We start from the raw sequence: 44906 nt of genomic DNA, 5'->3' as shown, positions 1-44906 counted from the left end.
CGGCAAGACGCCGGATGCGCGTGTCCTGCTGGACGCCCTCGCCGAGATCACGGCGGCCGACGCCGCGGCGTCGCCCGCCGTGATCTCGGCGCGGGCGGCCAGCAGGACACGGGCCTCCGGCGTCTTGCCGCTGGCGATGACCGCGGCGCGGGGTGGCTACTCCTCGAGGGGGCCGAGGGCGGCTTGCGCGACGAACCGGGCGACGGGAGACACCGCCACCTCGAGCTCGATGACCGAGATCGTGTTCGTGCCGGATCTGAGGACGGAGCCTGGCACGTACAGCGTCTGCTGCGGCCCGCTCCGCCAATAGCGGCCGAGGAGGAAGCCGTTGACGAGCGCATAGCCCTTGCCCCACCTCGAAGTGTCCAGGTAGAGGTCCGTTGGTTCATCGAGTACGAACTCACCGCGGAGACCCGTGATCCCGAGTGGCGTTCCGCCGTGATGCAGGGGTGCGGACGCGGGGGCGCCGGCGAACCCCTCGGCGATGCTGTCCCCAGCCGCGGCGATCGCTAGCCCGGCTTCGGCGACGTCGATGGGTGTCGCCGTCCATCCTTCGAGCGGTACCCCGTCGAGGAGGGGCGCGCCGATGATGCCCTTCTCCTCGCCGATGCGCTCGGCGTAGTTCACGCGTCCCTGCTCTTCGACGAGCACGCGCAGTCGCTGCCCTGGCGGGACGACGATCGCGGTCTCGTGGAGGGTACGCGAGAGCGTGCCGACTGGGATGCCGTCGACCGAGACCCATGCGTGGTCGCGCACTTCCTCGAACTCGAGGAGGCGAGGCGAGGATGCGTCGGGCAGCTCGACTTCGTAGCTCACGAGCGCGCTGAGGTGCTGCAGCGCGTCGAAGGTCGGTGGCACGGCGTACGTCGCAGGCGAGGCAGGAATCCCGGCCGAGCGAGTCGCGTCAGCCGATGCGGCCGAACCGGCCGAACCAGCCGAGCGAGCGGTGTCAGCCGATGCGGCCGAACCGGGCGAGCCGACGCGGGCGTCCGCGACGGTCGGCAGCCACGCGTCCGCGGCAACGATGGAGAGCGGAACCGTGAGCTCGGGTGCAGGCCCGCCGGCGGCGGGCGATTCGGCGGGCACGTCCGCGTATTTCGCGATGACGTCCTTGAAGGCGAAGAACTTGGGCGTCGGGTTGCCGGCTTCATCGAGTGGGGCGTCGTAGTCGTAGGACGTGGCGATGGGCAGGTAGCGGCCCTTGTGGTTGGCGCCGTTGGTGAGCCCGTAGTTGGTGCCGCCGTGGACCATGTAGAAGTTGACGGAGGCGCCGGCGGCGAGGAGCGCGTCGAGTTCGCGCGCCGCATCCTCGACGCTCGTCGTGTGGTGGAAGGCGCCCCACCAGTCGAACCAGCCGTCCCAGAACTCGGCGCACATGAGCGGGCCGGTGGGCTGGTGGCGTCGCAGGGTGGCGAGGCGCGCGTCGGCGCGTGACCCGAACGAGCCGGTGAGGTGCGCGCCTGCGACGCTGCCGTCGCTCAGCATCTGGTCAGTGGGCTGGTCGATCGTCGTGAGCGGCACGGTGATGCCCGCCTCGCGCGTGACCTCGACGAGCCGCTCGAGGTAGGCGGTGTCGTTGCCGTAGGCGCCGTACTCGTTCTCGATCTGCACGAGCACGACGGGTCCGCCCAGGTCGATCTGCCGCGGCACGACGATGTCGTAGACGCGCCGCAGGTACGTCTCGACCTCGGCCAGGTACGTGGGCTCCGATCGGCGCAGCCCGATGCCGGGCATCGCCGTCAGCCACGTCGGCAGGCCGCCGTTGTGCCATTCGGCGCAGATGTACGGGCCGGGACGCACGATGGCGTGCATGCCTTCGGCGGCGACGAGGTCGAGGAAGCGTCCGAGGTCGTTCCAGCCCGTCGCGTCCCATTCCCCCTTGCGGGGCTCGTGCGCGTTCCACGCCACGTACGTCTCGATGGTGTTGAGCCCCATGAGCTTCGCCTTGTGGATGCGGTCGGCCCACTGCTCGGGATGCACGCGGAAGTAGTGCAGGGCCCCGGAGAGCACGCGGTGCGGCTCGCCGTCGAGGAGGAAGTGCTCGTCGCCGATCTCGAAGGTCATATGGGCGTGTTCCAGTCTTCTGTCTGCGTCGGCAGGGGTTCGGTTTCGGTGAGGCGCTGGCGGGCTGGCGGGCCGCGGTTCAGCGGAGGACGGCGTCGCCGGAGCCTTCGACGAGGCCGCGCACGTCGCCCCAGCTGGGCTGCGATTCCCAGTCGCCGTCGGCGCGGCACGCGCAGGCTCCGCAGGCGGCGGCGGTGAGCATCCGCTGCTCGAGGGTGCCGCCGCGGGTGAGTTCGACGAGGTAGCCGGCGGCGAACGCGTCGCCGGCTCCGACGGTGTCGACGACGTCGACGCGGTAGGCGGGGACCTCGAGCTCGAGCTCGCCGTGGACGCCGGATGCGCCGTGCTCGCCGCGCTTGATGAGCACCTGCGTCGGCCCGAGGGCCTGCAGGGCGCGGGCCTGCTCGAGGGGCGAGGATTCGCCGACGATCATGGCGGCCTCGTCGTCGCCGGCGAAGACGATGTCGCTGAGCGCGACGAGCTCCCGGTAGCGGGGCGCCGCGGTCTCGGCGGACCAGAGCTTGCTGCGGTGGTTCACGTCGAACGACACCGTCACGCCGCGCTCGCGGGCGAGCCGGACGGCGTTCAAGATCGTCTCGGCCGAGCTGTCGCTGAGGGCGAGGCTGATGCCGGTGACGTGCAGCACGTCGGCGCTGGCGACCACGTCGCTCGGCACGTCGGCCGGGGTGATGCGGCTGCCCGCGAACCCGTGCCGGTAGTAGGTGACGCGGCTGTGCCCCGGGCGCGGCCGGTCCTTGACCATGAGCGCGGTGGGAGCATCTGCGTCGATGCTGGCGTGCAGCTGCACCTGCTCGGCCCTGAGGGTGCGACGGATGCGGTTGCCGATGGCGTCGTCGCCGAGCCGTCCGATCCAGGCGACCTCGCTGCCGAGGCGGGCTGCGGCGATCGCGACGTTGCTCTCGGCGCCGCCGAAGCTCATCTCGGCTTCGGACTGCAGGTCGAAGCCGCCGGCGCGGCGCGCGAGCACGAGCCCGAGCGCCTCGCCGATGGTGACGATCCCGCTCACGCGGCGGCCGCCTTGGCCTGCAGCACCGTGGCGGCGATCTGTGAGGCTTCGCGTGCAGCGCCTGCGACGGCGTCGGCTCCCGCGTCGAGGAGCTTCGCGCCGCCGAGCCAGCTGCCGCTGACGGCGAAGACGGCTGGATGCTCGAGGTGCTCGGCGAGGTTGGCGGGTGTGATGCCGCCGCTCGGCATGAACGTGATGCCGCGGAACACGGATGCGTAGGTGCCGAGCAGGGCGAGCCCGCCGAAGTTGCCTGCGGGGAACAGCTTGAGCTGGGTGAGCCCCAGGTCTCGCGCTGCCGTGATGTCGCTGGGCGTGAGGGTGCCGGGGAGGACGGGCACTCCCGCGCGCTGTCCGGCGCGGACGACATCGGCGGACAGGCCGGGCGATACGAGGAACTGGGCACCCGCATCCAGTGCCTGCTGCGCCTGCTCGACGTCGAGGACCGTGCCGGCTCCCACGACGAGGTCGGGGCGGCCGGCGATGTGGCGCATCGCGGCGAGCGCGCCGTCGCCGCGGAGGGCGATCTCGACGATGCCGATGCCGCCGGCGACGAGCCCGTCGGCGAGCGCTTCCGCCTGCGCGATGGTGCTCGGGGTGGAGAGGGGAACGATGGGGTGCCCCTCGAAGAGCGAGCTCATCGGGCGAGCCACCCTCCGTCGACGGGCAGGACGATGCCCGTGACATAGGCGGCGGCGGGGCTCGCGAGGAACACGGCGGCACCGCCGAGGTCGTCGGCCTCGCCCCAGCGTCCGGCCGGGATGCGCTCGAGGATGGAGCGCGAGCGGTCGCTGTCTTCGCGCAGCGCCTCCGTGTTGTCGGTGGCGATGTAGCCGGGGGCGATGGCGTTGACGGTCACGCCGCGCGCCGCCCACTCGTTGCTGAGTGCGTGGACGAGGCCGGCGACGGCCGACTTCGATGCGGTGTACCCGGGCACGTTGATGCCGCCCTGGAAGCTGAGGAGGCTCGCGGTGAAGATGATGCGCCCCTCGCCGCGCTCCACCATCGCGCCGCCGACGATCTGGCTGAGCACGAACTGGCTGGAGAGGTTGACCTGGATGACCTCGTCCCACCAGTCGAGCGAGTGCTCTGCTGCTGGGGCGCGGCGGATGGTTCCGGCGTTGTTGACGAGGATGTCGGCGTGCTTGACGGCGTCGCCGAACTGCTCGACGGCGACGCGGTCGGTGAAGTCGACGCCGTGGCCTTCGAAGCTGCGGCCGAGGGCGCGGACGCGTGAGCCGACCTCGCCGCCGTCGGCTTCCTGCTGCGAGGATGCGGCGATGATGTCTGCGCCGGCTTCGGCGAGGGCCGTGGCGATGCCGAGGCCGATGCCGCGGCGCGCTCCTGTGACGACGGCGGTCTTTCCGGTGAGGTCGAAGCTGGTCATGGTTAGCCTTCCTGGACGTTGACGAGGATCTTCATGGCGGCGGCGCCGGACAGCTGGTCGAACGCCGACTGGGTCTCGCTGAGTCCGACGACGCTCGTGATGAGGTCGTCGGCGGGGACGGCACCCGATGCGAGCAGCTCGATGGCTCGCTCGAAGTCGGCACGCACGTAGACGCGGGCGCCGAGCAGCTCCAGCTCGCGCCAGAAGACGCGGTGGAGGTTGATGGGCACCGGGTTGGGGTGGATGGCGACGAGGACGACGCGTCCGCGGACCTTCGCGTAGTCGACGGCGGTGAGGGCGGTGACGGCGACGCCGGCGACCTCGAAGACGACGTCGGCGCCAGCCGAGCCGGTCGCTTCCTCGATGATCGCGACCGCGTCGCTCGTGGTCGGGTCGATGGTGCGGGCGCCGAGGCGCTCGGCGAGCGCGCGACGCTCGGGGTTGGGCTCGATGACGTAGACGGTCGCGCCGGTGGCGGCGGCGACGAGCGCGATGAGCTGGCCGATGGGGCCGCCGCCGATGACGACGGCGGTCTCGCCTTCGGTGAGCCGCGAGCGCGACACGTCGTGGCAGGCGACGGCGAGCGGCTCGACGAGTGCGGCGTGCTCGAGGGAGAGGGATGCGGGCAGCGGGACGACGAGGTCCTCGCGCACGTTCCACAGCTCCTGCAGCGAGCCGGGCGAGTCGATGCCGACGAAGTTCAGGTTCTGGCAGATGTGCGAGTTGCCTGCCTTGCAGGCGGGGCAGGTGCCGCACCAGTCGAGGGGCATGACGGTGACCTTGTCTCCCGCGGCGAACGCGGTGACGCCGTCGCCGACGGACTCGACGGTGCCGCTCATCTCGTGGCCGATGGCCTGCGGGACGTCGACGCGCGCATCCATCGACCCGTGGAGGACGTGGAGGTCGGTGCCGCAGATGCCCGTGTAGGCGACTCGGATCTGGACTTCGCCGCTGGCCGGCGCTGGCGCCTGGACCTCGTTGACGACGATGCGGTGCTCTCCGCTGTACTGCGCTGCTCTCACTCCCGTGCTCCCTTGCTCGGTGAAACTTGTTTCCGTTGCGAGGTCCGACTGGCGGAACTCGGTTTCATCTGGCTACTATAGCGGTCGTGGCGAGCGCGAAGGCAAGCGCCGCCAGTACTCAACGAGGAGGAACCATGCGGATCAGCAAGATCAGCAAGATCGGCGCCGTCGCAGGCGTCGCAATCGCAGGACTGGCTCTCAGCGCATGCTCTGGCAGCGGCGCAGGCGGCGGCGCTGAAGGCGGAGCGGAACCGGGAGTCGGCGAGCTCATGGGCAGCGAGAAGGCATTCCGAGTCGCCTTCAACCAGAGCGTCGAGCACCCGCAGGCACAGGCGCTGCTCGAGTTCTCCGACGAGCTGTACGAGGCTACCGACGGCCGCTTCTCGCTCGACCTCTACACCGACGAGGTGCTGGGCGACCAGGCATCCACGATCGAGCAGGTGCAGTCGGGCACCATCGACTTCGCGATGATCGCAGGCTCGCTGCTCGAGAACTTCGAGCCCGACTTCTCCGTCGTGAACCTCCCCTACCTCTACGACTCGCCAGAGCACCAGATGCAGGTGCTCAACGACGACGCCATCATGGGCGACCTCTACGGCGCAGTCGAAGACGACAGCATCAAGGTGCTGTCCGCGTTCCACGGCGGCGTGCGCAACGTGTACTCCAGCAAGGGCGCCGTCGAGACGCCCGCCGACCTAGCCGGACAGAAGATCCGCGTCATCGGCTCCGACACGAACGTCAAGATGATGGAGCTCATGGGCGGCGTCGGCACGCCGATGGCCCAGGGCGAGGTCTTCACGGCCATCCAGTCGGGCGTGCTCGACGGCGCCGAGAACAACGAGCTCATCTACTCGAGCCTCTCGCACGACGAGATCGCGCCGTTCTACTCGCAGACGCAGCACCTCATGATGCCCGACTACCTCATCGCGGGCACCACGGTGTGGGACGGCATCGAGCCCGACGTGCAGGCCACGATGACGGACCTGCTCGCAGCCAGCTCCGACCGTGAACTCGAGCTCTTCGCCGAGGCAGTCGACGCCGCCAAGGGCGAGGCCGAAGAAGCCGGCGCCACGTTCAACGAGGTCGACGTCGAGACGTTCCGCGAAGCGACCCTCCCGCTCCACGAGGAGCGCGTCACGAACGAGCGCACGCAGGCCATCTACGACGCCATCGAAGCAGCGAGGAGCTAGCTCGTGAAGCAAGCCGCCGCCGCAGTCGAGCTGTGGTTCGGACGCATCCTGAAAGCACTGGTCATCGCACTCTTCGGCGTGCTGCTGCTGCTCGTGGTGTGGCAGGTCTTCACCAGACTCGTGCTGAACGCGCCCAGCGCGTGGACCGAGGAAGCCGCACGCTTCACCTTCGTGTGGGTCAGCTTCATCGGCATCGCCGTTGTCGTCGGCCAGAAGGCTGACGTCGTCATGGACTTCCTCGTCGAGCGCCTGCCGAGGCAGCTCCAGCGCGGAGCCGACATCGTCGCCTACCTCGCGACCCTCGCGTTCGTCCTCTACGCCCTCGTCTACGGCGGCGGCAAGCAGGCGATCCTCGCCTGGGGGCAGTCCAACCCCATCCTCCCGGTGACGCAGGGCCAGCTCTACCTGGCCCTGCCCATCGCGGGCATCCTCTTCTCGCTCTACATCGTCCTGCACATCTCACGCACGCTCTCCCCCGGCTACTCCGTCAGGTCGCGTGGGCACGAGGACCCGGAGGCCGCATCCATATGATCGAGCCAGGTCTCATCGCACTGATCCTCGTCGGCGGGCTCGTCCTGCTGCTCGCGCTCGGTGCCCCCATCTCCATCAGCATCGGACTCCCCTCGGCGATCTGCATGCTCCTCATCCTCGGCTTCGACAACGGAGCAATCACCAGCGCGCAGCAGATGTTCCGCGGCGCCAACTCGTTCGCCCTGCTCGCGATCCCGTTCTTCGTCCTCGCCGGCGTCATCATGAACAACGGCGGCATAGCGGAACGGCTCATCAATCTCGCCCGAGTGCTCGTCGGGCGGATGCCCGCGCCGCTCGCGCAGACCAACGTCATCGCGAACGCGATCTTCGGCACCGTCTCCGGATCCGCCGTCGCCACGGCCTCCGCAGTCGGCGCCACCATGGCGCCCATGCAGAAGAAGGACGGCTACGACCCCGCGTTCTCCACCGCCGTGAACGTCGCCTCGGCCCCCGCCGGCATGATCATCCCGCCGAGCAACACGCTCATCATCTACTCGCTCGCCGCGGGTGGAACGTCGGTCGGCGCCCTGTTCGTCGCCGGGTACATCCCGGGCGCCCTTTGGGCACTCGCCTGCGCCGTGGTCGTCTTCTTCTACGCCCGCAAGCACCCGGAGCTGCGCGGCAAGCCGCTGCCAGCGTTCGGCGTCATCGTCAGCACCTTCCTGAAGGCGCTCCCCGCGCTCGGCCTCATCGTCGTCGCGATCGGCGGCATCGTCGCCGGGTTCTTCACCCCGACCGAGGGCTCGGCAGTAGCCGTCGTCTACGCCCTGCTGCTGTCGTTCGTCTACCGGACGGTGTCCGTGAAGGACCTGCCGCGCCTCCTCTTCGAGTCCGCGCGAACCAGCTCCATCGTGATCTTCCTGATCGCAGTGTCCTCGATCATGGCGTTCGTCATGACCTACGCGCGCCTGCCGCAGCTGCTCGCCGACACGCTCTTCGGCTGGACGGACTCCAAGGTCGTCGTGCTGCTCATCATGATGATCGTGCTGATCATCATCGGCATCCCGCTCGACCCGACCCCCGCCATCCTGATCTTCACGCCGATCTTCCTGCCCATCGCGATCTCCTACGGCGTCGACCCCGTGCACTTCGGCATCATGATGGTCATGAACCTGTCGATCGGTGTGATCTCGCCGCCATCGGCGCCGGTGCTGTTCGTCGGAGCGCAAGTCGCGGGGGTGAGGCTCGAACCGGTCATCATGCGCCTCCTCCCGTTCCTCCTCGCGCTCATCGTCGTCCTGTTCCTGGTCGTGTTCGTGCCGCAGCTCTCGCTCTGGCTGCCGGGCCTCTTCGGCCTGGTCTGACCCGACCGCCCCTGACCTCAACCGCAAACGAAAGGCATCCCCTTGTCTCACCAGTACCGTCCGGGCCGCCCGGAAGACATCCCCACCCTCGACCAGCAGGGGCTCCGCGACCGCTACCTCGTCGAGCAGCTCCTCACCCCCGGTGAGGTGCGCATCGTGTCGACGCACTTCGACCGCGTCGTCACCGTCGGCGCCGTCCCCGTCGACGCGCCCCTCAAGCTCGAGACCGTCGACGAACTGCGCAGCGACAACTTCCTCGACCGCCGCGAGATCGGCTTCGTCAACACCGGCGGCACGGGCACCATCGTCGCCGACGGAGAGCGCTACGAGCTCGCCAAGACCGCCGTCCTGTACCTCGGCCGCGGCACCGTCGACGTGACCTTCGAAAGCGCCGACGCCACCGACCCCGCCAAGTTCTACGGCTTCAGCGCACCCGCGCACACCGCCTACCCGAACACCCTCGTCACCCCGGAAGAGGGCACGATCCGCGAACTCGGCGACCAGGTCACCTCCAACCGCCGCACGCTGCGCCAGTGCATCCACGAGAACGGCGTCAAGAGCTGCCAGATCGTCATGGGCGTCACCAGCCTGCACGCCGGCAGCATGTGGAACACCATGCCAGCGCACACCCACGACCGCCGCACCGAGGTGTACCACTACTTCGACCTCGACGACGACCAGCGCGTCGTGCACCTCATGGGCGACCCCAAGGAAACCCGCCACCTCATGGTCGCGAACGGCGACGTCGTGCTCTCCCCGAGCTGGTCCTTGCACTCCGGAGTAGGATCCTCAAGCTACTCGTTCGTGTGGGCGATGGCCGGCGAGAACCAGTCGTTCGACGACATGGACTCTGTGCCGATCACCGACATGCGGTGATGACGGAGACGACGAGGATGGTCATCATGGACGACGTGGACCGCTCCCCTGCACCATCCGCAGGGGCAAGCGAGAAGACGCTGCGCGTGCTCGCGGCGGCCCTCGCGCACCCGCGGTTCACGGACATCGTCGCGGAGGCAGGGCTCGCCAAAGCGACCGTGCACCGCATCCTCGCCACCCTCGTCGCGCAGGAGTACCTCGGCGGCAGCGCCGAGCAGGGATACCGGGCCGGCCCGACCCTGCTCGCGCTGTCCGGCCGGGCACTCGCGAGCGTTGACATCTCCAGCGTCGCCGCCCCCCTCGTGGAGCAGCTCGCGGCCGAGGTCGACTGCACCATCCACGTCGGCGTCGCGACCGACTCGGAGATGGTCTACGTCATCCGCCGAGACGCCGCCAAGCCGTACCGCATGCGATCCCGCGTCGGCCTCGCCGTGCCCATGCACAGCTCAGGCATGGGCAAGGTCGTGCTCGCCGACTGGGCGCCCGAACGGGTCGACGCACTCGCCGAGCGCGTGGGTCTCCCCCGACGCACCGACCTCACGATCACCGACCTCGACGCCCTGCACGAAGAGCTCGCCCGAGTGCGGGCTCGCGGCTACGCAACAGACCTCGGCGAGAACGAGAGCGGCACCGTGTGCGTGTCAGCACCCATCCGCGACCACACGGGCGCCGTCACCCACGGCCTCTCCGTGTCGTCGATCGAGCTCGAGTACCCCGGGCACACCATCGAGGAACTCGCCCCCGCCGCGATCGCCGCGGCCGACCGCATCTCACGTCAGCTCGGGGCGCCGCCCGCGTAGTCGTCGCCGGCCCGAGCCGTCACGGCGACACGGCGGTGATTCCTGTTCGCCTCCTCGCGGTGCCTCTCGCGACTCCTCTGACCAACTGCAGTGCAGAATCAGCGTTTGAAACGACCCACTTCACGTCCCGGGTCACTTTCGCACTGAAGTTGGTCAGAGACGCTGCTGGCACTCCGGTATTGAACGCCGCTCGTCGCCGGCTCTCTGCCAGCGCATCGATGCCGCGGGTGAATCTTGCGGTTTCCACGTGGATTTTGCGCAGTGCTCCGGCGAATTGGCGTGCAAGGACTAGCCTCGAATGCCCCCCGAGCCAGCTACGCAGCCAACCGCAAAGGAACACCGAAGTGAGCGATATCCCCAGCCGTCAGCACAGTGGCGACGAGAGCGCGGAGCGAACCTCCACCGTTCCCGTCGAGGCCGTCCGCGCCGCGAACGTGTTCCTGGATGCGCTCATCGCCCATCAGGCGACCTCGGACCCCGAGGTCAACGAGCGCGCGTACAGCATCGCCCTCGAGCCCTTCACCGAACCCGCGACCGAGTCCGAACGTGAGATCGACGACTCGCACGTGTTCGGCGCATCCATGATCAATCAGGCTTGGCTCGCGTCACAGCTGGCACAGGCGACCGGCTCCGACCTGGAGTCCGTGGTCGCGAATCTGCGCACCTATCTGGCTTCGATCAACGACTGATCTGCGGACCCGCTCGCCGTTGCCGGATGTCGGTACTGCGAGTGGGCGCAGCAATCATGAAGCCGGCACGGTTTCCGTCTCCGAGCGACACGATCCTGGCGACTTCGCCGTCCAACTTGAGTGCAATACGGGCGTCTGAAACGATCCATCGGCTCTAACTGGCCGCTTTCGCACTGAAGTTGGACAGCTACTGCGCTGAGAGACCAGATGCGCTGAGGGTCGCTGCGCGGGTGAGCCAGAGCCAGCCGGTGAGGGCGAGGCCCCAGGACAGGAAGAGCGGGTCCCAGAGGAGCGCGTGGCCGACCATGGCGTCGCGGTCGTAGCCGCCTTCTGGCACGAGGATGCCGAGCAGCACCGCGCTGCTCACGACGCTGTTGACGAGCCCGTAGAGCACGATGCCGGGGCCGCCCACCCAGCAGATGACACGCCAGGCTCTCGGCCACGGCATCCGCTGCGCGTCGACGGCGACGGGGATGAGCGCGGCGAGGGCCTTTACGAGCGCGACCGCGCCGAGCATGAGGCCCGACTCAAGCGGTTCGCGCCTCGAGAACTCGACGGCGATCGCCCCGATGGTCGACAGCAGCCAGGTGCCACCGAACGCCCAGTAGGCGCTGAAGGCGGCGTGCACGAGGCCGATCGCGGCGGCGACGAGCACGAGGCTGCGCGCGGTGCGGCGGGTGCTGGAGATGCGGGGGCTTCGGGATGTTCTCGCTGCTCGATCGCTGCTCGTGCCGTCGCCCATCCCCTACTCCCCCGGCGTCTGGTCGCCCGGGTCCTCGAGGTAGACGAGCCCGTTGCCGTCTGGGTCTGTGAACGAGAACATCGGCTCGACGCCCTCCCAGCGCAGCACTTCGTCGTTGTGGAGTTCGACGCCGCTCGCCCTGATGCGGTCGTGCGCCTCCTCCGCGTCGGTGGTGCCGAGGCGCACGGCGATCGGGATCTCACTGTCGTGCGGCAGCAGCACGATGCCCACGCTGGAACCGGGCGGGAGCACCTCGACGTAGCGGGCGCCCGGCCACGCTTCGACGTCCATGACGAGCTCGCAGCCGAGCACGTCCGTGTAGAAGGCGAGCGCCGCATCCACATCGGAGACAGGGATCGAGACGCTGATCACGCGCGTTGTCTTTGCCATGAGTCCAGTTCACCGCGCAAGAGCCGCGATGGCCAGAGCGGGGCGTGGATGTGGAGGGAGTTCGGTGGGGGCTGGCACCTGTGAGCCCTGGCGCCTGCAGGCCGCGGACCTGCGAGACCGGATCACGCGCCGCACAGCGCAGACAAGGCCCGCATGCCGCCGCACCGGCATCGTGTTGATGCTCGGGCGCGGGGGCTGCGGGCCTCGTCTCGTGCAGGCTGTCGTCTGCTAGCTGTTCGCCTTCGCGGTGCGCTTGCGCAGCACGAGTGCCGTGGCCCCGGTGACGAGCAGGGCGATCGCGGCGAGGATGCCGGTGCCGACATGCTGAGCGCCGGTGGTTGCGAGCGCGTCGGACCCGTCACCTGCCGTGTCGCCTCCTGCTGCTGGCGGCGTCGTCGCGGGGACGGGTGCCGTCGTGGCGGACGCGGTGGGCGCTGCCGTGGCGGTCGCTTCCGGGTCGGTGGGCGCTACTGTCGGTGTCGGTGTCGGTGTCGGCTGGACTGTCGGTGCGGGCGTCACGGTTGGCTCGTTGGTTCCCGGTGTGGTTGGCTCCGGCTGCTCGGCTCCTGCGTCGACGAGGCTGATCGTTCCGTCGGCGTTGACCTCGACCTGAGCTGCCATGGCGGCGGCGAGGTTGAGGCGCTGCCAGCTGCCTTCGGTGCCTTCGTCGAGGGGGTATCCGGAGTCGATGGCGGTGAGCTCGAGCACCTGACGGCGCTGCTCGGGTGTGAGGTCGGGGTGGCTCGTGATGAGCAGCGACTCGGCGTTCTCGGGGATCGTCACCGCGTCGCCTGCGGGCGCGATCTGCGGGAACTCGTACGACATCCGCTGCTCGTAGAGCGCGAGCGCGTCCTCATCGGACAGGTACGGGGTGTCGGCGGCGATGCAGTCGGAGAGTGCCGCACCGCATCCGGCCTCGAGGACACCGCGCAGTTCGGTCTCGGCTTCAGCGAACAGCTCGCGGAACGCGGGGTCGCTCATGCGACGTTCGACGATGTGCTGCCCCATCATGCGTCCGCTCATGACGTCGAGCGGGTAGTGGGCGGCCATGACGATGCGGTTGTTGCCGGCCTCAGAGGTGCGGGCGAGGATCTGCGGGGCGAGCTCGGGCAGCATCATAGACAGCGAGGTGCCCTGCCAGTACGCCTGCGAGGTGTGGCCGCTCGGGTAGGCGCCGCTGGTGGAGTTCCAGGCGTCGCCGCCTTCCTTGTCGCGGTATTGGAGCAGCTCCGGGAAGCGGATGTAGGGGCGGTCGTAGTCGAAGTAGTTCTTCGACGGGTTCGACGACGAGTAGTAGCCGACGAGGCCGCCGCTCTTCGCGAGGAGCGCGTCGATCTTGGGGAGTTCACCCGCGAGGCGCGCTTCAGCGTAGATCGCGCCGAGGTTCTCGCCGAGACCATCCGCCATGGAGACGGACATGTCGTCGTACTGGTCGATGATCGCGCGCTCGACCTGCTCGGGGTGGCCGAGTTGTTGATGTCGACGGTCTGGCTGTCGTTGAGCGCGATGATGTCGGCGCGGTCGGTGACGAGCCACGAGAACTGGTCCATGATCGGCACGTAGTCGTACTCGGCGTTCGACGGGTAGTCGTAGGCCAGTTGGTCGTCGGTGAACGGTGCGGCGGATGCTGCTCCCGCGCCGAAGCCGGAGAGGAGCACCCCCAGCCCGGTCGTGACGGCGAAGGTGGAGGCGAGGCGTCGGCGAGACGTCGTGATGCGCATGTGGGGTTCGGCCTAACGGTCGGGAGATGAACCCTGTGAGCGTAGGGACCCGGGGAAATCAAGCGGTGTCCCCTAGGTGGACGGCTAGTGAACTGGGGTGTGCAACGACAACGGGACCCGGCGCGGCGTGCGCGGGGTCCCGTCCCTTCACTGCGTCGGCTCAGTCGGCCAGCTGTGCGGCGAAGCCCTGCAGCCACGGCCGCAGCTCAGGGCCGAGCTTCGGGTCCTGGCTTGCCAGTTCGACGGTCGCCTTGATGTACTCAAGCTTGTTGCCGGTGTCGTAGCGGCGCCCGCCGTAGACGACGCCGACCATTCCCCCGAACGCCTCAGGGTCGCCGGCGAGGACCTCGAGTGCGTCAGTGAGCTGGATCTCGCCGCCGCGCCCGGGTGCGGTGCGCTCAAGAACATCGAACACCTCGGGGCGAAGCAGATAGCGGCCGATGACCGCGAGGTTCGACGGCGCATCCTCGCGGGCCGGCTTCTCGACGAGCCCCGTGAGCTGGATCGTGTCGGGACCGACAACACCCTGCTCACGCGGGATGCTGGTGTCGTACGCGGCGACGCCGTAGGCGGAGATCTGGTCCAGGTCGATCTCCTGCAGAGCGACGACGCTCGCGCCGGTCTGCTCGTGGACCTCGATCATGCGCTTCAAGAGGTCGCCGCCCGACGACATGATGTCGTCGCCGAGGAGCACCGCGAAGGGCTCGTGACCGATGTGCTGCTTGGCGCGGAGCACCGCATGGCCGAGTCCGAGCGGGTCGCCCTGGCGCAGGTAGTGGACGTCAGCGAGGTTGGTGGCTGCATTCACTCGAGCCAGCTTCTCGTGCTCGCCTCGCGCCGCGAGCAGCGACTCCAGCTCGGCGACGCGGTCGAAGTGGTTCTCGAGCGATGCCTTGTGGCGTCCCGTGATCATGAGCACGTCGGAGAGACCAGCTTCGACTGCCTCTTCCACGACGTACTGGATCGCGGGGCGATCGACGACAGGAAGCATCTCTTTCGGGATGGCCTTCGTCGCAGGCAGGAATCTGGTTCCGAGGCCGGCGGCTGGGATGACGGCCTTGGTGATGGGTGCATGCATGAGACAAGAGTATTAGAACCCGGTATCCAGCATATTTCACTCGCCGCCAAGTGACGCCTCGTGTAGGCGTGGACGCGACGGCAGCGTCGGTCCACAAGAATCTGCCGGGGCTCCCGACTAGAGTCGTACGCGATTCATGCCTCGCGCATCGCGAAGCACCGGTTCGGACGAAGCAGTCACACATCTGCCGTCGACCGGCGCAGTGGGTACGCCGCTGATACACGGATGTGTTGGCAGGAGGCGCAGATGCACGACATGGAGGGATCCACGGAAGGATTCTGGTCTCGGGCCAGATCGCTCGTCGCAATCGCATTCGCGTGCGTGCTCCTTGCGCCCATCGGCCCGGTGTTCTTCCCGACGCGGGAAGCCCCGTTCAGAGCCGACGTGATCCTCGTGCTCGGACCTGCATCCGATTCGCGGCTGCTCTTCGCCGAGCGCCTCATCGATGCGGGCTACAGCGACACGTTGCTGATCTCGGCGGCAGTGAGCGGGCCAGGTCGTACGCCGCTCATCGAGCAGTTCTGCGCGAAGACCAGGCCATTCACCGTCCACTGCCAGCAGGCGGAGCCGTTCACGACGCAGGGGGAGATCGGCTGGCTCGAGCGAAGCGCGTCCGGACAGGGCTGGAACACCGCTCTTGTTGTCACGGAGACGACACACGTGCAACGGACTCGGCTCTACGCGGACCGCTGCTTCAGCGGACACGCCCGAGTGCTCTCCGACGAGACGCCCTTGAGCTCCCTCGAACTTCCGTACGAGTACGCCTACGAGACGGCTGGCTTCCTCAAGGCGGCGCTTGTCAGCCGCGGCTGCGCGTAGGCGTCAGCCGCGACCGACAGCGGTTACGGGCGTCCCATGCCGAAGTACGTCCAACCGGCGGCTCGCCACTGCGTCGGGTCGAGGCAGTTGCGTCCATCGACGACGACCCGCTTGTCGACGAGTTCGCCGGCGGCAACGGGATCCAGATTCTTCCGATACTCGTCCCACTCAGTGACGACCACCACAGCTTCCGCACCTCGAAGTGCCGTGTCGCGATCCTCCTCGAACCCGAGCTGCGGGTGCGCTCTCCTGGCGTTCTCGATGGCCTCGGGATCTGTCACCGTCACGACGGCGCCGAGACCGTGCAGGCGGACAGCGACGTCCAAGGCAGGCGAGTCACGAATGTCGTCGCTGTGCGGCTTGAAGGCGGCGCCAAGGACCGTGACCTTGCGGCCATAGACACTGCCGTCCAGGGCAAGCGAGACGAGTTCGACCGCGCGCTCACGGCGTCTGAGGTTGATCGCATCGACTTCCCTCAGGAAGCCGACGGATTCGCCCTTGCCGAGTTCCTCCGCGCGGGCCGCGAACGCTCGGATGTCCTTCGGCAGACAACCACCGCCGAACCCGATCCCGGCGCCGAGGAACCTCCGACCGATGCGCGCGTCGTGGCCGATGGCGTCTGCGAGCTGCGTGACGTCAGCGCCCGTGACCTCGGCGATCTCCGCCATCGCGTTAATGAAGGAGATCTTGGTGGCGAGGAACGCGTTCGCGGAGACCTTGACCAGCTCAGCCGTGGCGTAGTCGGTCACGATGAAGGGCGTGCCCTTGTCAGTAGCCGGGTAGTAGAGCTCGCGAAGCGCCTGCGCGGCGTCCTCGCCTGCCGCACCGGCGGGGACGCCGACGACGAGGCGGTCTGGATCGATGGTGTCCTGAACCGCCCACCCCTCGCGGAGGAACTCGGGGTTCCAGACCAGGGTCGCGCCAGCAGCGGACACGCGGGAGGCGAGCTGCTCGGCGGTTCCGACAGGGACGGTGGACTTACCCGCGACGATGTCCCCCGGGCTGAGGAACGGAACCAGCGCATCGACCGCTGCGTTCACGTAGGTGAGGTCGGCTGCATATCCGCCTCGCTGCTGTGGGGTGCCGACTCCGATGAAGTGGATCCGGGCCCCCTGGACTTCGGAGATATCCGTCGTGAAGCGCAGGTTGCCGTTCGCGACCCCGGCGGCGAGCAGTTCGGGAAGTCCCGGTTCGAAGAACGGCGCCTTCGCGTTCGAGAGTGCCTCGACCTTGCGAACATCGACATCGACTCCGATGACGTCGTGCCCGATCGACGCCATGGCAGCTGCATGCACTGCCCCGAGGTATCCGCATCCGATCACTGAGATTTTCATTACGTGGAGCCTTGTCTTTCTGGGATGGGCGGGGAGGTTCTGCGAGGTCGGTCAGGCAGTCAGCTGTGGGTTCGTGCCAACTAACCGCTGAAGGGGAGAGCTCTCGTGACTGGCTTTCGCGTCTTCGAACGGAGCTCGCCCTTCACCGGGGGCGGTGCATCCGATTCAGCGGATGCCTTCTCGGCGACCTTGTGGGCGCCGAGGACCGCGAGCAGGATGGGGAGGATCACGTAGGGGTTGTTGGGGCCGGAGACGGAGAGCGAATTCATCGCTGCGATCAGGAGGAGCGCGGCGGCCAGGAGCCTCGGTACGGCCGAACGCCGCATCAGATACCACATGAAGCCGAAGGAGATCAGGAGGCCGACGATGCCGGCGTCGAACACGACGCGCATGAAGAAGGCATGCATGATCACCGAGTAGCACGAGCCGTCACCGGTCGAGCTGAACAGATTCTCGTAGCCGCTGAGCGCCTCGCAGCCGCCCGGGCTCAGCGGAGTGATGGGTGTCGTGCCGACAAGCCACTCCCCGATGCCCCAGTCCCGCGTCTCACTGAAGAACACATCGAGGAAGTTGAGTCGATCGAGTCGATTCTCGCTTGCTGCTCGGTCCTGGAAGAGGTCGTAGGCGATGAATCCTGCTACCGGCAAAGAGATCAGGGCGAGGTAGCGCACGAAGATGTTGCCTCGGTCGGTCTGCGTCACCGCGTACATGGCGAGCACCACGAAGGCGAGCACACCGCTTCGCGAACCGGCGATGACGGTCGAGACGCCGAGCGTGAGGACGATGGGCAGCCTGCTTCGCCCCAGATGGCTGTAGATGATCGCCACGAGGCCTGCGAAAAGGGGGATCTCGAAGTTGTTCTCGAGCAGCAGCCCCGGGCGCAGGCCGAGCGTGAGCTGAGTGAGGGCTCCCTTGATGATCGCGAGGATCAGCAGAGTCCAGGTCGCGCCGATGAGGAGCTTGGCGCTGCCCCAAGTCTTGCCGACGGCGAGAGCGAGGACGATGAGGTAGAGCACCCAGCGATACGCCTGCGTGAAGTCGTAGAGCGGCGCGTCCGTCGCGAGTGCCGGGATGATGCGCGTCAGCGCGTACCCGAGGAGCAGGAAGATCGTGATCGTGGTGTGGATCCGAGTGCGGAACAGCAGGTAGAGGGCGAGGAGGCCTATCCAGGCGTCGAGCATCTCGGTCACCGGCAGGGGGCCGCCGCGGCCGAGGACGAACGCGCTGATGACACCCGAGCCGATCAGCATGATGCAGAGCACGGCGGTCAGGAACCGAGGCAGCGGGTGTGCAGGGAAGACGCTCTGCACGATCGCGCTCTGACGCGCTCGGAGCGAACTTGGTCGTGCACGAGTCGCGAGAGGTGTCCTGATGTCCGCCATAGATTAGCGCCCCGTCTTCACAAGGGTCGTGATGTTCTCCAGGACGGCCGATTGCTCCGCCATGCGCTTCAGGAGGAGCTCGGCCATGCGAGATCGCAGTTCTGTGTCGGAGATCGCCGACCGGACTGCTGCGGAGAGCGCGGCGGCGTCATGGTCGGTGAACACGGCCGCCGAGCCGAAGAAGTCCACGAGCACCTGCTGCCGGCTCGCGACCAAGGGCGTGTTGGCGCTGAGAGCCTCGTAGCCCGCACGTTGCATGGTGTCCGCGCGGCTCGTCAGCGCGAGAGCTGCTGAGGCGTTTCCGAGCAGGCTCTCGTACTCCTCCTGGGATACGAAGCCGGTGAATTCGACATTCTCGGGAGCCGCGTCGCGCACCGACTGCGGGGCACGACCTGTGAGCTTCCAGACGACCTCCGGCGTCGAGCGGGCTGCCTGCAGGAGCTCGTCGATGGGCTCATCAGCTGCGTAGCTGAGCGGGCAGAGCACGTAGTCTCGCGTCACGTCGATGGCCTCCGCTGCGTCGGATGCATCGAGCACGTCGTGCAGGACGTGCACGAACCGCACGCGCTCGCCGACCACATCCGCCAGGGCATCGTTCGTCACGATCACGTGATGCCGACGAAGGAGTCGCAGTCCCAGCTTGGTGAACCATGACCACTTCGAGTCGTTGAAGAAGCCACTGTGGAGGTCGCCGTAGAGAACGACGCCCCTTCTGGTGCTCGCATACAGTCTGGCGACCAGCAGAAGCGGCGCAGGCGGCTGCATGAAAAACACCACGTCTGGTCGACGGGCCCTCAGTGCCTTCCAGGACCGCCAGGAGAGCTGCGCGTACTTCAGAGCGAGATTCGACTTCTTGCTGACGGGAACGATGTTGTCGAGGCCGACGGCGCGCGCAATGTCCCTGCTGCGACCGTGGTCGGTCCAGCTGACGAATACTCCGCTGCTTGTCATCTCTTGACTCCATCATCGGCAGCCTGGGTTGCGCGCGCGTACGCACTGCGAACACTATCGAGGTCGAGATCGTCCACCTGCACCGGAACGCCGAGATCGAGCTTCTCGAGGAGCGCGGTGATCTGCTGCTGGTGGTCATCGACGTGCTCGCCGCTTGCGGCACGCCGAGGGACCACGACCGGTGACTTGCCGAGGTTGAGGAGGTCCATGACCGTGCCGACGCCTGCATGCGTGATCACGATGTCCGCGTCGCGTGAATTCTCTTCGAACTGGTCGGCCGTCATGTATTCGTGCACCGTACCTGGCAGGTCATCCCGGTCTGTCACGCCCAGCTGCCAGGTAGTCCTGGAGAGATCGACTCCCGAAGCCAGCAGCCGATCGACGAGCGCATCGAAGCGGTACGGTCGGATGGTCCCGAGGGTCACGAACATCCGCGGCTTCTCCGGGAGCGTTCCCAGGTCGACCGGCGCTGTCCGGTACTCGGCGAGAACGGGTTCGACGGGAATCCAGCGACCCCGTGCCCACGCGCGGTGCTGCGTGTGCATCTTCGCGAGACGGCTTGCGTAGAGGATGCGTCCGGAAAGGGATGGCCCGTTGACCCGGGACACGCTCTCGATGTACGACGCGGGGATCTTGTGCTTCCTCGCCATCGGCAGCCCAGCGAGAGCCAGGCCGGCTCCCGTGCTCACGGCGCTGTCGAACTTCTCCACCTTCAGACGCCGGTTGATGATGCGGGCGGCCCGCAGCATCGCCCGCCAGTCGCGGGGCGCGACGTAGGGGACGTGCAGGACGCGCTTGCCCCGGAGCAGGCTCTTCGACTGCTCGGTGTCGAACGTCACCCAGAGTGACTCGTCGCTCGCTCCGAGCCTCTTCTGCAGTCGCACGAGCTGCGCGAGATGACCGCCCGTCGAAGCGATTAAGAGCAGCTTCCGACCCTCACGGGTCATCGGCGCACTCCTCGGGCGAGAAGAGGGGCCGTTGTTGTCACGCGGGGGACGTGCATAGTTCGCTCCGTTAGGGGTATCAGGAACAGTCAGAGGACGAAGTGGTTCGGAACCGAGCCGCCTTAGGATTGGCGATTCTTGCGGCTCACGATGATCGGCATCTGCCCTGTGCCGATCTTGCGGTACTCCGTGGTCGGGTTCCCATCCCCGTCGGTCCCGTAGTAGGCGCCGTAGCCGCCATAGGAACCATAGGCGTAGGAGTCCGGTCCCTTCGTGGGCACCTTCGTGACCACGATTCCCGAGACCTCAGAGCCGATGCCTTCGAGCTGGGCGACGGCACCGGTCAGCGCGGATCGCGGTGTCTGGCCGCTGGCGACCACAAGGAGGGTTCCGTGAGCGAGCTCGCTCAGAACCGCTCCGTCGGTGACGAGCAGCAGCGGGGGCGCGTCGATGATGACGTAGTCGTGTTCGGCCAGGAGCTGGTCGTGGACCTGCTGCATGGTGTGCGACCCGAGCAGCTCGCTCGGGTTCGGCGGGATGCGCCCTGCGGGGAGGACGTAAAGACGGCCACGGCCCCAGCGCTGCAGGACATCCTTCGGCTCCGCGCGGCCGCTCAGGAGGTCGGTCAGACCGACCGAGCCGTCGACGCCCATGGTCGTTGCGACCTTCGGCTTGCGGAGGTCGCCGTCGACCAGCACGACCTTCGCACCCTGCTCGGCGAGAGCGATGGCGATGTTCGCCGACGTCGTGCTCTTGCCCTCGGATGGCAGCGAGCTCGTGACGACGAAGCTGTGCCTGGTGTTCTCGATGTCCATGAAGCGCAGGTTCGTGCGCAATGCGCGGTACGACTCGGCCTTGGGGCTCTTGGGCTCCTCGTGGACGATGAGCGGCCGCTTTCCGGCGTCGGGGTCGAACGCGATCGTGCCGACGATCGGGCGGTCCGTGATCTGGGTGATGTCGTGGGTGCTGCGGATCTTGGTGTCGATCAGCTGGCGCAGGAAGGCCACGCCGATTCCAAGGGCAAGTCCGACGATGGCCGCGATGGCGATATTGATGGGCACTCGCGGGCTCACCGGGCTCGACGGAACGTTCGCCGACTGAACCGGCTCGATCTTGACGAGGCTCTGCGACGCGCCTTCCGGCTTCTCCAGCTCGTTCACGATCACGTCGATGAAGTTGCTCGCAACCGAGTTGGCGATCGACGCAGCGAGGACTGGGTCCTCGTCGATGACCGCGATCTCAATGACCACAGTGTTGAGCTGGTTGGTCGCGGTGATCTGCTCCGCGAGCTGACCCGGGGTCCGGTCCAGCCCGAGCTCTTCCACGACGCGAGAGGTGACGATCTCCTTGTTGACGACGGTCGTGTACGACTGCACCGCCTGACGCGCGAACGTGGTTCCCTGGGCGAGCTCCGCGGTCACTGAGGTGTCGGAGGACCGGACTGAGACGTACACCTCAGATACGGACTCGTACTTGGGTGTCATGAGCAGCGATGCCCCGGCCCCGGCGGCGATACCCGCCAGCGTGCAGATCAGGATGATGATCCAGTTCTTGTGCAGGATTCGCAGATAGTCGCGCAGTTCCATAAAGGTCCGTCCGTGTGTCTCTCGCGCTCGTGCCGCAGCCGCTTTCGCGGCTGGCACGAAACGGGTGGCTCGCGGTTCGGAGCGCAGGGGGTATCTCAGGCAGGCGGGGGCAGGCCCTACCTCATACTACTTGTGTCATGTTATTCGGCTGTAAATTCGTGAAATGTGCCGATCTGGTCCCAAATTGGCACAGTGGCGCGCAGGCCGCCGATCAGCCGCCAATTTCCGCGGGCAGGCCCGCGTCGACAGCATTCGCGATCAACTGGTGACCCGCGTCGTCCGGGTGCAGACCGTCCAGTTCGAAGTACTGGAATTCGTCCTCGAAGAGGTGACCGACTTCCAGGTACTGGCCTCCGACAGCCGCCACGTCCGCCTTGATCAGCTCACTCGTGAGGGTCAGCTGCTGCGGGTAAGCCGTGGCCACCCAGAACGGCGAGACCGCCACGATGCGGGCATCGGGCAGACCCGCGCGCAGGTCGGTGAAGACCGACTCGACGCCGAGTTCCTGGTCGAGCTCCGACATGTTGAGACCGCCGGAGACGATCACCACGTCGGGCTGCGCTTCGATGGCTTCCTCGACCTGGACCGCGTACGAGTTCCACTCGTCGAGACCCTGGCCGTAGCTCGCGCCACTGACGCCGAGGTTCAGCTCTTCCCAGCCGTTCGCCGCCGCGAGCAGCGTGGTCCAGCGCAGCGACGGGTCGCTCGCGCCGACACCCTCCGTGTAGGAGTCGCCGATGAAGGCGACCGTCAGGCCGGTACCAGCAGGGGTCGCCGATGGTGCGGAGGGGGATGGAACGCCACCCGGGTTCGCCGACGCATTGGCGTCTTCCGAGCTGGATATCGTAAGAACTGGTTCTGCGCCGGCCCCCGCGGGGGCCTCACGTGGCGTGAATGCCAGAGCCACCAACGCAGCCGCAGCGAGAGCCACGACCACGAGCAGTGTCAGCTGGGGCCAACGACGCGCACTCTGGTTGCGTGTTTTCATTTCCAGTCATCGTACCGGGCTGAACGCATGCTGAGAGCTACGGGACGGGATTCATTAGGCGAAGACCTAAATATTAACGCCCAATCATATTCGTCGTCGATCGCTATCTGACCCGTCGGCTGGGCGGACTCAAGACAGATCGCGCTTCTTCCGCGCGGGCACACCCGCGTACAACGAGTTCGCCTCGCAGTCCGCCGTGACGACGGCGCCAGCCGCGACGATGGTTCCTGGCCCGATCGTCACGCCAGGAAGAACGGTGACGTTCGCGCCGATCCAGCACCCGTCTCCGATCCGCACAGGAGCGACGGTGAGAGCCCCCGCCCGCTGCTGCGATGGACCCACCTCATGGCTCGCGGTCGTGACGAGCACACCCATCCCGAAGTACACGTTCTCGCCGACAGAGATCTGCCCGTGCGTGGAGAACATGCACCGCGTGTTGATGTACGAACCACGTCCGATCGCGATCCGGCGACTCCCGAACCAGACCCCGGGAGAGATTCGAGACTTCTCGACCGACGCCCCGTAGGCGCGAAGCAGGCGCCACCTCGCAGGCATGGGAACGAGAGAACTCGCCAGGATGCGGTTCAGGTAGACGTTGCGGACGAGTCCGGGCCAAAGCGAGCTGAGACGTGACATGACACCCAGCATGCCCGGAGAATTCCACGCGAGAGGACAATTCGGCGTTCAGTGGCCGAAGATTACCTCCGTCGCTGCATCAGGAACTCCGGCGAGACCCCGCGAGGCGGAACCCTTCGCGCAACCCGCCGAATCCGGCCGCGAACTTCTCGCGCCGCCCGCGCCGCTCCTTGAGAGGACGCGCGAGGAGCTTGAGCGTCTCGACCGCGCCGCCCCTCAGCAGAAGGTTCCAGCGTGAGCTCCAGCCTGAGGCCACGAGCATGCGGTTGCGCTGCATGTAGCGGTAGTAGACGGCGCTCTTGCCGTGCGAATCACCCGAACCACCGACCGCATGCCACACCACGGCGTCGAGGTCGACGGCGAGCCGAAGGCCGAGGGCAGTCGCCCTGTCGGACAGGTCGGCGTCCTCCCAGTAGAGGAACAGGTCCTCGCGGAATCCACCGAGCTCAGCGAACGCGCTCGCACGAATCAGGGGCGCTGCCCCGGTCACGAAGCTGACGTCGTGAAGTCCGGAGAGGCCGGCTGAGTCCTCGGCTAGGTGAAGATGCTGCGTTCGGCCAGACCTGCGCTGGATCTCGCCCCCTGCGAACCACACGACGGGGCGCTCGCGAGCTCCCGTCAGGATCAGCGGCGAGACGAGATCGGCTCGGTCGTCGTCGAAGACCGCCACGAGCGAGCGAGCCGCCTCATTCGAGACCTCGGCATCGGGGTTCACGATCCAGATGAGATCTTCGGGGGCTGCACCCAGAGCCTCGACAGCCCGATTCACTCCTGGCCCGAAGCCAGCGTTCGAGTCGAGCAGGGACAGCGTCACCGGAACATCCGACGCCGCAACCGCCTCCCTGACGAGCTCACGCTCACGCTCGTCCGAGAAGTTGTCGACGACGGACACTCGCTCGACTCCGGCTTCGCCGAGGGAAGCGAGGCAGCTCGTGAGGAACTGCGAGCTTCGATAGTTGACGACCACTGCGAGAAGCTTCATAGAGACCCAAGCGTACAAGCCCCGCGCATCCTGGCCGCCTGCGCTGAGGTTGCGAACGAACAAGTAGTCTGTCCCAGTAGTCGCGGGCGCGGTGGCGTGCCAGAAAGAGGTGCCGAAGCATCGTGCGGATCCTAATTCTCTGGGCGGACTCCCGTTCCCCCAACCTCGGAGTCCAGGTCCTCGCTCAAGGGCTCAAAGCTCTTGCCGAGGAAGTCTGGGGAGACGACGTCACCGTCGACTTCCAGGATTACGGACGCGGAGACTCCGAAGTCGGGTTCGGCAACAAGAGCATCCTCAAGGATCTCGGCCGCCGCAACGGACCGCTGAAGTCGAAGCTGCGGGCCTACGATCTCCTCATCGATTCCGGAGCGGGCGACAGCTTCGCCGACATCTACGGCTTCCAGCGCCTCGCGTGGATGTTCAACGCGCACCGCTTGGCCGCGAAGCTGCGCATCCCGGTGATCCTCGGCCCGCAGACGATCGGCCCGTTCGACAAGGCCTGGGGACGGGCCATGTGCCGCTACATGCTGCGCAAGGCGCTCCAGGTGCACACACGTGATTCCGAGAGCGCGACCTACTCCACGAACATCATGCGCGTGACCCCAGACGCTCTTTCCACAGACGTGGTCTTCGCGCTGCCGGTTCCCAAGGTCGAGAACTCCTACGACGTTCTCCTGAACGTGTCCGGTCTGCTCTGGCAGCCGAACCCGCACGTCGACAATGTCCGGTACCAGCGCACGATCCGCTCCCTGATCAAGGATCTGCAGTCGAACGGGCGCACGGTCACGCTCCTCTCGCACGTTATCGAGAACCCCCGCCCCGACAACGATGTGCCCGTCTGTCGTGCTCTCGGCGCCGAGCTCGGACTGGACGTCGTCGTTCCCACGAACCTCGCGGAAGCTCGCGAGGCAGTGGCCGCCGCCAACCTCGTCATCGGGTCTCGGATGCACGCCTGCCTCAACGCGCTCTCGACGGGAACGCCGTCGCTCCCGCTGGCTTACTCCCGAAAGTTCGCGCCGCTCATGAACGGCATCGGCTGGACGCATGGCTTCGACCTGCGCGACGACGTGGACCGGGTCGCACAAATTGGCGAATCGGCACTGTCGCTCCTGGGTGCGGCCGGCAAGCAGGAAGCATCCGTCCTTCGCGAGCGGGCCCAGGCGCGCCTCAGCCTGTCCGCAGCAGCGATGAAGAAATTCTCTCGACCGTAGTGGCTGAGTCAGGGGTCGCTTCGAGAGCCTTCAGAACACCCGGTGCGCAGTGAAGTGGCTGAAGAAGATTGTCCACCTCTTCACGGATGACAGCCCGTCGCTCCTTGCCTTCTCCCGGATTCTGGCGTCCGGACTGGCTCTGATCTCTGCACCGATCGTCGCACGCGCGATCGGGCCAGCGGGCCGAGGCGAGACCGCGGCCGCCATCGCGCTGTTCCACATCGTCCCCGTCGTCCTGGCGTTCGGGGTGCCTCTCGTGGTGAGACGGCGATCCGCAACAACGGACGGCAAGCAGGCCATCGCCACCGCCCGTCTGATAGCCATCATCGGCTTTGTTCCCGCTGCCGCGGCGGCGTTGCTCGTCAGCAACCTGCTGCTCCGCGACTTCGACCCTGTCAGCCGAGCAGTCGCCACCGTCGGTATCGCCGCGGCACCGATGGTGATGAGCTGGATGTGCGACATCGGCGTCTTGATCGCACATGCCCGCTATCGAGCCGTCTTCGCGATGCAGATCATCCAACCGGTCGCCTACCTCACCCTGATCCTCACGGTCTCCCTCCTCGGCATCGCGAGCACCGCCACAGTTCTCGCGTGCTATCTCAGCGGCCTACTGGCGACATTCGTCACGGGCATCGTTCTCGTGAGAGGAGACTGGAGTGGCGCACTGAAGCGGTTGCCCGGAGTGACCCGTGAGGGAACCAAATTCGCCGGGGCGGCCCTCGCAGAAACCGCGTCCAACCGCCTCGACCAAGCCATCGCGCTCCCACTCCTGGGGGCGAGCCAGGCAGGCCTCTACGCCGTAGCCACGACCATCGTGACGATTCCGCTGGCTCTGGGACAAGCGCTCGGCGCAGCGTACTTCACGCCGATCGCACGAGCAGAGGCCGGAGATGCCCGACGCGGCTTGCAACAGCAGGCAGCTCGTTCCGCGTTCGCGATCGCGCCCCTCGCGTTCATCGCCATGTGCATCGCGGCACCACTCATCGTCCCGCTCCTGTTCGGCTCCGAGTTCGCAGGCGCAGTCCCCGTCGTCTGGATCGCCTCGACCGGCGGCATCGCCATGACATCCGGGTACGTGCTCTCCATGGCTCTGGCCGCTGACGGACGCGGCGTGCGCATGACCATCGCCCAGACGGTAGGGCTCGCACTCGGGCTGGCCGCTCTGTTCGCGCTTGGCCCCATCCTGGGAGCGCTGGGCGCCGCGATCGCCTCTTCGCTCGGCTACCTGCTGATGCTCGTCATGCTCGCGACGGGCCTGCGTTCACCCGTGAGCTCACTGATACCGCGCGTGGCCGATGCCCGCGAGGCGATCCGTAGGCTCACTAAGCGGGATTGACGATTCAGGACGGATCAACCTCTGTCAGCGGTCCGGTGATCCGGCTTTCACACGGGATTTGAACGATCTCAAGAACGTCCCGGCTGCCGTCTTCCAGATGACGAGGCCCCCGACGAGCAGCTGCGACCAGATCTCGTAGTCCTGATACTTCGGCACCTGGTAGCCGGCGAGGCGCCGCCCGAGCAGCCTGCCTGCCAGAGTCCTCCTGCGCTTCACCTGAAGCGGCTGGACGGGCACGACAAGGTCGAGGTCGAGCTCCTCGAGGACGACAGCACCGCTCTCCGCGGCCTGAAGCAGCAGCTGGTGCCCACGTTGCGTGCGAGCGATCGCGACGGATTCACCATCCTGCTCAGCGAAAAGGGGGTAGCCGTTCTCATCGGTGTCCCAGAAGTCACCAACGGCGATGTCCGCGGCTTCCCCCGTGCCATCGACGCAGAGCTTGCACCGCATCTGCAGGTCCCGGCCCAGGTGCGAACCCCAGGATTCCGAATACGAGAGCGCCGCAGTCTTCCCCGCGGTGTCCGTCGCAGTGAAGAACCCCGGCCAGCCGTCGCCGCGATACTTCAACCGGGTAAGTTCATCGGGCTCCAGACCGATCTTGCGGACGAGGGAGTCGGTCGCCTTCTGGCTCGGCGTCCCCGCACAGAAGAACGAGAGCATGACGGGCGACTCACCGCCCTGGTCATCGCTCAGCGCCCGGGCCGCAGCCACCTCGCACGGCTTCGCAACCACCGCGGTCGACGCGTCCAGCTCGACGCCGTCGAGGGCCGCAACTGGCGCGTAGCGAGACCCCGCAGAGGCGAGGGCCTGCCGCCTGCTCGTGATCGTGACGGGCACACTCCGCTTCGGCGCGGAGCAGTCCGAGGCGACACCGCGGGCATGCTCGACGATCCCCTGTTCGATCAACCAGGACGACAACGCGGTCAAGACGCCGCCGCTGCTTCCTCGGTCGCGTGTCTCCGAATCAGCCGCCCATGCGCGCCACACGGATACGTTGCGCCCGAAGAACGGATGCACGCTCGCCCCGGGCTCAACGCGAGGGGCTACCACCCTGACTCCGGGGCAGATCCGCTTGAACCGCGCAGCATCGGCGGCATCCGAGGCGTCTCGCGGCCCCTCGACAACGGGGCGCCTGAACCCCTCATCCGAGTCCGACATGCGAACACGATTCGAGATGAGCGCGCATCCACCGCATCCAGTGCAGCTGCCAGAGGTGACGACACGCGCAACTGCGCGGTCAAGGCGTCCAGAGGTGTTCATCGTTCCCTTCACAAGCCGTTTCCACCCGGGCGAGACACAGCCAACACCCCGTGAGGGTGAAGTTCGGGGTGAAGTCACCCGGGAAAGCGGCAATATTACCGCTGAACTGGTAAGGCCGCGCGGGCACTCGTACCCCTTGACAAGCACGCAGGATGCACATAGTTGTCGACGGATCGCAACCCGTGGGTACAGTGCAGAGATGACACGGAGGGGGCGAATGCGAGCACGAGGACGAGGACGAACAAGGACCCTGCCCCGCCAGCGCGAACGCTGGATCGACCTCATCCGCGGCACCGCCATCCTCCTCGTCATCGCCAACCACGCCATCGACGTGCCCACGCACATCGCCGACATCACCCCCGGCACCGTCATCGACGACATCACCCTCTACTTCGCGCCGTTCCGCATGACCTCCCTCATGCTGCTCTCCGGCCTCCTCCTCCCCCGCGCCCTCGCCAAACCACCCCGCCGCTACTACGCCAGCAAACTCCGCACCCTCGCCTGGCCCTACGTCGTCTGGCTCGTGATCTTCTGGATCGCCACCTCCAACCCCACAGAGTGGATGCGCCCAGACGGCTGGGCCACACGCAGCTGGCTGTGGTTCATCCTGTGCCTCTTCCTCTCCTACCTCGCCGCGCCCCTGCTCACCCGAATCCCGACCCCGTGGTTCACCCTCGTACCGATCACCCTCTGGCTGCTCAGCACCGTTGCCCCCGACGGCACACTCTTCGACCTCAGCTACTACAGCGGATTCTTTTTCACCGGCTACCTGATCGCCCGAAGCCGGCACCTGCTCAGACGCTTCGATTCGACACCCACCATGGTGACGCTCCTCGTCGGCAGCTCGGTCTTCGCCGCACTGCTCGTCCTCCAGGAGCACGGGCTCACCCTCACCTCGCCCACGACGCCAGGCACGAACGACGACGGTGCCATCGAGCGCTTCGACCTGATCTGGGTTCCCGTCGTCCTCGCCGGCATCGCCGGCACCGCGCTCCTCGCGCGACGCATCCGCGGCACCCTCGACGGACACCGCGAACCCGCCCTCTCACGCTTCCTGCAGCACATCGGCCGCAACTCGGTCGTGTTCTACCTCATCCACTACCCACTGCAGATCGTGCTCGTCAAACTCCTGGCCGCGGCCGGCATCACCGAGCAGCCCATCGTGATGAGCGCGTGCATCATCGCCGCACTTGCCGTATCGTTCGGCGCTGTTGCACTCCGACGCCGCAGCCACATCGTGAATGCGCTCTTCGTCTTCCCGCAACGAGCAGAGTCATCCACCAGGTGAGCGAACCCGGTTCGCGCACCGGGACAACCCACAGCGCCCTAGTGAAACCATGATGCCCACACGAGCAGCCATACAGCAGCCAGCCGCCAGAAGCGCGGCCGATGTGACGCCCGCATCCGGTTCGACAAGGCCAATACGGCGCGAGCACTGGATGGACCTCGTCCGCGGCGCCGCGATCCTCCTCGTCGTCACCTTCCACGCCAGCGCCATCCCGATCTTCCTCGCCGGCGTCGACCCGACCAGCGTCATCAACGACCTCAACACGCTCTTCGCGCCCTACCGGATGAGCACGCTCCTCCTCCTCTCCGGGATGCTCCTCGGCCGCTCCCTCGCGAAGACGGGCCCCACCTACTACACCGGCAAACTGCGCACCCTGGCCTGGCCGTACCTGCTCTGGGGAACCGTGTACTGGCTCGTCACCATGCAAGACGGGTGGACAGACCCCAGCAACTGGATCGCCCTCAGCTGGCTCTGGTTCATCTTCTACCTCGCCATCTACTACCTCGCCGCGCCGCTCCTCACCCGCATCCGCGGCCCCTGGTTCGTGCTCGTGCCACTCGCCCTCTGGGTCCTCAGCGCCATACTCTCCACCGACAGGATCGGGCCATCCGGGATGTGGGGCGACCTCGCCTACTACGGCGGATTCTTCTTCGCCGGCCACCTCGTCGCCCAGCACCGCCACCAGCTCGCCCGCATCGAGAGCTGGCCACTCCTCATCGCCTGCACCGCCATCGCCGGCGGCTTCGGCGCGCTGCTCATCGGGCAGACGCGCGGCACCTACTTCGGCCTCGACGGTGCACTCCAGTGGATCTCGGGCACAACCTCGACAGCTCCCGGCGACGGCTCACTCACCGCCGCGACCCGCCTCATCGACCGCTACGAGCTCGTCTGGATCCCCGTCATCCTCGCCGGAGTCGCCGCGATCATGATGATCACCCGCCGCCTCACCGGCACCAAACGGGGCCTCGACGGTGACTCCGCTCACTGGCTTCAGTACATCGGCCGCAACTCCGTCGTCTTCTACGTCGTGCACTACCCCGCGCAGATCATGATCACCTCATGGCTCGGCGACTGGGGCATGCGCGACCCCACCTGGATGCTCATCATCAACACCATCGTCGCGATGAGCCTCAGCTACCTCTTCTGCTGGCTGCGCCGCTGGCCGGCAGGAGACGCCGTCTTCGTGTTCCCGAAGCTGCGTCCCCGCCGCCGCGCTACGCCTTGACCGGAGCGCCGTTGCGCTCGAACCCCGACCACGCCGACGTGACCATGTCGTCCAGCGAGTACTTCGCCGTCCACCCCAGCTCATCCTTGATCCGGGACGCGTCAGCCACCAGCAAGGCCGGGTCACCCGGGCGACGCGGCGCGACATCCGCCTCGAACTGCTGCCCGCTCGCGCGACGCACCGCATCCAGCACGTCGAACACCGAGTAGCCCTCACCGCGACCCACGTTGTACTCGGCCGAGACCTCGGTGCCTGCCGCGATCGCGTCCAGCACCGCGAGGTGCGCATCCGCCAGGTCGACGACGTGCACGTAGTCGCGCACGCACGTGCCGTCCGGCGTCGGGTAGTCGTCGCCGAACACCAGCGGCGACTTGCCCTCGGCCAGCTTCTCGAAGATCATCGGCACGAGGTTCAGCGCGAAGCGGTCGGCCAGCTCGTCGCTGCCAGCACCCGCGACGTTGAAGTAGCGCAGCGACACGGCGCTGATGCCCGCAGCCTTCGCCGCAGCCTGCACGAGCCACTCCCCCGCGAGCTTCGTCTGCCCGTAGGGGTTGATGGGGTTCTTGACGTCGTCCTCGCGGATCGGCTCGTCGGACCCGGTCCCGAGGCCGTACACAGCCGCCGACGACGAGAACACGAGGCTCTTCACGTCTGCGCGCTGCATCGCCTCGAGCACGTTCGCGAGCCCGCCCATGTTCTGCTGGTAGTACCACGCGGGCCTCGCCACCGACTCGCCCACCTGCTTCTTCGCCGCGAAGTGGATGACGCTCGTCACCTCGAGCGCCTGCATGATGTCGGCAAGCGCATCCGCCGCACCCGTCGTGGAGATGTCGAAGTTGAAGTGCGGGGTCGCGCCGACCTTCTCGGGGGTGCCCGTCGTGAGGTCATCGACGACGACGGCCGTGTCCCCGCGAGCCTCGAGAGCGGCAAGCACGTGAGCGCCGATGTAACCGGCACCGCCGGTGATGAGCACAGTCATGGTGAATCTCCTCAGAGTGCGGCAGCGCCGAGCGGCTGCGCCGGGCTTCGTCGGACGCGCCGGAACGCACCCGCCCCCATTCTGGCAGTTCAGGGCAGCGGGCGCGCCAGAGCGGGCTGGTCAGCCCTGCCGAGCCTTCATGCGCGGATTCTTCTTGTTGATGACGAACGTGCGACCGCGGCGGCGGACGATCTGCGCGCCCGGGACCTTTTTCAGCGCCTTGAGCGAGTTGCGAACTTTCATGGCCACACCCTTCTTGTTGAGAATCTTTCTCATTAGACTAGCCGCATGACCCTCGAACAGCCAACCAGCCAGACCGCCGCGAGCTCGCTCGGCATGACCCTCATCAGCGGCCTCGAGACATCAGGGCGGCAACTCGTGACCGCCCTCATGTGCGCCGAACCGAGCGGCGCGACCCCGGCAGCGGACTACGGGAGCGAGCACACCGTGGCGCTCGAGCTCGGCATCGAGCTCGCCGAAGACCTCCTGCGGCAGGCCTCGAACGGGCGGCGGGGCAACACCATCGTCGAACTCTCGGCAGACGCCGACCCTCAGAGCATCGGGCTGGCAATGGAGCACGTCCTCACCGAGGGACGCGAGGCCATGGCCCCTGCTCCCGACGATGACGACGCCGGGCTCGTCGTCGGCCCGCGAGAGTTCGTCACCGTCGCCAGCATCACCGACCTCAGGCGCCTGCTGTTCCAAGAAGGCGCTGCCCTGCCAGACGACGCCGACGCATCCGCCACCCTCGTCGGGCAGCTCGAGTTCGCGACCGTCATCATCCTCACCGCCGCCGACGCGCACCCCGCCGGCGTCGTCAGCGAGACCTGCGCCCTCATCCAGCAGCTCAACCCCACAGCCGCCATCACCACGCCAGCCGCGGCCACCGAACTCGGGCGGCGACTACGGCCGATCCGACCACGACTCGCGCACCAGCTCGCATCCACCGCCGGCTGGATGCTGCGGCTCGACGAACGCACCCACTTCCCGCCGGCCGGCGGCCCCATCGACTGCCACGTCTTCCACGAGCCGAGGCCCTTCCATCCCGAACGCCTCGCCACAGCCCTCGCCGGCCTCACGCCCGACCGAGTCGGACTCATCGCCCGCTCCCGCGGACTCTTCCGCCTCGCCAACCGCACGAACCACGTCGGCGACTGGTCCAGCACCGGCAGCAGCATCCAACTCGGCGCGTCCGGCCTCGCCAGCTCAGACCCAGACGCACCCCTCGGCACCGCCATCGCCTTCTTCGGAAAGAACCTCCACACCGACGCCATCGACGCCGCCCTGCGCGGCTGCGCCCTCACCGACGATGAGCTCATCGCCGGCCCGGCCGCCTGGCATGGCTATGTCGATCGCTTCCCGGGATGGGAGTAGCGGACAACCGCCACCGAGACGCGCCTCGTCACGCTACGAAAAGCCCCGCCCCCTCCGCCGACGCGCCCGCAACCGCGAGGCCGAAGGCCCCTGCTCGAGAACCCCCAACAGAGCAAGCGTCGTCGCCTCCCAGTCGAACACGACCTGCCGATACGACAGCCGGACGACCCGCACTCGCGAACGCACGCGCACCCCGTTCAACACGAGATCGCGCGAACGATCCCCCTCGAACGCCGCCAGATCGGTGTGATGCAACCTCGAATCACACTCGATCACCAGCCACCCGTCGACCAGAAGGTCCACGAAGCCCACACCCTCGAACCACGACTGGGGCTCCACTCGGTGACCCCCGCTCTGCAACCAGAAGCGCACCTTCGACTCGGTTCCCGACATCGCCGCACCACTCACGTAGCGAAGCTTGCGCCGAGCACCCGAGGGCAGGCGAGCAGCAATCGCGTCCAAGGTGCCGAACTCCAGCATCCGCCGTTGGAGGAGCGAATCGACCACAACGACCAGATCAGGCTCGTCCAGGCACAAAAGCGCGGACCCGACCGCCGACTCCACATCGTCGACGGCGTCCTTCCCCAACGGAACCGTCAACGACCGTGGCCGCCGATGCAAGCGAACTCCCGCCCGCGACTGTGCTGCGACATCCCGCGTGCCCCCAGCACGCCTCCTCATCTCGCCACCGGCGCCGAGACGCACACGCACATGCGTGAGCGGAGACTTCAGATCCCAGGCACCCAGCAGCGCAAGGGCACTCGAGCACGTCACCCGGCCACCCACCTGAACCGCCTTCACCGCATGGCTGCTCGCACCCGGAAGCGCGTACCAACCAGGAGCGACCCGGCGGAACACACCAGCCCGGAGACTCCGTCGAAGTTCAGCGTCAGAACCACCGGACCGTAGCCAACGGTCACGCGCGAACACCCCGCCGATGGGGGCTTCGAAGTCAGAGGGCAACGGCTGCATGTGCACAGCCAACGCCAGCGGCGCTGTCTTCGGACGACCAGTCGAGAAACTGTGGAAAAGATCCCGCACCGACGTCGCGGGCCGGTGTCCCGCCTTGGCAAACTTGGGTGACTGATGCGCCCTCGCGCATCCCCTTGGAACTTGTACGGCTGAATAGTCACCGAAGTTGACGCGAGCAGGCCGGGAGGCCCCGCTCACGACCGCGGGCGGCCCTTCTCCGGGCATCTGCTGGTCGTCCGGCCACACCGACAGCTTCGGTGACTACCCGAGACTTTCTGCCCGGAAGCGGTGCAGATTCCGCGATTCGTCACCGAAGTTTTCGCAGCGCGCGTCAGAGGACTGATCGTGGCGCGACCGAACATCTTCGCGACCCACCAGACGGGCTCCTCGGGTGACGCGGTGCGAGCCAGCGCGGAGGCGAGCGCGCTCAGCGCGGAGAGACCGGCAAGTGCATCTCGAACGTCGTACCTTCGCCGACCGAGCTCGAGGCCTCAAGCCGCCCGCCGTGCGCTTTCACAATGGCGAGCGTGATGTTCAGACCGAGACCCACGCCGGGAACCGCCTGCTTCGTCGCCGTCGTCGCGCGGAAGAACTTCGTGAAGAGGCGATGCATCTCCTCCTCGGGAATGCCCATGCCCGTGTCCGACACGTACACCACGAGCTCGTTCCCCTCCCGACGCACCCCGACGCGGACAACGCCGCCCTGAGGAGTGAACTTCACCGCGTTCGAGATCAGGTTGTCGATCGCCTGCCCGAGACGCATCGCGTCGCCAGCAAGCGTTGCCTCCTCGTTGCCAGGCTCCCCGACCAGCTCCACCGAGGCCTGCGCAGCAGTCGGCAGCGCCGTCTCCAACGACAGCCGCACGACCTCACCAAGGCGCACCGGCGAGAACTCCATCGGCACCTTCCCCGCGTCGACCTGCGCGACGAAGAGCAGGTCGCCGACAAGCGCGAGCAACCGCTGCGCGTTGCGTTCGGCCACCTCGAGGTAATGACGCTGCTCGTCGTTCAGCGGCCCGCTCTCCTCATCACGGGCGAGCTCCAGGTAGCCGAGGATCGAGCTCAGCGGTGTCCGCAGCTCGTGCGAGATCGTGCCCACGAACTCATCCTTGAGCCGAGAAGCCTCGTTGACCTGCGTCATGTCGTACGCGATGAAGATGTGTCCGACGACATCCCCGTCTGGCGTCTTCCGCGGAGCGCACGTCATGAGCGTCGGCAGCGGCTCCCCCTCGGTGCGGACCAGCTCGACGAGCGTCCCCGCCTGCTCGTCGCATCCCGCAATCTCCACGAGTCGCCGCAGCAGGCGATCTCCGCCCTCGCTTTCCTCCCCCTCGCCACGGATCGCGGACGCGGAGACCTCTGACAGGAGCTCAGTCACGTTCCGAGACCCGACGACCTGAACCGCGGACGGACCGAGGAGATTGCGTGCCCCAGGACCCCACGCGACGATCGTCCCGTCGAGCTCGGTCACGATAGCGATCTCGTGGACCGCCGCGTTCCAGACGCTGCGGTTGAAGGCCTCGGAGGCGCGGAGCTCTCGCAATGCGACCTCTCGAGCCTCGTTGCTCGCCTGCACCTCGCGAAGGCGGCGCTCCCGCTCGTCGGCATAGAGCTTCGAACTCTCCACCTGCACCCTCGCCCGGTGCGACAGCTCGTTGATGATGCTCGCGATCACCGCGAACACCAGCGGAGTGAAGACGACGCGGAGGATCAGCGGATCGCTCCACGGCGCGGTGCCGATCAGGTACGGGATCGCGACGGTCAGGACCGACGTGCCGATCGCCAACCAGATGGCACGGCGACCCGGCGCCGCCGCGATGAAGATCAGCGGGAGCAGGATCAGCGACGTGAACATCGACTGGGCACCACCGGTGCCAGCGCGGAACAGGCCGAGCGCCAGCATCGTGACGACGGGGAGCACCAGCTGCCACCACGGCGCGATCTTCGGCCACGGAATCACGAAGGCGACTCCCGCGAGCGCGAACACGATCACGACCCCCGTCCACGCGGCGACAGGCTCCAGGATCACCGCGCCCGGCACGACGACGACGGCCCCGAGCGCCAGCAGCAGGCCGAGCACCGATGCGAGCTGACGGACGGCAGGAGACGCCGTATCGACCGCGAACTCGCCGAACGGGCTCTTCACGGAGACGCTCACGTCTGGAGCTCCCTGAGCCTCGCGACGAGACTGGCCAGCGAGAAGGGCTTCGTCAGGTAGTCGTCTGCCCCGGCTGCCTCTCCCGCCTCCTGCGCCATGACATCGGCGTTGGCCGACACGATGATCGCGTGCGCACGAACGTCGCCCTCCTGGGCGCGAAAACGCGAGAGCACCTCGAGCCCCGACAACCCCGGCATCGACACATCCAGAAGCAGCAGTTCAGGCGTCGACTCGACGGCAGCCCGCAACGCGCTCACCCCATCGCCGTACGAGCCCACGATCTCGAAGCCTGCCCGACGCGCGGCCGTCTCGAGCAGGAAGCGGATGTCGTCATCGTCATCCGCGATCACCACCCTCGCCGCCATCAGGCACGCCCCGCACGGAGGCGCGCGACGAGCCCCTTGACCTGATTGCCGGTGAACGGCTTCGGGAGCACGTCGTCCGAGCTCGGGTAGTCGGACTCGTCGAGCACCGAGGAGATGACGATCGCCACCTCGGGCGCCACCTCGCAGATCCGCTCCCGCACCTGCCACCCGCTGTCGACGCCCAGCAGCAGGTCGATCACCGCGACATCGGGAACCTCGACACGGATGCTTGCGAGCGCCTCATCGAGCGTCGCCGCCGACGCCACCGAGCACCCCGCCTTCCGGAACTGCGTGCGCAGCAGCTCACGCTGGTCCCCGTTGTCATCCACGATCAGCACCCGCAGCTGGTCATCGCTCACAGGAAGAACACCTCTCGCACGACGACAAGCACTGCGACGCCCACCAGCGCGACGGTCGCCTGCAGGTACAGGCGACGCTCCGCTCTGGCATCCCGCTCGATCTCCTCCGTCAGACGGCGCTCACCCAACTCGCTCATGCCAGCACGCGTCCGCTCTTCTCCGTCTTGTCCCACGTCATCGCGGCACCACGCGCCTCCTTGATGTAGGCGTCGAATGTCACCGCGCACAAGATCGGCCCGTAGCCGATGAGATAGACCAGGAACGGATTCAGCACTCGGCCGATCCTCGTCGAGTCGATCAGCTTCATGCCCCACGCCGCGAGCATGCACAGCGAGATCCACGCGAAGATCGCGAGGTTCCACGCGTCGTACCCGCTCTCGGTGAGCGTCAGCCCGAACATGGCCGGCACGCGCTGCTCGAACAGGCCCGGGAAGAACGCCGCCAGCAGCACGATCATCGAGATCAGTCCGGGAAACAGCAGCACCTCGCGCCACGCCACCCTGCCCACCTTCGGGTCGAGTTGAGCTGCGAACAGCATGATGTAGACGTACGCGCAGCCCACCACGATCCAGAGCGCGCGGAACACGAGCATGGCAAGCGGCGAATCCATCAGGTACAGCCCGATGAGGCCGACCGACGAGAGCAGCATGAGCACCGGCAGCAGGAACACGCTGAACCAGAAGAGGCCGAACGAGATCGTGCCGAGCTTGTGCTCCTTCGAAGGCCGGAACCACAGGTGGCTGTACCGCTTCGTCAGCTGCACGTTGCCCCTGGCCCAGCGAAGCCGCTGCTTCCAGAGATCCCCGACGTGACGAGGCTCTTCGGCCAACACGACAGCGTGCGGCTCGAACACCACCTTGCGGCCCGACAGCTGCGTCTCGAACGTCGTGACCGTGTCCTCCGCCAGCGAGCTCGTGTCGATCTGCCCGCCGATGGCGACGAGGTTCTCCCGTGAATGCAGCTGCGCACCACCGGCGAGGCAGGCGAGAGCCCCGAGCACATTCTGCGCACGGCGACTGCCGATCTGCGACAAGACGTACTCGAATGCGATGAACCGCGTCAGGTAGTTCTTCCGCAGGCTCCCCTCGCTGATGTACGCCGTGACCGAGCCCACCTCGGGGTCGGCGAGATGCCTCGTCATCTTCCGCATCGAATCCGGAAGATAGATGACGTCGGCGTCCATGATGAGCAGCGCCTCCATCCAGTCCTCGCTCAGCACGCGGCGAAGGCCATGGTTCAACGTGTGCGCCTTGCCCTCCCCGCCCTTCTCGCGCCGCAGGTGGAAGACCCGGCCCGGATACCGTGCGGCGCGCTCCAGAACGACGTCAGGAGTGTCATCCGTGGATGCGTCGTCGACGACGTACACCCTGAGCCGCTCCGGCGGATACTCCAGAGCCATGAGCCGATCGATCGACCCCCCGATCACGGCGCCCTCATTCCACGCCGGAACGACGACGGCCACGTTCGGAAGATACGGCGCAGCCTTGTCGTAGTGGTTGAAGCGAGCGTGCAGCGGCACGACGAGGAACTGGTAGGCCATCGTGAACGCCGGAATCGCGCCGAGCGCGACGAACACGACGAAGATCGTCGCCAGCACCGCCCCGCCGAGATCGAGCCAGGCGTCACCACTCACGCGGCACCACCCGCATCCGACGAACCGAACGCCGACACCTCCGCCAGCATCTCGCGAACCCGGGCATACACACCGACATCGGCCGCGCGGTGACTGTCCGTCGACGCGACCAGCGTGGCGCCCTCCGCGAGCACCGCCTCGAGCGCCCGCACGCTCGGGCACCCCCACTTCTCGTTCACCTCGATGGATGTCCCCGTCTCGCGAGCGGCAGACGCCCACGCCGAGAGATGCTCAGCGGAAAGCTGAGACTCGTCGATGCCCACCTTGGGGAGGATCGAGAACGGATGCGCCAGCTGCGCGCCGCCACCCGCCACGCGCATCGCGCCGATCGTCGCGCCGATGAGCAGATCGAGCGCGTCATCGACCGCGAGACCCGCAGCCAGACGCTCACGCGTCTCGCGCGGCGACCACGGACCATCCGGACCGGGGAACTGGTGATCGGCGATCACAATGCCATCGACTCCGCCGCCACCCACCCGCAGGTCGCTCGGCACGTCGAGCGTGCCCCGCGCATCCAGGATCTTCGCCTCGACACCGATCACCAGCTCGACACCTGTCCTGCGCCTCGCCGCGACCACCGCACCCACGAACTCCGGCACCCATGCCGTGTCACGGCGCACATGATCGGTCGCCCGCATCGCCATCAGGCCGGCCTGCTCGGCGGCGCGGACGTTCGCCGCGATGGGACTCTCCGCGTCGTCCGAGAAATCGGAGTGCACATGCCAGTCTCCGAGCAGCAGCGCTTCGAGACCGGGAACCGCCTGCCCGTCAGTCACGAGCGAGCACTTCATCCCAGGGCAGGAACACGTCCTCGAGGAAGCGGACGTTCGCAACCTCAAGGAACTCGACGCGCGCAGGAACCGACCGGCCGAGCGCGATATCCACCGCGAGCGACGGCATATCCACACCGGCCGCGATCGTCAACGGCATCGCCCCCGAGAACCTCGGGTTGATCTCCAGCAGCGCTGGGCGGCCATCGGTGCTGTACCTCAGCTGCACGTTCGCCACACCGACGAGGCCGGCCGCACGAGCGCACGCGGCTGCCGTCTCCTCGAGCTCCGAGCGATGCACCGTCCTGCCCGCAACGGCTACCCCGGAATCCACACGAGCACGCAGACGAGGAACCGCCGCGATCGCCTGCCCATCGGCGCCCATCACGACGTCCACGGAGAACTCGTCACCCGGCAGGTTCTCCTGGATGAGCAGGGCAGCATCGCGCGGCTTCGCCTCCAGCTCCTCACGCGAATGCACGAGGTGCACGCCACGTGAGCCCGCCCCGCTGCGGGGCTTCACGATGACCGGGAAGACCCAGTCGCGCGCGATGCCCTCATCGTCCAGCAGGGCAGTCGCCGGCACCAGGGCGTGCGGCTCGCACGCCTGCACCAGCAGCCACTTGTCGAGGCACGTCGCGAGCGCCTCCGCAGACGGCGCCGCGAGCACCGCTCCGAGCTCTGCGCGCCGAGCCGCGAGCGACGGAAGCTCCACATCCACGGTCGACACGACGACGTCGATGCCATCGGCAGCGACCACTGCGACCACCGCGTCGCAGAAGCCCTCCGAGAGCCCAGGAGGCACAAGCCTCCGGTGCGCCTGGTCGACGAGATACAGACCGCTCGCCCAGCCGTCCATATCCGCCGCGAACACCTCGAGGTCGGCCCTGCCGAGGAGGGAGCGGATGACCGCCACACCAGCCGGCCCACCGGCACCCGTGACCAGGACGCGAGATCTCATGCGCGGTTCTTCTTCTCAGTCTCAGTCGTGCCCAGATCATTGACGGTAGCGAACTCGACGTCGCCACGTTCCGCCGTGATGCTACTCGCATCCCGGATCACCTCGAGGGGCTCGCTGTACGTCCCCGTGCCGAACCGCGACCAGTACCTCGCAGCCGAGAGCACGAAGTCCGGCGCGAGATAGTCGCGGATATGCGCCTGCGAGGCGAAACGCGCAAGCAGACCCAGTTTCATATCCGTGAACCCGTCCACGGTCACGAACCGCGTCGGTCGGAAATCGATCGTCGACGACGGGCTCTGATAGCAGGCCACGCTCGCGACGCGCCGACTCGCGACGAGCGTCGCCTCATGCACGGCGCGATGGTCCTGATGACGGTCATTCCGAGAATGCGTGTACACGATCGTCGGATCGGTCTCGGCGATCACCCGCTCGATGATGCCGACCGTCGGATCATTGTTCGGAATAGCCGTATCCGTGAGGTCCTCGAGGAACAGACGCGCGCCCAGAGACTCCGCAGAAGCCAGAGACTCATGCTGCCGATCCGCGGCATCACCACCGCGCCCGCCGCGCGACAACGTGAGAATGACAATCGCATCGCCGGCAGCCGCGTGAGCCGCCAGCGTCCCGCCCACGCCGATCTCCACGTCATCCGGATGCGCTCCGATCGCGAGCACGCGCCGGCGCGGGTTCCGCGACCGCTCGGCCCTCGCGGCCTCGACAAGACGCTGCACGGTGCGCACGAGCAATGCACTCGGGATCGGCTTCTGCAGGAACTCGTCCGCGCGGTCGCGCAGGGCACGCACCGCGTACTCGACGGAGGCGTGCGCCGTCATGACCACAACGGGCAGATCCGGCTTGATCTCGCGCAGACTTCCCAGAACCTCGAGTCCGTTCGCTCCTGGCAACTCGACGTCGGTGAGCACGAGATCGGGGTTGAAGTCGCTCACGTTCATCAGCACGGCAACCGCGTCCCGGAGCACGCGCACCTCGCACCCCAGACGCCTCCGAAGCACTGTCTCGAGGAATTCGGCGACATCGCTATCGTCTTCGATGATGAGAATGCGGTACGAAACCTCAGGCATAGTCGCCAACAGTAATCGGAAACGCATTAGTTGGCACCTGCTCTCGGCGATTCTCGAATTCGGCGAAGATCCCCGAGAATAGGAAAAAGGAATGCCTATAAACTTTCCGTCGCGTGGACGGGGCGCTTTACGCGGCGACGGGGTTCTGCGACGGGGCGGTCTCCTCGCCTCCCGGCGGGATGCGGCACCACGATTCCGCGATGAGACCGACGGTCAGCAGGACGGCCGCGCCGGTTACCGAGACCGCGGCGTGCCAGATAGGCTCCTCCGGCGGCACCGTACGTGTCACCGCGAACGCGAGAACGCCCAGCGCGACACCGGCCATGAGCGACGAAGCCAAGCTCGCCGCACGCGCGAACGCCAGCACGCGGAACGCGTACTGCGGGTCGACGCGTTTTCCCCTCACGTCGCGCTCGACCTCGCGGCCGTGGCGGTCAGCGCCACCACCGGCCCCACCCCGCTCGAGACCAGGCGCACGCCGCCGCGACTCGGCCTCGCGGCGCTCTCGCCACAGGCGGCGCGTGTACGACCGGATGGGCCACGCGAGCCACAGGAGCAGCCCCGCGAGCACGACCAGCGTCAGGGGCATCGTGAGCGGCGGCGCCATGACGGGACGACCAGAGGTCACGAGCCAGGTCTCCACACACCACGCGAGCACGCCCCCGATCACGACCAGGCCGACGAGCAGGCCCGGTCGCGTTCTGCTCGCCAGGTTCATTGCGCGACCCGATCGACCCGATCCGGAGCGGCCGCCCGCAAGTCCGCGACGCTGCCGTGCGGGGCGAGCTGCGCGCGCGGGTCGACCTCGAGCCACGGCGCCAGGACGAACGCACGCTCGTGCGCCCGCGGGTGCGGGAGCTGCAGCTCGCCGTCGTGGAGCTCGCCGGACACCTGGATGAGATCGAGGTCCAGCGTTCGGCTCCCCCAGCGCGTCTCGCGCGTACGGCCGTGCGCATCCTCGATGGCGTGCAGCGCGCGCAGGAGGTCTTCGGCGGGCAGATCGGTGTCGACGAGCACCACCGCGTTTCGGTAGGCGGGGGCCTCTTCGCTGACGCCCTCGAGCGTCAGCGCGGGCGTCTCGTACAGGCTCGAAGCGGCGACCAGCTTCGTGCCTGGCAGCTCCGAGATGCTGCGCAGGGCGGAGGACAGGGTCGCGTCGCGGTCGCCGAGGTTGGCGCCGAGCGCGATCACCGCCTGGCGAACGCGTGTCGACTGCTGGGCCGACGTGGCGTTCGGAGCGCCGCCGGCGCGGCTCACGACGGCCGCATCGGAGGGCGAGCGCTCGTCCTGCTCGCGCTGCGCGATCGGCGAGAAGAGGTCGCCAGCAGGCTCGATGCGTGGCAGCGGCACGTTGGGGGCTCCCCCGGAGTCGAGGACGATCGACGCGTCGGAGGCGGTGTGCGCGGCGGCGGCCGCTTCACGCGCGAGGAAATCGTCCTCGGCGCTCGCCGACACGACGGTACTCGGAGTCGCAGCGGGAACGGCGGCAGGAACGGCCGTGGCTGCCGTCTGGGCGCTGGGCGCCTGGGCCGCGTGCGCGGCCGCCGATTCCAGGTACTCCCCCGGAGCAGCCGGCCGATGCCGCAGGATGCTCACGGCGACATCCTCGAAGTCCAAGGCGACAGGCGCCTGGGGCTTGTGCACCGTGATCCGCACCGCCACCGCGTCGTCGAAGCCGAACGTGGCCGCCGCCAGGCGCTCGGCCAGCGTCTCGATGAGGTCGACCGGCTCGCCCGTCACGATCGCGTGCAACGCGTGCATCCACTCGCCGTAATGCAGGGTGTCGCCGATGTGATCGCTCGACGAGGCCGCGGCCGCGTCGACCCATGCCTCGGCGTCGACGTAGAAGTCCTGTCCGTCCCGGCGTTCATGCTCGAACACCCCGTGATGCCCGCGAGCGTGCATGCGAGTGATGAGGATGCGGTCGAGCTCCGGCTCCGGGACGCCCGCGCGGCGGATCGGCTCGGGCGGCGCCGTGGCGGGGGGCTCGGACGGGACCTGACCGGCGACGCTGTTGGTCGCACCGACCACCGGCTCGCGCACGAACGCGTGCTCGTGCGCATGCCCGCGAGCAGCGTCGGCGGCCGCACTGCGTGTGGCGGTGGGCGCATCCGCCACCCGTCTGGCGTCCAGGTTCGGCTCGTGTCCGCTTGAGTGATCAGTCATCCTGTGCTCCTTCACGCCACGCGTCGACGACATCCAGCGCCACGCGGTTCGCCTCGACGTTGTGCACCCGAACACCCCAGACGCCCGCCTTCGCGGCGAGCGCCGTGATGACCGCCGTCGGCAGGTCGCGTTCGGTCACGTCGGCTTCCGGTCCCAGCATCTCGCCCGTGAAGCGCTTCCGGGAGGCCCCCACCAGCAGCGGATGCCCAAGGGCCACGAACTGCTCCAGCTCACGCAGCACCGCCCAATTGTCGTCGCGGCGCTTCGCGAAACCGAGGCCAGGGTCGAGCACGATCTGCGACGGGTCCAGCCCGGCATCCACGGCGCGGTCCCGGGCTCCCGCCAGCTCGGAGAGGATCTCGGCGGCAGGGTCGCGGTAGTCGGCGAGCTCGTTCATGCGCACCGAGTGCCCGCGCCAGTGGCTCAGGATGAACGGGTTCCCGCTCGCGGCGACGAGGCCGAGCATCGCGGGGTCGGCCAGGCCGCCGGACACGTCGTTGACGTACTCGGCGCCGAGCTCGAGTGCGGCCTCGGCCGTCTTCGCGTACATCGTGTCGATGCTCACCAGCACGCCGAGGCCAGCGAGCTCCTTGATGACCGGCAGGACGCGCGCGGCTTCCTCCTCCTGCGGCACGCGCACGGCGCCGGGGCGCGTGGACTCGCCACCGACGTCGATGATGTCGGACCCCTGGGCGACGAGCTCCCGCGCGCGTCGCAGCGCACGCTTCGTGCGCCGATTCTGGCTGAAGAGATCCTCGAACTTGCCGCCATCGCTGAAGGAGTCCGGCGTGATGTTCAGGATGCCCAGGATGCGCGGCCGCTTCGGGATCGCCGGCTGCAGCAGGTTCGTGAACCGCTGCGGCAGCTCGAACGGGCGCGTGTTCACGGGGCCGGAGTCCTCCGCCCACTGCTCACCCGTCGCCGCGTCGAGCTGCGCGTCGCGCTCGGTGAGCTCGGCGGGCGCGTGCACTGCGGTGGCCGCTGCTGCAGCCACTGCCGTCTCCTCCTCCGATGCCTCTGGCGCTTCAGCCGCGTCGTCCTCGTCGTCGGCTGACGCGGAACTCGTCTGCGTGCCCAACCGTGGGTCGAAGCGCGCGCCGCGCAGCACGTGACCGACGATGGGCGCGGCGGGTGGAGCCGACTGACCGCTCGCGGCAGGCGTCGCGGCGGCGCCCTCATCCGCGGCGACGATCGGCTGCGCCCCGATGAGCGAGATGATCTCGGCGCGAGCGATGGGCTCGGAGAGCTCGCCCCGCGCAGACACGGTCACGACGACGCCAGCCTGCTGCCGCGAGCCGCGCAGCCCGGCGCACGCGTGACTCGCCTC

General features: G+C 67.5%; 44 protein-coding genes (1 of these 44 running past the window's edge). 12 read left to right on the top strand and 32 right to left on the bottom strand.

Features of this window, described 5'->3' with window-relative positions; genetic code table 11:
• Nucleotides 1-156: 156 nt before the first annotated feature.
• The 5 genes from C5C17_RS02340 to C5C17_RS02320 form a co-directional block, all read right to left on the bottom strand.
• Nucleotides 157-2064: a beta-galactosidase family protein gene (locus tag C5C17_RS02340; RefSeq protein WP_104251745.1), complete on the bottom strand. Its 1908-nt coding sequence runs from the start codon at nt 2062-2064 to the stop codon at nt 157-159.
• 79 nt (nt 2065-2143) lie between these two features.
• A complete protein-coding gene (locus C5C17_RS02335) occupies nt 2144-3091 on the bottom strand; it encodes a sugar kinase (RefSeq protein ID WP_219820451.1) in 948 nt (315 codons plus the stop codon).
• Nucleotides 3088-3729: a bifunctional 4-hydroxy-2-oxoglutarate aldolase/2-dehydro-3-deoxy-phosphogluconate aldolase gene (locus C5C17_RS02330; protein WP_104251744.1), complete on the bottom strand. Its 642-nt coding sequence runs from the start codon at nt 3727-3729 to the stop codon at nt 3088-3090. The genes C5C17_RS02335 and C5C17_RS02330 overlap by 4 nt, the downstream gene beginning before the upstream one ends.
• Complete coding sequence (locus tag C5C17_RS02325) at nt 3726-4475, bottom strand: SDR family oxidoreductase (protein WP_104251743.1); 750 nt, start codon at nt 4473-4475, stop codon at nt 3726-3728. The genes C5C17_RS02330 and C5C17_RS02325 overlap by 4 nt, the downstream gene beginning before the upstream one ends.
• Before the next feature lie 2 nt (nt 4476-4477).
• A complete protein-coding gene (locus tag C5C17_RS02320) occupies nt 4478-5497 on the bottom strand; it encodes a zinc-binding dehydrogenase (RefSeq protein WP_104251742.1) in 1020 nt (339 codons plus the stop codon).
• A gap of 134 nt (nt 5498-5631) precedes the next feature.
• Here C5C17_RS02320 and C5C17_RS02315 point away from each other — a divergent pair, with 134 nt between their 5' ends.
• From C5C17_RS02315 to C5C17_RS02290, 6 genes are all read left to right on the top strand, one after another.
• The gene (locus tag C5C17_RS02315; protein ID WP_104251741.1) at nt 5632-6687 is read left to right on the top strand and encodes a TRAP transporter substrate-binding protein; all 1056 of its coding nucleotides are present in this window, start codon (nt 5632-5634) and stop codon (nt 6685-6687) included.
• 3 nt (nt 6688-6690) lie between these two features.
• Nucleotides 6691-7218 carry a TRAP transporter small permease gene (locus C5C17_RS02310; RefSeq protein WP_104251740.1) on the top strand — a complete coding sequence of 176 codons (528 nt, stop codon included), beginning with the start codon at nt 6691-6693 and terminating at the stop codon, nt 7216-7218.
• Nucleotides 7215-8522 carry a TRAP transporter large permease gene (locus C5C17_RS02305; protein ID WP_104251739.1) on the top strand — a complete coding sequence of 436 codons (1308 nt, stop codon included), beginning with the start codon at nt 7215-7217 and terminating at the stop codon, nt 8520-8522. The genes C5C17_RS02310 and C5C17_RS02305 overlap by 4 nt, the downstream gene beginning before the upstream one ends.
• A gap of 42 nt (nt 8523-8564) precedes the next feature.
• Nucleotides 8565-9398, top strand: coding sequence for a 5-dehydro-4-deoxy-D-glucuronate isomerase (gene kduI, locus C5C17_RS02300; RefSeq protein WP_104251738.1), 834 nt, complete (start codon nt 8565-8567; stop codon nt 9396-9398).
• Between the two features lie 26 nt (nt 9399-9424).
• Nucleotides 9425-10198: an IclR family transcriptional regulator gene (locus tag C5C17_RS02295; protein WP_181028444.1), complete on the top strand. Its 774-nt coding sequence runs from the start codon at nt 9425-9427 to the stop codon at nt 10196-10198.
• Between the two features lie 344 nt (nt 10199-10542).
• A complete protein-coding gene (locus tag C5C17_RS02290) occupies nt 10543-10887 on the top strand; it encodes a hypothetical protein (RefSeq protein ID WP_104251736.1) in 345 nt (114 codons plus the stop codon).
• A 187-nt stretch (nt 10888-11074) separates the two neighbouring features.
• Here C5C17_RS02290 and C5C17_RS02285 read toward each other — a convergent pair whose 3' ends face one another.
• From C5C17_RS02285 to C5C17_RS02270, 4 genes are all read right to left on the bottom strand, one after another.
• Complete coding sequence (locus tag C5C17_RS02285; RefSeq protein ID WP_104251735.1) at nt 11075-11629, bottom strand: DUF3995 domain-containing protein; 555 nt, start codon at nt 11627-11629, stop codon at nt 11075-11077.
• A 3-nt stretch (nt 11630-11632) separates the two neighbouring features.
• A complete protein-coding gene (locus tag C5C17_RS02280) occupies nt 11633-12019 on the bottom strand; it encodes a VOC family protein (RefSeq protein WP_104251734.1) in 387 nt (128 codons plus the stop codon).
• Nucleotides 12020-12247: 228 nt separating this feature from the next.
• Nucleotides 12248-13555: a phosphatase PAP2 family protein gene (locus tag C5C17_RS02275; protein WP_258065818.1), complete on the bottom strand. Its 1308-nt coding sequence runs from the start codon at nt 13553-13555 to the stop codon at nt 12248-12250.
• A gap of 345 nt (nt 13556-13900) precedes the next feature.
• Entirely contained in the window at nt 13901-14818 is a 918-nt protein-coding gene (locus C5C17_RS02270; RefSeq protein WP_104251733.1) for a UTP--glucose-1-phosphate uridylyltransferase, read from the bottom strand.
• Nucleotides 14819-15064: 246 nt separating this feature from the next.
• On the opposite strand from C5C17_RS02270, the gene C5C17_RS02265 reads away from it, so the two are divergent.
• Nucleotides 15065-15637, top strand: coding sequence for a hypothetical protein (locus C5C17_RS02265; RefSeq protein ID WP_104251732.1), 573 nt, complete (start codon nt 15065-15067; stop codon nt 15635-15637).
• Nucleotides 15638-15660: 23 nt separating this feature from the next.
• On the opposite strand, the gene C5C17_RS02260 is transcribed toward C5C17_RS02265, so the two are convergent.
• From C5C17_RS02260 to C5C17_RS02225, 8 genes are all read right to left on the bottom strand, one after another.
• Entirely contained in the window at nt 15661-16971 is a 1311-nt protein-coding gene (locus C5C17_RS02260) for a UDP-glucose/GDP-mannose dehydrogenase family protein (protein WP_104251731.1), read from the bottom strand.
• A gap of 80 nt (nt 16972-17051) precedes the next feature.
• Nucleotides 17052-18281, bottom strand: coding sequence for a hypothetical protein (locus C5C17_RS02255; protein ID WP_146079050.1), 1230 nt, complete (start codon nt 18279-18281; stop codon nt 17052-17054).
• Between the two features lie 75 nt (nt 18282-18356).
• On the bottom strand, nt 18357-19304 hold the full coding sequence (locus C5C17_RS02250; protein WP_104251729.1) for a glycosyltransferase: 948 nt from the start codon (nt 19302-19304) through the stop codon (nt 18357-18359).
• Nucleotides 19301-20251, bottom strand: a complete 951-nt coding sequence (locus tag C5C17_RS02245) for a glycosyltransferase (protein ID WP_104251728.1) — start codon at nt 20249-20251, stop codon at nt 19301-19303. Before C5C17_RS02245 ends, C5C17_RS02250 begins: the two co-directional genes overlap by 4 nt.
• A 119-nt stretch (nt 20252-20370) precedes the next feature.
• Complete coding sequence (locus C5C17_RS02240; RefSeq protein ID WP_104251727.1) at nt 20371-21834, bottom strand: polysaccharide biosynthesis tyrosine autokinase; 1464 nt, start codon at nt 21832-21834, stop codon at nt 20371-20373.
• Nucleotides 21835-22045: 211 nt separating this feature from the next.
• The gene (locus C5C17_RS02235) at nt 22046-22822 is read right to left on the bottom strand and encodes an SGNH/GDSL hydrolase family protein (RefSeq protein ID WP_104251726.1); all 777 of its coding nucleotides are present in this window, start codon (nt 22820-22822) and stop codon (nt 22046-22048) included.
• A 129-nt stretch (nt 22823-22951) separates the two neighbouring features.
• The gene (locus C5C17_RS19070) at nt 22952-23458 is read right to left on the bottom strand and encodes a DapH/DapD/GlmU-related protein (protein ID WP_308471301.1); all 507 of its coding nucleotides are present in this window, start codon (nt 23456-23458) and stop codon (nt 22952-22954) included.
• A 79-nt stretch (nt 23459-23537) separates the two neighbouring features.
• Nucleotides 23538-24440, bottom strand: coding sequence for a glycosyltransferase family 2 protein (locus C5C17_RS02225; RefSeq protein ID WP_104251725.1), 903 nt, complete (start codon nt 24438-24440; stop codon nt 23538-23540).
• Between the two features lie 122 nt (nt 24441-24562).
• Here C5C17_RS02225 and C5C17_RS02220 point away from each other — a divergent pair, with 122 nt between their 5' ends.
• The gene (locus C5C17_RS02220) at nt 24563-25651 is read left to right on the top strand and encodes a polysaccharide pyruvyl transferase family protein (protein WP_181028443.1); all 1089 of its coding nucleotides are present in this window, start codon (nt 24563-24565) and stop codon (nt 25649-25651) included.
• A gap of 49 nt (nt 25652-25700) precedes the next feature.
• On the top strand, nt 25701-26987 hold the full coding sequence (locus tag C5C17_RS02215; protein ID WP_104251723.1) for a lipopolysaccharide biosynthesis protein: 1287 nt from the start codon (nt 25701-25703) through the stop codon (nt 26985-26987).
• A gap of 24 nt (nt 26988-27011) precedes the next feature.
• Here C5C17_RS02215 and C5C17_RS18470 read toward each other — a convergent pair whose 3' ends face one another.
• A complete protein-coding gene (locus tag C5C17_RS18470) occupies nt 27012-28145 on the bottom strand; it encodes a Coenzyme F420 hydrogenase/dehydrogenase, beta subunit C-terminal domain (protein WP_181028442.1) in 1134 nt (377 codons plus the stop codon).
• 319 nt (nt 28146-28464) lie between these two features.
• On the opposite strand from C5C17_RS18470, the gene C5C17_RS02205 reads away from it, so the two are divergent.
• On the top strand, nt 28465-29535 hold the full coding sequence (locus C5C17_RS02205; protein ID WP_181028441.1) for an acyltransferase: 1071 nt from the start codon (nt 28465-28467) through the stop codon (nt 29533-29535).
• 49 nt (nt 29536-29584) lie between these two features.
• Nucleotides 29585-30760, top strand: coding sequence for an acyltransferase (locus C5C17_RS02200; RefSeq protein WP_181028440.1), 1176 nt, complete (start codon nt 29585-29587; stop codon nt 30758-30760).
• Here C5C17_RS02200 and galE read toward each other — a convergent pair.
• Complete coding sequence (gene galE, locus C5C17_RS02195) at nt 30750-31739, bottom strand: UDP-glucose 4-epimerase GalE (protein WP_104251720.1); 990 nt, start codon at nt 31737-31739, stop codon at nt 30750-30752. The two genes, C5C17_RS02200 and galE, sit on opposite strands and share 11 nt — an antisense overlap.
• Nucleotides 31740-31859: 120 nt before the next feature.
• Nucleotides 31860-31982: a type B 50S ribosomal protein L36 gene (ykgO, locus tag C5C17_RS02190; protein WP_104251782.1), complete on the bottom strand. Its 123-nt coding sequence runs from the start codon at nt 31980-31982 to the stop codon at nt 31860-31862.
• A gap of 45 nt (nt 31983-32027) precedes the next feature.
• Here ykgO and C5C17_RS02185 point away from each other — a divergent pair, with 45 nt between their 5' ends.
• On the top strand, nt 32028-33113 hold the full coding sequence (locus tag C5C17_RS02185) for a GTP-binding protein (RefSeq protein WP_104251719.1): 1086 nt from the start codon (nt 32028-32030) through the stop codon (nt 33111-33113).
• Nucleotides 33114-33146: 33 nt separating this feature from the next.
• Here the strand turns inward: C5C17_RS02185 and C5C17_RS02180 are convergent, their stop codons facing one another.
• The 12 genes from C5C17_RS02180 to folP form a co-directional block, all read right to left on the bottom strand.
• The gene (locus C5C17_RS02180; protein WP_104251718.1) at nt 33147-33701 is read right to left on the bottom strand and encodes a hypothetical protein; all 555 of its coding nucleotides are present in this window, start codon (nt 33699-33701) and stop codon (nt 33147-33149) included.
• Between the two features lie 811 nt (nt 33702-34512).
• Nucleotides 34513-36243, bottom strand: coding sequence for a PAS domain-containing sensor histidine kinase (locus tag C5C17_RS02175; protein WP_104251717.1), 1731 nt, complete (start codon nt 36241-36243; stop codon nt 34513-34515).
• Nucleotides 36240-36596: a response regulator transcription factor gene (locus C5C17_RS02170; RefSeq protein WP_181028439.1), complete on the bottom strand. Its 357-nt coding sequence runs from the start codon at nt 36594-36596 to the stop codon at nt 36240-36242. The genes C5C17_RS02175 and C5C17_RS02170 overlap by 4 nt, the downstream gene beginning before the upstream one ends.
• Nucleotides 36597-36607: 11 nt before the next feature.
• Nucleotides 36608-36967 (bottom strand): response regulator, encoded by a 360-nt coding sequence (locus C5C17_RS02165; protein ID WP_104251715.1) that lies wholly within the window; start codon nt 36965-36967, stop codon nt 36608-36610.
• The gene (locus C5C17_RS18465) at nt 36964-37104 is read right to left on the bottom strand and encodes a hypothetical protein (protein WP_181028438.1); all 141 of its coding nucleotides are present in this window, start codon (nt 37102-37104) and stop codon (nt 36964-36966) included. Before C5C17_RS18465 ends, C5C17_RS02165 begins: the two co-directional genes overlap by 4 nt.
• Nucleotides 37101-38600, bottom strand: coding sequence for a glycosyltransferase (locus C5C17_RS02160; RefSeq protein WP_374953882.1), 1500 nt, complete (start codon nt 38598-38600; stop codon nt 37101-37103). The genes C5C17_RS18465 and C5C17_RS02160 overlap by 4 nt, the downstream gene beginning before the upstream one ends.
• Nucleotides 38597-39376, bottom strand: a complete 780-nt coding sequence (locus C5C17_RS02155; RefSeq protein ID WP_258065815.1) for a PHP domain-containing protein — start codon at nt 39374-39376, stop codon at nt 38597-38599. Before C5C17_RS02155 ends, C5C17_RS02160 begins: the two co-directional genes overlap by 4 nt.
• The gene (locus C5C17_RS02150) at nt 39369-40331 is read right to left on the bottom strand and encodes an ATP-grasp domain-containing protein (RefSeq protein ID WP_104251713.1); all 963 of its coding nucleotides are present in this window, start codon (nt 40329-40331) and stop codon (nt 39369-39371) included. Before C5C17_RS02150 ends, C5C17_RS02155 begins: the two co-directional genes overlap by 8 nt.
• Complete coding sequence (locus C5C17_RS02145) at nt 40328-41413, bottom strand: response regulator (protein ID WP_104251712.1); 1086 nt, start codon at nt 41411-41413, stop codon at nt 40328-40330. The genes C5C17_RS02150 and C5C17_RS02145 overlap by 4 nt, the downstream gene beginning before the upstream one ends.
• Nucleotides 41414-41540: 127 nt before the next feature.
• Entirely contained in the window at nt 41541-42131 is a 591-nt protein-coding gene (locus tag C5C17_RS02140) for a DUF3180 domain-containing protein (protein WP_104251711.1), read from the bottom strand.
• A complete protein-coding gene (gene folK, locus C5C17_RS18860) occupies nt 42128-43579 on the bottom strand; it encodes a 2-amino-4-hydroxy-6-hydroxymethyldihydropteridine diphosphokinase (protein WP_181028437.1) in 1452 nt (483 codons plus the stop codon). Before folK ends, C5C17_RS02140 begins: the two co-directional genes overlap by 4 nt.
• Nucleotides 43572-44906, bottom strand: the 3' portion of a protein-coding gene (gene folP / locus C5C17_RS19065) for a dihydropteroate synthase (protein WP_181028436.1). It continues 603 nt past the right edge of the window; 1335 of the gene's 1938 nt are visible here — the last part of the coding sequence; its start codon lies beyond the right edge, outside the window; its stop codon occupies nt 43572-43574. The genes folK and folP overlap by 8 nt, the downstream gene beginning before the upstream one ends.

This window comes from Pseudoclavibacter sp. RFBA6, from assembly GCF_002931575.1.
Taxonomy (GTDB): domain Bacteria; phylum Actinomycetota; class Actinomycetes; order Actinomycetales; family Microbacteriaceae; genus Pseudoclavibacter; species Pseudoclavibacter terrae.
Note: the sequence above shows the minus strand (reverse complement) of the source record. Positions and strands in the feature narration are given on the sequence as shown.

Excerpts from the sequence above, each read along its gene's own strand:
- C5C17_RS02250 (WP_104251729.1), bottom strand. The coding sequence starts at position 19,304 with ATGACAAGCAGCGGAGTATTCGTCAGCTGGACCGACCACGGTCGCAGC.
- C5C17_RS19070 (WP_308471301.1), bottom strand. The coding sequence starts at position 23,458 with ATGTCACGTCTCAGCTCGCTTTGGCCCGGACTCGTCCGCAACGTCTAC.
- C5C17_RS02325 (WP_104251743.1), bottom strand. The coding sequence starts at position 4,475 with ATGACCAGCTTCGACCTCACCGGAAAGACCGCCGTCGTCACAGGAGCG.
- C5C17_RS02245 (WP_104251728.1), bottom strand. The coding sequence starts at position 20,251 with ATGACCCGTGAGGGTCGGAAGCTGCTCTTAATCGCTTCGACGGGCGGT.
- C5C17_RS02225 (WP_104251725.1), bottom strand. The coding sequence starts at position 24,440 with ATGAAGCTTCTCGCAGTGGTCGTCAACTATCGAAGCTCGCAGTTCCTC.
- C5C17_RS02200 (WP_181028440.1), top strand. The coding sequence starts at position 29,585 with ATGATGCCCACACGAGCAGCCATACAGCAGCCAGCCGCCAGAAGCGCG.
- C5C17_RS02340 (WP_104251745.1), bottom strand. The coding sequence starts at position 2,064 with ATGACCTTCGAGATCGGCGACGAGCACTTCCTCCTCGACGGCGAGCCG.
- C5C17_RS02205 (WP_181028441.1), top strand. The coding sequence starts at position 28,465 with ATGCGAGCACGAGGACGAGGACGAACAAGGACCCTGCCCCGCCAGCGC.
- C5C17_RS02235 (WP_104251726.1), bottom strand. The coding sequence starts at position 22,822 with ATGAAAACACGCAACCAGAGTGCGCGTCGTTGGCCCCAGCTGACACTG.
- C5C17_RS02280 (WP_104251734.1), bottom strand. The coding sequence starts at position 12,019 with ATGGCAAAGACAACGCGCGTGATCAGCGTCTCGATCCCTGTCTCCGAT.
- C5C17_RS02145 (WP_104251712.1), bottom strand. The coding sequence starts at position 41,413 with ATGCCTGAGGTTTCGTACCGCATTCTCATCATCGAAGACGATAGCGAT.
- C5C17_RS02295 (WP_181028444.1), top strand. The coding sequence starts at position 9,425 with ATGGACGACGTGGACCGCTCCCCTGCACCATCCGCAGGGGCAAGCGAG.
- C5C17_RS02185 (WP_104251719.1), top strand. The coding sequence starts at position 32,028 with ATGACCCTCGAACAGCCAACCAGCCAGACCGCCGCGAGCTCGCTCGGC.
- C5C17_RS02150 (WP_104251713.1), bottom strand. The coding sequence starts at position 40,331 with ATGAGATCTCGCGTCCTGGTCACGGGTGCCGGTGGGCCGGCTGGTGTG.
- C5C17_RS02270 (WP_104251733.1), bottom strand. The coding sequence starts at position 14,818 with ATGCATGCACCCATCACCAAGGCCGTCATCCCAGCCGCCGGCCTCGGA.
- C5C17_RS02315 (WP_104251741.1), top strand. The coding sequence starts at position 5,632 with ATGCGGATCAGCAAGATCAGCAAGATCGGCGCCGTCGCAGGCGTCGCA.
- C5C17_RS02140 (WP_104251711.1), bottom strand. The coding sequence starts at position 42,131 with ATGAACCTGGCGAGCAGAACGCGACCGGGCCTGCTCGTCGGCCTGGTC.
- C5C17_RS02285 (WP_104251735.1), bottom strand. The coding sequence starts at position 11,629 with ATGGGCGACGGCACGAGCAGCGATCGAGCAGCGAGAACATCCCGAAGC.
- C5C17_RS02330 (WP_104251744.1), bottom strand. The coding sequence starts at position 3,729 with ATGAGCTCGCTCTTCGAGGGGCACCCCATCGTTCCCCTCTCCACCCCG.
- C5C17_RS18465 (WP_181028438.1), bottom strand. The coding sequence starts at position 37,104 with ATGAGCGAGTTGGGTGAGCGCCGTCTGACGGAGGAGATCGAGCGGGAT.
- folK (WP_181028437.1), bottom strand. The coding sequence starts at position 43,579 with ATGACTGATCACTCAAGCGGACACGAGCCGAACCTGGACGCCAGACGG.
- C5C17_RS02265 (WP_104251732.1), top strand. The coding sequence starts at position 15,065 with ATGCACGACATGGAGGGATCCACGGAAGGATTCTGGTCTCGGGCCAGA.
- galE (WP_104251720.1), bottom strand. The coding sequence starts at position 31,739 with ATGACTGTGCTCATCACCGGCGGTGCCGGTTACATCGGCGCTCACGTG.
- C5C17_RS02240 (WP_104251727.1), bottom strand. The coding sequence starts at position 21,834 with ATGGAACTGCGCGACTATCTGCGAATCCTGCACAAGAACTGGATCATC.
- C5C17_RS18470 (WP_181028442.1), bottom strand. The coding sequence starts at position 28,145 with ATGTCGGACTCGGATGAGGGGTTCAGGCGCCCCGTTGTCGAGGGGCCG.
- C5C17_RS02305 (WP_104251739.1), top strand. The coding sequence starts at position 7,215 with ATGATCGAGCCAGGTCTCATCGCACTGATCCTCGTCGGCGGGCTCGTC.
- ykgO (WP_104251782.1), bottom strand. The coding sequence starts at position 31,982 with ATGAAAGTTCGCAACTCGCTCAAGGCGCTGAAAAAGGTCCCGGGCGCG.
- C5C17_RS02260 (WP_104251731.1), bottom strand. The coding sequence starts at position 16,971 with ATGAAAATCTCAGTGATCGGATGCGGATACCTCGGGGCAGTGCATGCA.